21 protein-coding genes and 1 pseudogene (1 of these 22 cut by a window edge) are annotated in these 55371 nt (G+C 73.5%); 7 read left to right on the top strand and 15 right to left on the bottom strand.

From position 1 onward, the window contains the following. Positions 1-220: 220 nt before the first annotated feature. The gene (locus ACFYMP_RS26855) at positions 221-1021 is read right to left on the bottom strand and encodes a GNAT family N-acetyltransferase (protein WP_388862312.1); all 801 of its coding nucleotides are present in this window, start codon (positions 1019-1021) and stop codon (positions 221-223) included. A gap of 288 nt (positions 1022-1309) precedes the next feature. Between ACFYMP_RS26855 and ACFYMP_RS26850 the strand changes: the two genes are divergently transcribed. The 5 genes and pseudogenes from ACFYMP_RS26850 to ACFYMP_RS26830 all read left to right on the top strand — a co-directional run. Next, positions 1310-2521, top strand: a complete 1212-nt coding sequence (locus ACFYMP_RS26850; protein WP_388862310.1) for a cytochrome P450 — start codon at positions 1310-1312, stop codon at positions 2519-2521. A gap of 417 nt (positions 2522-2938) precedes the next feature. Continuing rightward, the gene (locus ACFYMP_RS26845) at positions 2939-4345 is read left to right on the top strand and encodes a glucose-6-phosphate dehydrogenase (RefSeq protein ID WP_388862308.1); all 1407 of its coding nucleotides are present in this window, start codon (positions 2939-2941) and stop codon (positions 4343-4345) included. A 222-nt stretch (positions 4346-4567) separates the two neighbouring features. Beyond that, positions 4568-6802 carry a telomere-associated protein Tap gene (tap, locus tag ACFYMP_RS26840; RefSeq protein ID WP_388862306.1) on the top strand — a complete coding sequence of 745 codons (2235 nt, stop codon included), beginning with the start codon at positions 4568-4570 and terminating at the stop codon, positions 6800-6802. Between the two features lie 7 nt (positions 6803-6809). Then, positions 6810-7370, top strand: coding sequence for a telomere-protecting terminal protein Tpg (gene tpg / locus ACFYMP_RS26835; protein WP_388862304.1), 561 nt, complete (start codon positions 6810-6812; stop codon positions 7368-7370). A 160-nt stretch (positions 7371-7530) separates the two neighbouring features. After that, a pseudogene (locus ACFYMP_RS26830) lies at positions 7531-7728 on the top strand (kinase); the annotation flags it as partial. A 150-nt stretch (positions 7729-7878) separates the two neighbouring features. On the opposite strand, the gene ACFYMP_RS26825 reads toward ACFYMP_RS26830, so the two are convergent. The 12 genes from ACFYMP_RS26825 to eccD form a co-directional block, all read right to left on the bottom strand. After that, complete coding sequence (locus ACFYMP_RS26825) at positions 7879-8472, bottom strand: BlaI/MecI/CopY family transcriptional regulator (RefSeq protein WP_388862302.1); 594 nt, start codon at positions 8470-8472, stop codon at positions 7879-7881. Positions 8473-9056: 584 nt separating this feature from the next. Next, complete coding sequence (locus ACFYMP_RS26820; RefSeq protein WP_388862301.1) at positions 9057-10496, bottom strand: RICIN domain-containing protein; 1440 nt, start codon at positions 10494-10496, stop codon at positions 9057-9059. 34 nt (positions 10497-10530) lie between these two features. Continuing rightward, positions 10531-13728 carry a hypothetical protein gene (locus tag ACFYMP_RS26815; RefSeq protein ID WP_388862299.1) on the bottom strand — a complete coding sequence of 1066 codons (3198 nt, stop codon included), beginning with the start codon at positions 13726-13728 and terminating at the stop codon, positions 10531-10533. A 226-nt stretch (positions 13729-13954) separates the two neighbouring features. Further along, complete coding sequence (locus tag ACFYMP_RS26810; protein ID WP_388862297.1) at positions 13955-39451, bottom strand: lonely Cys domain-containing protein; 25497 nt, start codon at positions 39449-39451, stop codon at positions 13955-13957. Next, positions 39452-39820 carry a hypothetical protein gene (locus tag ACFYMP_RS26805; RefSeq protein ID WP_388862295.1) on the bottom strand — a complete coding sequence of 123 codons (369 nt, stop codon included), beginning with the start codon at positions 39818-39820 and terminating at the stop codon, positions 39452-39454. Then, positions 39817-40284, bottom strand: coding sequence for a YbaB/EbfC family nucleoid-associated protein (locus ACFYMP_RS26800; protein WP_388862293.1), 468 nt, complete (start codon positions 40282-40284; stop codon positions 39817-39819). Before ACFYMP_RS26800 ends, ACFYMP_RS26805 begins: the two co-directional genes overlap by 4 nt. A 106-nt stretch (positions 40285-40390) precedes the next feature. Continuing rightward, positions 40391-43900, bottom strand: coding sequence for an AAWKG family protein (locus tag ACFYMP_RS26795; protein WP_388862291.1), 3510 nt, complete (start codon positions 43898-43900; stop codon positions 40391-40393). Between the two features lie 125 nt (positions 43901-44025). Then, entirely contained in the window at positions 44026-44550 is a 525-nt protein-coding gene (locus ACFYMP_RS26790) for a type VII secretion system-associated protein (protein ID WP_388862289.1), read from the bottom strand. A gap of 117 nt (positions 44551-44667) precedes the next feature. Next, on the bottom strand, positions 44668-44991 hold the full coding sequence (locus tag ACFYMP_RS26785) for a WXG100 family type VII secretion target (protein WP_388862287.1): 324 nt from the start codon (positions 44989-44991) through the stop codon (positions 44668-44670). Positions 44992-45090: 99 nt separating this feature from the next. Further along, the gene (locus ACFYMP_RS26780; RefSeq protein ID WP_388862285.1) at positions 45091-45426 is read right to left on the bottom strand and encodes a hypothetical protein; all 336 of its coding nucleotides are present in this window, start codon (positions 45424-45426) and stop codon (positions 45091-45093) included. Positions 45427-45616: 190 nt separating this feature from the next. Continuing rightward, positions 45617-47149, bottom strand: coding sequence for a type VII secretion protein EccB (eccB, locus tag ACFYMP_RS26775; RefSeq protein ID WP_388862283.1), 1533 nt, complete (start codon positions 47147-47149; stop codon positions 45617-45619). 15 nt (positions 47150-47164) lie between these two features. Next, the gene (gene eccD, locus ACFYMP_RS26770) at positions 47165-48565 is read right to left on the bottom strand and encodes a type VII secretion integral membrane protein EccD (RefSeq protein ID WP_388862281.1); all 1401 of its coding nucleotides are present in this window, start codon (positions 48563-48565) and stop codon (positions 47165-47167) included. 304 nt (positions 48566-48869) lie between these two features. Here eccD and eccCa point away from each other — a divergent pair, with 304 nt between their 5' ends. Continuing rightward, entirely contained in the window at positions 48870-52829 is a 3960-nt protein-coding gene (eccCa, locus tag ACFYMP_RS26765; protein WP_388862318.1) for a type VII secretion protein EccCa, read from the top strand. Positions 52830-53343: 514 nt separating this feature from the next. Here the strand turns inward: eccCa and ACFYMP_RS26760 are convergent. Together ACFYMP_RS26760 and ACFYMP_RS26755 are read right to left on the bottom strand one after the other, a co-directional pair. Next, the gene (locus tag ACFYMP_RS26760; RefSeq protein ID WP_388862279.1) at positions 53344-53613 is read right to left on the bottom strand and encodes a hypothetical protein; all 270 of its coding nucleotides are present in this window, start codon (positions 53611-53613) and stop codon (positions 53344-53346) included. A 47-nt stretch (positions 53614-53660) separates the two neighbouring features. Then, complete coding sequence (locus ACFYMP_RS26755; protein ID WP_388862277.1) at positions 53661-54842, bottom strand: S8 family serine peptidase; 1182 nt, start codon at positions 54840-54842, stop codon at positions 53661-53663. A 194-nt stretch (positions 54843-55036) separates the two neighbouring features. Here ACFYMP_RS26755 and ACFYMP_RS26750 point away from each other — a divergent pair, with 194 nt between their 5' ends. After that, on the top strand, positions 55037-55371 hold the 5' portion of the coding sequence (locus ACFYMP_RS26750) for a right-handed parallel beta-helix repeat-containing protein (protein WP_388862275.1). It continues 2977 nt past the right edge of the window; only the first 335 of its 3312 coding nucleotides appear in the window; it begins with the start codon at positions 55037-55039; its stop codon lies beyond the right edge, outside the window.

Raw genomic sequence — 55371 nt, 5'->3', positions numbered from 1 at the left:
GCGGGGGGGCCGGGGGCGCCGGGGGCGGGGGGGGGGGGGGGGGGGGGGGGCGGGGGGGGGCCCCCCCCCCCCCCCCGGGGCCCCCCCCGCCCCCGCGGGGGGGGGGGGGGGGGGCCCCCCCCCCCCCCCCCCCGGCTGCGCGAGCACACCCGCGGCCCCCGCGGCGCCCCAGCCCCGCAAACCGTAAATCCCGCGGCGCCCACGCCCCGCAAGCCCTCGATCAGCCCCGCAGGCCGTAGAACAGCACGGGGGAGTTCGGGCGGAACCCGATACGCGGGTACACCGGCGCTCCGGCGACGGTCGCGTGCAAGGTGGCCCGCGTCAGCCCGGTCCCCCGGGCGCCCTCGTACAGTGCTCTGCGCGTCACCGCCTCGCCGTATCCCCTGCGCTGCCACGCGGGGTCGGTGGCCACGAGGATCACGAAGAGGCGGCCCCGCGCCTCCACCGCCCCGGCACACGTCACCGGCACGCCGTCCCGCAGCCCCAGGTAGGCGTGGACACCGTCCTTCCAGAGCGCGGAGCCGGCCAGTCCGTCCCGGCCCTCCTCCAGCGGGAACCCGTAGGCGCGCGAGTTGAGGTCCGCGTACGCGCGCAACTGCTCCTCGGTGCGCACCCGCGTGAACGTCAGCTCCGGATGGACCGGTTCGGGCAGCGGGAGCAGGTCCCCCGCCATGCCGACCCCGGGGAAGGCGAGTTCGAGACCCGCCCGCGCGGCCGCCTCCGGGAGCCCGGCACGGGCCTCCTCGTCCAGAAGATTTTCGAACAACCACAGGAAACCCGGACGTTCCTTCGCGCGCATGATCTCCGCGACCGCGCCCAGCCGCCGCTCCAGGAGCGGCGCGCCGATCCCGGCCTCGGTCAGCGTCACACAGTTCCAGAAGGCGAACCGGCAGTCCGCCCAGCGCACCGCGACACCGGGCAGATCCCGCACGTCCGCTCCCGCGTCCCGGTCCAGCACCATGGCGCGCCAGACCGTGGTGAGCTGCTCCACCGACTCAATCGACTCCGCGATGTCCGTCACCCGGGCTCCTCGACTCTCCGCCACCCCGAAGGCCGTGCGGCAGTACACCGCCCGGCACCACCCCGGGCCCTGGGAACCCCGGGGCCCGCCCTGTCGCGGACCGGTCGCGATGCTACCGGGAGAACCGCGCGGCGGAGAGGGAATCAGCACACCTGCCGCCGTCGGCACATGTGAGCCACGGCGACACCTCCTCGGCCGTCGGCAGGCACGAGAACCTCCCGAACCGCCCGTGCGTCCGGCCGCCGTGTGCCACCGTGTTCCCACAGACGAGCGCCCTGGAGGAGAACCGTGCCCTACCTCGCTCAGCTTCCCGTCGCGGACGAGGCGCTGCCCGCCACGTTCGCCAGGTTCCGCGAGTCGGGACCGGTCGTCCCGCTGGAACTGCCCGCCGGGGTCCGGGCGTGGGCGGCGACCACACACGCCGCCGTGCGCGAGGTGCTGGACGGCGACGACCGGGCCTTCGGTAAACACGTCACGCACTGGAAGGCGCTCCACGAAGGGCGCGTCCCCGAGGACTGGGCGCTCATGCCCATCGTCGTGGGCGATCACATGCTGATGCGGGACGGTGCCGAACACCGGCGCCTGCGGGGGCTGTTGGCCAAGGCCTTCACACCCGCGCGAGTGGCGGGGCTGCGTCCCCGGCTGGAGGTGATCACCGACGATCTCCTGGACCGGCTCGCCGGCCACCTGGGCGAGGGTGGGGCGGCGGATCTGGTGCCCCTGTTCGCGGAACCCCTGCCGATCGCCGTGATCAGCGAACTCTTCGGCATCCCCGAGGAGAGGCGGCCCACGATCCGCGAGACCACCCGCGTGCTCTACTCCCACGCGAGCACACCCGAACAGGCGCACGAGGCCCACCGCGCCCTGGTCGCGAGCCTGCGCGATCTGGTACAGGAGAAGCGGCAGCACCCCGGCGACGACCTCACCACCGCTCTGGTCCACGCCCACGACGAGGAACAAGGACTGACGGAACAGGAGTTGGTGGACTCCCTCTTCCTGCTCCTGATCGCCGGTCACGAGACCTCCGTGCACATGCTCGGACACGCGCTCGTCCACCTCCTGCAACACCCGGACCAGCTCGCCTGGGCGCTCGCCGGGGACCGCTGGGACGCCGTGGTCGACGAGACGCTGCGGCTGAACCCGCCGGTGGCCGCGTCGGTGTTCCGCTACGCCCTGAGGGACGTGCGCGTGGCCGGGGTGACGATCCCCGCCGGTGACCCGGTACTGCTGTGCCTGGGCGGCGCGGCCACCGACCCCGCGCACCACGGACCCGGCGCCGGCCACTTCGACATCACCCGGGAACAGCGCGGACACCTGGCCTTCGGACACGGCCCGCACTTCTGCCTGGGCGCTCCACTGGCCCGGCTGGAGGGCAGGACCGCCCTGTCCCGACTCCTCCACCGCTTCCCCGGCCTGACCCTCGCCTGCTCGCCCGAGGAGGTGCCCTACTCGCCCTCCTTCCTCACGTACGGCCCCCTCTCCGTCCCGGTACGCGCGTGAACGCCTCCGCCCCCGCGCGGAACGGATCAGTCCGGCGTCAGCGGAAAGCGGCGAGTTGCCCGGCCGGTCATCCGGTCATCCGGTCAGACGCGCGGATCGCTGAGCCGCCGAGGGCTGCCTGGCGGTACCCGGGTCGCGTACGCCGGTGACAGCGTCAAGGATGGGCGCGAGGGCAGTCGGGCGCCGTCCCGTCAGCCTGCGTGCCACCGCGACAACGCGAGACGGGAGGGCGGCGTCATGTCCGCAGGCCGGCACCCCCACCGGCCGGACGGGGGAACCGAGACCACGGCTTCGCCCGGCCGCCGCCCCGGCCGGGGGACTCCCGCCCCTCGCCCCTCCTGCCCGGCCCCCGCCGTCCTCTCCTCGCCGACGACCACGGTGGCGGGGAGCGATCCCGAGACCTAAGGACGTACCGCCATGGGAACCCAGACGGCCGGCCCCCACACGGCCGACGCCCTGGTGCTGTTCGGCATCACCGGCGACCTGGCCGAGAAGATGTTGCTGCCCGCCCTCTACGAACTCGTCCGGAAGGGCGAACTGACGGCACGCGTCGTCGGCGTCACCCGCGGCGGATGGACCGTGGAGAGGCTGCGCGAACACGCGCGCTCGGCCGTCACCGCTCAGGGGCCTGTCGACGAAGCCGCCTTCTCCCGCTTCGCCGCTCTCCTGCGCCTGGCCACCGTCGACTACGAGGACCCCGGGAGCTTCCGCTCCGTGGCCGAGGAGACCCAGGACTGCGCCTGGCTGTCGCACTACCTGGCCGTCCCCCCGGCGCAGTACGTCCAGGCAGCCGAAGGACTGGCCGCCGCGGGCCTGAACTCCAACGCCTGGCTGGTGGTCGAGAAGCCCTTCGGTCACGACCTGGCGTCCGCCCGTGAACTCCAGGCGGCCCTCACCCGTCACTTCCCCGAGGACAGGCTGCGCCGGGTCGACCACTTCCTCGGCAAGAACGTCATCGAGAACCTCCTCACCTTCCGCCGGGCCAACCCCCTGCTGGACGCCGTCCTCGACCACACCCACACACGCGGCATCCAGATCACGATGGCCGAGAGCTTCGACGTCGCCGACCGGGGTGGCTTCTACGACGCCACCGGCTGCCTGCGCGACGTCGTCCAGAACCACCTGCTCCAGCTCCTCGCCCACCTCCTCATGGAAACGCCCCGGACCCCCTCCGCCGAGGACAGCCTGGACGAACGCACCCGCGTCCTCGAAGCGATCCGCACCGTCCGGCCGCAGGACTACGTGCGCGGCCAGTACGAGGGCTACCTCGACGTCGACGGTGTGCGGGCCGACTCGGTCACCGAGACCTACACGGCGCTGCGCCTGTGGGCCGACACCGACCGCTGGGCACAGGTGCCCATCGTGATCCGCGCGGGCAAGGCGATGCCCGTCACCGCCATCGAGATCGTCCTGGAACTGCGTCCGCCCGCCGACGACGGCCGACCCTCGGACGGCGCCCCCGCCCCGAACCTCGTCCGCTATCGCGTCAGTCCGCGCTCCGGCGTCACCTTCAGCCTCGTCGTCCAGGGCGAGGAGGAGGCCGGATCGTTCACCCAGGTCGACGCCGCGGCCGACTTCACCGGTCTGACCGGCGACGACATCGACGCCTACCAGCACGTCCTCGGGCACGCGCTCACCGGAGACCCGCGGCTGTTCACCAGCATGGACATGGTCGAGGAGTGCTGGCGCATCGTCGGCGACCTTCTCGACCCCACCACCCCGCCCGCCCCCTACCGGACCGGTTCCTGGGGCCCACAGGCAGCCGATCAGCTGACCACCGACGGCTCCTGGCATCCACTGGAACAGACCCCGGAACACAACTGAACGACTGGCCGCTGTCGGGGCTCCTCTCACCTCCTTCTCCACCGCCTCCACCGGGACCGGAGGCCTCCCGCGGCCCGGGACGGCCGCACTGCTCCAGCCCCGCTGAAGTCGTCGGCGCGGCACGCCACTATGCTCCGAACGCGTGTCGTACGCACTTCGTACGGGAGAAGAGTGCTGTTCGTACGGTCCCTCATCGGTAGCGTACGGGGCGGGAGGTGTGCCATGTCCGAGTTGTTCGACGCGGTCGACGCCCTGGTGGCGTCCCGTTCTCCGCTTCCGCCGCCGTCGGAGCGCAAGCGGTTGCGTGCCGCGCACGGGCTGACGATCGACGAGGTGGCCACCGCGCTGAAGGTGCGCCGGGCCACGGTCAGCGGTTGGGAGTCCGGAAAGACGGAACCCCGGCCCCCGGAGCGTGAGGCGTACGCGCGGCTGTTGGAGAAGCTCACGGAGCTCTATCCCGCTCCGGCCGAGGCAACTGCCGCTGCCCCACAGGAGGTCGCGGAGCCGCCCGCGGCGCCCGGCCCGCCCGCCGCGGCTGCGGCAGCGCGCACCCACTCCGCGTTCCGGGCGGGCGAGCCCCCAGCGGTGACGGCGTCGGAACAGCCCCGGATCCCCGCCCCCGTGGTCGCCGCTCCGGCGGCAACGCCGCGCCCGGCACGCACCACCGCCCCCTCCTCGACGTCGCACCGTCCCGGCACGAGGCGGGAGTCCTCGTCCGGTGGCGGTGATCCGCGGTTCGAGAACGGGCCGTTGGCGGTCGTCGACGTCGAGGACGGGAAGCTGCTGGCGTACTGCGCCGGTGGCCTGATCCTGGACGTGCCCGCCAAGTCGGTCGCCGGCCTGGTGGAGTGGACGCTGAAGGAGGGCAGGCTGGGGCAGCCGAAGCTGTCCGGTCCCGGGAAGCCCGCTGATCCGCTGCTCGTACTCACCGAGGCCGTGCTGGAGCGCCTCGGCCTCCCCACGACTCTCACGGCGGAGGAGCGACGCGCCGGACGGCTGCCCGAAGGGCACAAGGTCCTCAAGCAGTTGGCGCGCGCGCAGTGGCGGCTGACGAAGCGCGGGTTCGGGCCGTGGGCGCGGATCTACCGTCCCGCGACCGGCTCGGAGCGGGCCTGCGTGCAGTTGTGCGTCCCGTCCTGGGAGGCGCTCGACACCCGGCACTGGGGGACGGCCGCGCAGCTGCCCCCGGCAGATCTCGCACGCGTCCTGGGCGTCTACGCCTCGCGAGTCATGACGCCACGCGGTTCCACCGCCGTCACCGGCCTGGAGCTGATGACGGCCCTGCACCCGCCGACCCGCGCCTCCGAGCCGGACGCCGACGGCAAGCGGCACCCCGAGCACAACCCCGGCTCACTCGGCAAGGACCCGGTGGACTGCGCCCCGTGCGAGGCCCCGGACGGGCACCCGCTCCTGAAGGATCTGCCGCGCTTCCATGTCCGGGGCCCGGCCGAGGTGCTGTTCGAGGAGGCGTACGACTGGGCGCGCCCCCTCACCGACGAGGAGTGCCTGCGCCGCAGCCTGGTCGGCATCGACGTGAACATGGCCTTCGCCGCCGGAGCCAACGGTCTGGTGGTGGGCCTCGGCGCACCCACGCACCTCAGGAACCCGGCGTTCGACCCGAAACTGCCCGGCTCCTGGCTGGTGGACCTGTCGCACGTCGACCTGTCCCGGGTGAAGGTCGGCAAGGACAAGTGGGCCGAACTGGACGCGAGTCTTCTGCCCAGCCCGTTCACGCCGAAGGGCGAGCGCCCCGAGGGCCCGGCCTGGTACGCGACACCGACCGTCGCCTACGCCCAGGAGCTGGGCTACGACGTCGCGCCGGCCGAGGCGTACGTCCGGTACGACAACGGCCGCTACCTGGACGGCTGGTACAACAGGCTGCGCGACGCCTACCTCGCGACCATGGCCGATCTCGGCGTCGACGCGAACCTGTCACCGGCGGACTTCCTGGCGGCGATGGACGGTTACCGCCGCCGTGACCCGCAGCTCGCGATCGTGGTGTCCGCGGTGAAGGCGACGGTCAAGGGCGGACTGGGCAAACTGCGCGAGAGGCCCCGAGGAGAGGGGTGGCGGCCGGGCGAGCCGTGGCGGGCGCTGTCCCGCCCGACGTGGCGGCCGGACCTGCGCGCCGCGGTCATCTCCCGCACGCGGACCAACCTGCACCGCAAGATCGTCAGGCACGCGGCCTTCACCGGGCAGTACCCGGTCGCGATCCTCTCCGACTGTGTCGTCTACGCGGTCGACGGTGAGACCCCGCTCGACTTCCTGCCCTACCGGGAGGGCAAACCGCTCCCGGGCGGCTTCAGGCTCGGGGTGAACCCGGGCCTGGTCAAATGGGAGGGTACGCAGACCACCCTGTGGGGCGAGGGCCTGCGCGAGCGGTTCGAGGCCCCCGAGCTCAACCTCGCCCGGTACATCAAGGACGGCACCGTCACCGGACAGGACAACGGAGAGTAGGTAGACCGTGGGCGACTTGTTCGGGGACGGCCTGGACAGAGCGGTGCAGAAGGCGTTCACCCGCCCCGTGCCGAAGTCGGCCGGCGCGCAGATGCGGTATCTGGTCAAGCAGCTCAAGGGAACCAAGGCCGTCGCCCGGATGCTGCGCATCTCCCAGCGCACCGTCGAGCGGTACGTGAAGGACCAGATCAAGAAGCCCCGCCCCGAACTCGCGGCGCGCCTGGAGGACGAGGTGAAGAAGCGGTGGCAACCGCAGATCCGGGCGAGGGCCAGGGAGAAGGCCGCGAACACCGACGGCCTCGTCATCGACACCCGCGCCCGGCTCGGCTACACCGCGCCGGTCGGGACGACGGACCAGGACCGGATCCGGCACCTGACCGTCGCTCTGCCGCCCCGTCACGCCGCCCGTCTCTTCGAGGCCCGGGAACAGGGCGCGGGTGAGGAACGCCTCCGCGAGATCGCCGCCGAAGCGCTCAAGGAGACCTACTTCCAGGACGGCGGCCGACGCGCCGGCTCCCTGGAGGAGGTCCGCTTCACGGACATCGAGCACCTCGAATTCGGCCTGTAGAGGCCGGGCGCTCCGCCGGCTGCCCCACTGCGGCGCGCCCCCCGGCACCGGCCGGTGCGCGGCACACAGCAGCCGGGAGCCGGGCCGTGGTCTGCTCGGGCCCGGGTACGCGTGGGCGCGGTGACGAGAAACCGTCGGCGGCCGGCCGGCCGCCGGTAGCGTGAGCTTCGTGAGGGTGGGAACAGAGGAGACCCGGCTGGTCGTCCTGCGGGGCAACAGCGCCTCGGGGAAGTCGTCCGTCGCGGCCACTCTCCGCGAGAGGTTCGGCCGCGGCCTTGCCGTGGTCGCCCAGGACAACCTCCGCCGCGTGGTGCTGCGCGAGCGGGACCGGCCCGGCGCCGCGAACATCGGCCTGATCGCACGGCGGTTCGTTCCGCGCGGCGGTGGCAGCACCCACCGGCTGTCGGCGCCTCGTACGCCAGGAGCCGCGCAGTCACCTGTACGGGCCGCGCAGGCACGTGTGCGTGCTCCGTCCTTACGGGCGGAGCGGGTTGCCCGTACCAGGGGATCAGCTGTCGCCCGCCGACGCGCCGCTCCCCTTTTGGGAGGGCTCGACCGGGGTGTACATCACCGAGCGCTGTTGCTTGTGGCGCCTGATACGGCCCTTCGCGACAAGTGACTCAAGCGTGTTGCGCACCACCTGTGGGGTCGGCGTGCGGTCAGGGTGCTTCTCCAGGAGCTCGTCCCGCAGCTCCTTCGCCAGCCGCGGCTCGTCGTGTGTCCGCAGCAGGTCCAGCAGGACGTCGCCGAGCAGCGGCTGCCGCGACTTCCCCTTCGCGGCGGTCTTCGCACGTGACTTCCCCCGCACGGCGTTCTTCGCGGTGGCCCCGGCGGCGGGCCCCTTGCGCGAGGTGTTCCCGGCACCTCGCCCCGCCTGCACCGGCGCCGGTTTCTCCTGGGCCGACTCGGGCGGACGGGACGGGTCCGACGGGCCCTCGTACCGCTCGGCGAGACGCATGATGTCGGACAGGAGGGCCTCCTCCTGCTTCAACACCTCCAACGTGTCGGCCAGTTCCTGCTGTCGACGGCGGTTCTCCTCCAGGTCCGACGCGGCTTGCTCGACATACCGCGATCGGAGCGTGGAGGTTGACTGGCTGGTCACCTCGTTCACTCCCTCGTATCCGCATGATTCCGCGCATGGTACCCATGCCGTGGGGGCGGTGCCGAAGTGTGTGCGTGAGTGAGGACGACCGGTCGGGCGGATAATGTTCCCGGCGGGGTGTGAGGTTCCGGTGCGCGCGGTGAGCCAGCCCCTTCGTGGGGCGTCCGGCGTCCACGATCGCCTCGTGCGCACGTCCAGAGGTGTGGCCCCGCAGGAGACATGTGCCCGCAGGGGCGGTGGCGTCCGGGAAACGTACCGGTACGCGGACGGCGACCGGAGCGCCGGGTGTCCCCGCACCTCCGCCGCGTGGACCGGCAGGCTGTCCCGCTCGGGTTCGCCACGCCGGCGCGGCATCGCGCGGCCCAGGCCACTGGCCCCGAAGCCGCCGAACAGACCGTCGAAGCCGACGGAGGCGCCGTTGACCGTGACGAGACGTCCGCGAAGACGGTCGGGGTGACGTCGTACCCCTTCTCCAGACCCGCGGGTGGTGCGTGAGGCCAGGAGAAACCGGTCCCCGCACCGGTTTCCCACTGACCTCACGCACCACCGTTGCCGTACACCGTGGTGGCGGTGACGGCCGGAACTCAGCCCAGGCGCCACTCGTGGTCGTCAGCGGGGTTGCAGCCCGTGACGCTCAGGCGGGAGTCGCGGTAGCCGCCTCCGCCGCTCGGCCCCCAGACCTCCAGGCACCGGTTGTCGCTGGCGAAGTTGTGTATCCAGTACCGGCCGCTGCCGCGGCCCTCCAGCCACCACAGCTGGTTGTCGCCGGTACTGCCGTCACAGACGCCCTCGATGACACCGCCACCGCTGACTCCGGCCGTGCCGGGCAGGTCCATGCACAGGCCGTCCTTGGAGTTGCGGATGACGAACAGGTTGGTGCCCCGGGGGCCGCCGCCCTTGAGCTTCACGTCGAAGTTCCACAGCTGGTTGTCGTTGACGCTGGTGTCGCAGTAGTACTCGTTGACCGGCCCGCCCACCTTGCCGTTGCCGTAGGCGGGGACGTCCGCGCACATGCCGGTCCTGACGTTTCTGAGGACCTTGTTCTGGGTGTAGGAGGCGTCAGGCACGACCGCCTTCTTGATCTCGGGCTTCGGCTCCTTCGCGGTCTTCTTCTTCTCCTTCGCCTCCGCGGCCTTCTCGTCCTTCGTCGCTTCCGTGGTCTTCCCGGCTTCGGGTTTCCCGGTCACCGGGGGCCCCGCCTGCACGGTCACCTCGTGTTTCGCGTCGGCGTCCTTCTTCTCCGGCTTCGGCTTCCTCTCCGACTTCGACGGTGAGGGCGACTGGGCGCGGTACAGGCCCGGCGCCTTCGCCTCCTCCTTGTCCGGGAGCGTCACGCCGGCGGCCACGGGGGCCGCCTTCTCCTTCTCGTCGTCGTCGTTCGCCGCGAAGGCCAGCAGGGGGACGGCTATGAGGAGGACGCCGCCGATGGCCGCCGCCGCGAGCAGCGACTTGGTGGGACGGCCGGTCGGAGGCTCCTCGCCCTTCTTGTCCGTGGCGGTGGCGGCCTCCGGGGGCACCTCACCGGAGGCCGCGGCCGTGACTGCGGACCCCGCCCCGGCACCCTCCGCGCCGCCCGGCGCCGCCGTCCCGCCCCGGCCGGCGGCCTCGGACTCGCCCGTTCTCTCCTCTCCTGCGACGGCCTCGCCCTCCGGCGCCGGTTCGGCCGCCGTCCCGCTCCGGGCCTCGGCACCGGTGCCCTCGGCGGCCTGGGTTTCGGCCACGAGCGGTGCGGTGGCTCCGGTGACCACGGTCCCGGCAGCAACGGATTTCTCGGCCTCGGGCGCTGCGGACTCCGGGTCGGCGCCGGCCGTCCCACGGGCCGGCGCGGGGGCGGGGGTGCCTTTCGCCTCGTCCGGTCCGACGTTCTTCTCCGGCCCGGCCGGTTCGCCCTTCGGCTGGGGCCCGCTTCCCGGGCCGCCCTTCCGGCGCAGCGACGAGGGGTCCGGGCGGCTCACCGATCCGGGAAGCGGGACGGCGCGGCGTACCGACGGTCCCTGCCGGTCCGGGGGTTCCTGGTGGGGCATCGTGTCTCCGATTCGATTCGCGGGGGTCGGGCGGTCATCGGGTGGTACGGGGCGCGGAACCGGCGGTGCGACCGCCCTGTCCCAGTGCCCCCTCGCACAGGTCGGGCCAGCGGAACCGCCCCGGTGCGACAGGGTGACGGCGCAGTGCCTCGTCGAGCCGGTCGAGGGCCGCGCGGTCGTGGTCGTCGAGTTCCGTGGGCTGTGACGGGCCGGCTCCGGGGGCGGCGGCGCCGGGCACCTCGCGGAGCAGTACGAGAGGCGCGTCGGCGGTCCCCCGTACGGCGAGGACGCGCAGCAGCGTGCCCGGGGAGAAGACGATCTCGTCATGGCCCCGACCGGCGCCGGGGCCGCCCGCCAGTTGCCGTACGCGGCGGCCCGTGGACGACCAGATGACGTACTGCTCCCCGGCCGGGCGCGGTTCCCCCGGCCCGAGGGGCAACGCGCACACCGGGGCCGGGTCCCGCAGCAGGGTGCCCGGTTCCACGGCGGGTACGGGACCGGCCGCCCTGCCGCCGTCGCCCGCACCGCGGAACACCACACCCCGGTAGGAGGGCAGCCTGCGCAGTGCCGAGGCCACGCAGGCGACGTACGGCAGCAGCCGGGACGTGTCGGAGCCGAGGTCATGGACGAGTCCGCCGTGGCTCAACGGGCCCTCGACGGTGTGCAGATAGACGTGCAGGGCGACGAGGTCGGCACGTACCGACTCCTGCTCCGGGCCGCGCAGCACAGGCATGCGCGTGAGTGCCCGCGCGACAGCGGCCGCATGCCGTTCCCACACCGGCTCGGCCAGTCGGCGGAACTCACCCCGTTGCGCCTCGGTGCTGATGTGGCCGGGGGAGAAGGGGACCGCGGGAAGCGGAGCCGCCGGTGGCGGTACGGCGTCCGGGGCCCGCGTCACGTGCTCCGGCCGGGGTGCGGCGGGCGCCGGGGGAGCGCTGGGCGGGGCCGGTGCAGCGGGCGGGGAGGAGGCGGCCGGTACGGCGGGGTGTGCGGCCGGTTCGGGCCGCGCCTCGCCCGCCGGCGCGAACGCCCCGGAGGACGTAGTCATCAGCCGCGACGCGGGTCCCGGCAAAGGTTCCGGCTCGGGTTGCGGCAGGGGAGCGGGCTCGGGTTCGGGCTCGGGTTCGTGGGACGGCTTGCGTTCCGTCTCGGTTTCCGGTCCGGGAGACGGAGCGGGGGCCTGCGCGCGCTCCGTCGGCACGCCCTTGAGCGGCTCCGCGGGGGCGCCCGCCGACACGCGGGGCTTTCCCCGTTCTTCCTCCGCCTCCGGCGTCGAGGCGGAGGGCTCGGGCGCCTTCCGCGCGGGCGGAACGGCGGGCTCGGCCGGGTCCTGCCGGGGCCCGGTCCCGGACGGGCCGGCCCCCGCCGGAGCAACGGGTGCCACCCCGCCCGACGCCGCTGCTCCCGACGCTCCGCCCGCCCCCGGACCGGCGGCGCCCTCAGGCGCCTTCAGCCCGGCCCGTACCAGCGGGCTCGGCCTGGCCGGGGGCCTGCCCGGACCGAGGGACGGGGCGGGGGCCGGGGTGCCCGTGGTGGCCGACGCGGTGCCTGCGGCTGGGAGGTGGGGGGCCGGGGTCTCCTGGCCCCGGGCGCCCGGAACCCCCGAACGCGTGGGGCCGGTCGTACGGCCGTCCGGGCGTCCCTGCGCGAGCGGACCGGCCGACGAGGCGGCCGTGGGCTGCGCGGGGGCGGGCGCGGACGCGAGGCGCGGACGCGGGCCCGGCAACTCGGCGGCGGAGGTGTCGGGGGCCCCGCCCGCCGCCCGTGCCGCCCCCGGTGCGGGCAGCGGGGCGGCGGCGAAGCGAATGGTGCGCAGACCGTGGGCGGCGGCCGTGCGGCGCAGTTCCGCGCCGCTACCCGGGCAGGTGCCGTGGACATGGAGCTTGGCCCGTGCGCGTACGGACTCGCCGAGGCGGCCGAAGAGTTCCGCGAGGGCCGGATAGAGGGTGGGGTCGAGCCGCTGTCCCGGGTGGCCTATCTCCAGGGTGGGCCCGTCGGCGTCCACGGGGCGCGAGGTCGCCGAGGGCGGGGCGCTGCCGGTCTTGGTGACCCACATCCCCGCCCGGGTGACGGTGGCCTGCCAGCCACCGGGCAGCCGCAGTACACCGTCGTTCGGGGCCCCGTGTCCCCCGGCCGGGGGATTCCACCGCAGCACGCGGGGGCTCGGCGCGGCCCCGTCGGCGGATGCCGGGGCGCAGACGACCGCGTCCACGTACGGCCACCAGCGCGGTTCACCGTCGGCCCCGACGAGGACGCACCGGATGCGCCCGGCACCGGTCGGGCTGTCGTAGGAGAGCACCGGCATACCGGTGTACACCACGGTCTCGGTGCCGAGTCCGTCGGCCACGGCCTGGCCGGTGCGCAGGATGTCCCGGGAGCCTCCGGGTACGAGGCGGACCCGGGAGCGCACGGCCTCGGGCAGCCCCGAGAGCACCCCGAGGACATCAGCCGTCGAGAGGTCCTCGCCCTGGGGCACGCCCAGCACGAGGGCGGGCCCCCGGGGATCGGCCGGTACGGCGTAGCAGAGGTCACCGGCGCGTGGCGGTGCGGCGTCCGGCGGCCGGGCGAGCAGTCCGCTGGGGACCTGCTCGATCACACAGCCGCCGTCGGTGACCCGCAACTCCTCGACCGCGGGCTGCCAGGCGGGGGCGGGCTGGCGAGAGCCGATCCGTACCGGTTCGGCCCCCGGCGAGAAACGCCACCAGCCTCCGGGCTCCCCCTCAGCCCCCGCGTGCCGCTCCGCCACGAACAGCCCGCCGCCCGGCACCACGAGGGCGAGGCCGTCGGGGGCGATCACCTCGATCTCCCAGTCCTCCGCGACCCGGCGGGCGGGCGCCGGGTCCCCGGGACGGTCGTCCCCGGCGGCCGACAGGACGAGGCGGACCGTGCCGATGCCGTCCGCCCGGAGCGCGTCGAGCACGTCGGCCAGGCGCTCCCACAGATCGCCCGCCACGGCGGCCGCCGCTCCGGCGACGACGGTCGCGGTGTGCCCGGCGTCCTGGGCGAGGACCCTGACGAGGTCGTTGACGTCGGAGGTGCTCAGGGAGTCGTCGGAGGGGGAACGCAGCAGGATGACCGTGCCGTACTCCTCGACGAGAAGGGCCTCTTCGGGCGCCGGTGCCGCACCGCCGGGCCAGCTCGCCGCGGGGGCCGCGGTGGCCTGCGGAGCGGAACGCGCCCGTCCGCCGCGGCGTCCGAACCAGCGCGAACGCGCGCCTGTGGAACCGCTCACGCCGTCTCTCCCCGTCCGCCGACGGGACCCACTCGCCTCTTCTCCGCCGGCTCCGGCACCGCGGCCGGGGTCGTGAGCCAACTCGGTTTGTCGCTCATACCTTTGTCACCTAGTGGGGTCGGAGTGGGAGGTGGTGGCGTGTGCTTGCCGCATCGCAGTGTACGGACCCGGTATTCCGGCGTGGTGAAGGAACCCTCCTCGTGGCCCCGCTCCGCCGGACGCCGGTTCACGGGGACGGGTCCGCGGTCTCCTCGGTACGGATGTACGGGGCATCCTCCGTGCCCGGAAGGGCACCTGACGTCGTCTCGGGCGTCCCGCCTCCCGGCGCGAAGTGGGGGTTGGGGAGATACGCGCCCACGGGCATCCCGTACTCCAGAGGCTGCGCTCCCCGGATCCACCGCCGGTCCACCCCACCGGGAAACACGATCTCCTCCTGGTCGGGGAAGGGCGAGGCGAGGCCCAGAGTGGCGTTCACGTCGATGCCGCCGGGGGCCACGATGTCGTACCGCCACCGGTAGTGCGCGTGCAGCGCGGGGGCTCCGGAGGGGTCGGCGCGCACCGAGTCGCGTACGTAGTGGATGTTCGCGGTCGTGCTGACGTAGGCGGAACGGGCGGGGTCGCTGCTGTAGACGTGGTCGATCAAGGGGACGAACTCGGCGCCGTGCGGCGGCAGTCCCTCGCCGAAGACCAGCTCGGCCGGGCGGCGGCTGAACTTGTGCAGGGCGCCGTCGTGATCCCGCCACAGCGCCTCGGGCAGCGCGCCCGGTGTCAGCAGCGCGGGCGCGGCGGCGACGTCCGCGGGCTCGACGGGCGGGACCGGACTGACCGGACCGGTGCCGGGCCACGGCACGGGCACGGGGGCCAGATCGGCGTCCGGGTCCGGCTCACCGAGGGCGTCGGCGGAGCGGCCCGGACCGGGGGAGTGGCCCGGACCGTCCGCTGCCGGCGGGAGGCCGGCCGGGAGCTGGGCCCGGAACAGGGAGGAGGCCACGAGCCCGCGTCCGGGCAGATACCAGTCCCAGGCCGGACCCCGGTCGTGCAGCCGTCCCGCCGCGTCCGTGACGCGTCCGGCGGAGGGACCGTCCGGGTTGTACTCGCCGCGCAGTCCGAGGCCGGGTATCCCGGCCACGAACACGTGCAGGTCCGGGTCGCTCTGACCCTGCCCCCACACCGTGTACCGGCCGTCCCCGGCGACCACCGGGAACTCCGCGACGGTGTCGGTGAAACGTTCGTCGAAGCGCCCGTCCGCCGAGTAGTCGCCCTCGCGCGGGGCCTGCCGGGGCCGCTCCCCGGCGTGACCGGTACGCGGGGCGGTGAGGTCCCACCGGCCCGCGGCGCCGGTCTCCGGATCGGTGAGAAGAGTGACGTAACCCCGGACGCCCGGGGCGCCCTCGGACGTCAGCATGCCCCCCGTGTAGTGCCACACGGCCCGTTCGTTCTCGTCGGCGAACCGCTGCCGCGCCGCCTCGCCCTCGGCCGTCCGCGCGCCGGGCAGCAGCAGCGCGACCGGGCGTCCCGCCCCGGACCGCCTCGCCTCGGGGTCGGCCGCGAGCAGCGCGAGCAGCTCCGCGTAGGGCGCCCGTACCGTGCCGCCGGGCAGCCTCAGGACCACCGTGCCGTCCGCCCGCGCCCCTGCCAGAACCGCGTACGGCTCCGGCCGTCCGTCCCCGGCCCAGGGCGCGAACCGCGGGGAGGTGGAGTTCCCGCCGGGGCCCGGCCGGACCACGTACATACGGAACGTCTCCAGACCGCCGGGCAGGGGCGTCGCGCCGTAGTCCCGCCCCCGCGCGGTCCCGTCCTCGTCCAGGAGCCGGGTCGCCTCCGCGAACGCGCCGAGTCCCTCCAGATGCGCGACGGCGAGCACCATCGGGTCGCTCGCGTCCTGCCCCGCGACCCGCGCGCGTTCCCTCAGCTCCCGCAGCTCGGCCTCCTTCGCCGCGTCCCACACGGCCCCGTCCGGGAGGTGGAGCGCCGCGCGCCCGAGCCGTTCCGTGTCCCGCGGCGACAGTTCCCCGTCCGGGGGAGTGGCCGCGGTCTCGGGCACGGGCGGCTCGGAGTCCACACCCCGCGGTGGCGCTGGGGGCTCTGACGGGGTGAAGGGCGGCGCAAGGTGGACCGGGCCCTCGGGCGTACGCAGCACGAGTTCCACGGGGCGGCGCGAGTGGGCGGCGGCGCGGGCCGCGGCGTCCAGCACCGTCGGGACGCCTTCGGGCAGGGAGGCGGCCGGCGCCCCGTCGAGCGGACCGCCCTCGGCCCGCGTCCGGCGCACCTCGTGCAGCGCCCGCAGGGCCGGGGCCGACACCTCACCCAGGTCCAGCCACACCTGCGGCCGCGTGTCCTGAGCCGTGAAGGCCCCGGCGAGCCGTTCGCCCAGCTCCTCGGCGCCCCACGCGCGCCAGTCGGCCCCGCCCGGGGCGGCCGGTGCTTCCGCGTCCTGCCCGGGGGGCGGGGCGGCGAGGACGGCCGGCAGGTCGTAGACGCCGGGCGAGGGCCGGGCCGGGGCGATGCCCAGGCCCAGTACGTCCTCCAGGGTGGACCGCACCATCAGATTGCCGGTCACCCAGCGCGTGCCCGCCGGACCGCTGACCGTCAGCAGGGCGTGGGCGGTCAGGGTGAAGCCCAGGACCCCGCTCTCGTCGGGTTCGCCCTCCGCGTTCTCGGAGACGGGCGAGCCGTACTTGAGGACCTCGCGGCGCAGGTTCGTCCCGCCGGTGGAGCGGCCCGTGGCGATGTTCTCGCCCAGGACGGGGACGCTGCCCGAGAGGGTGTCCGCGTCGTCGGCCGTCATCCCGCCGCCGAGCGGCACGGAGGCGGCGGGGGTGAGCGTCCGGCCGCGGCCGGCGGCGATGGTGCGGGTCGTGGTGCGCAGGCCCTGCGAGACCACGTTCCTGCTGGTGCTCTCGCGCTGCGGCCGGTACAGCCTCAGCGTGATCTCCGCCTGGCCGCCGGACGCCTGACGCCCGGTGTGGCGGGACGCCTGGGCCGGGGTGAGGGTGACCCGCTCGGCGCGTACGAGGTCGCCGATCCGCCGCATCGTGGCCTCGGCGGACGACGAGGTCCTCGGCAGGCCCTCGTCCGCCAGAGCGGGATCGACGGCACCCAGCGCGGCGGCGAGTTCCCCGGCGGCGTCGAAGTCGTAGATCATGAGCGGCTGCCGAGGGGTCCACAGGCCGGGCCCGGTCAGCCGCAGGGCGTCCGCTTCCGTGTCCGGGGCGGGCCGCGGGCCGGCGTCCTCCTCCGTGGGGGGCCGCGTACCGAGCGGTTCGCGCGGGTCCCTCTCGTACACCCGGTTGCCGATGAGCACGGGCTCCTCGGACGATTGCGCGGTCCCGTCCTCGCGCTGCCCCGGAGCCTCGCTGCCGGGGAAGCGGAGCAGGACGGTGACGGGCGTGGACGAGAGGGGGACTTCGGGCGCCGGAGAGGCCGTCACGGTGCCGCCGCCGTCGCCGTCGGTTCCGCTGCCACCGTCCCCGTCGCGCCCGCTCTCCGTGCGGGCCCCGGCGGGCGTGAGCCGCGTCATCGGCAGCACACCTCCCGTACGGCTGCCCGTGTCCGTGCCCGTACCGGAATCCGTGTCGCCGGCCCCCGCGCGGCCCCGCGCCCACTCCATCCAGCGGGTCAGGCCGCCGGTGAGAGCCCCGTCGAACCCGAGGGCGCCGCCCAGTGACACCGCCCCTCGTCCCAGTAGTCGCGCCAACTGGCCCACCGAGGCGACCCGGTGGGCGAGGAAACCGAGCACCGAGTCGTCCAGCAGCGCCGAGGAGACGCCCACCCGGTACTCGTACTCGACCTCGAACTGCGCCGACGGGCGGAAGGTGCGCGGCCAGTGCTGGCGGTTCCTGGTCGTGGTGCGGGACGTGGTGAGGCCGCTGCCGGAGGTGAGTGAGGGCGAGAAACCGGCGGTCGCGGTGTTGCCCGTGCCCGGCCCGACGGCGTACGCGCCGGAGGGGCTCAGACTCAGAGTGAAGGTGGTGGACCGGGCCGTCGTGGAAGTGGTCGCGGTGGGAGCCGAGGAGTAGATGTTCTCCAGCCCCGACCACTCCAGGAGCCGGCCCCGCACCGCCCGCAGATCGAGGCCGGGCGCCGGGCGGGCGTTGAGCGCGACCTCCACCAGAGAGAGGCCGCCCCGCCCGCGGTGCACGAAGTGGAACCGGTGCCAGTGGCCCGCCCCGCCGGCCACCAGGGCGCGCAGACCGGTCACCGTGGTGGCGTCCGCGACACGGGAGGCCAGCCCGCGTACGTGAGTGTCGCTGCCCGGGGTGAGCGAGCCGGGCGCCTCGTGCTCGATGTGGGCGGCGACCGCGTCGAGGAAGGCCTCGTGCCCGTCCCGGGGGAGGGCCTCGGGAACGGTGGCGAAACCGAGCGAACGCCCCTGCGAGCGGGCGAAGTACGGGGGCAGCAGCCGGTCCATGGGCAGGTGCGAGGGGGTGAGCCCGGCGAGCGCGGAGAGCAGCGGGTCCGCCCTGACCTGCGTCTCGGTCGCCCAGAAGACCACGGCGCCGGGGACCCGTACCGCCAGCGAGCGGGTGCGGCGCGCGCCGAGACCGAGGGCGTTCGCGGGGCCGTTGCGGTGACCCGAGCGCAGGGCGAGGACATAGGTCGCGTCGGCCCGGAACGCGTGCAGCCGGTTTTTGGCGTGCCACTCGGAGGTGATGCGGTCGGCGAACACGAAGTCCGTGTCGGTCGTGCCGCTCGACACCGTCAGGCCGTGACCGCCGCCGCCCGCGACCGTGCCGGACGGGGACCCGCCGCTGGTCGCGGAGAGACTGGTCGAGATCTGCGTGGAGCGTCTGGACGTGGTGCCGCGCCACGCGGAGTCGGTCGTGGTGACGTCGTTCTCCACGTACGTGGCGCCGTCGGGGTCCGGCAGGTGACCGGTGCCCTCGTACACCGCGTCGTGCAGGAAGCCGCGCAGCTCGCCCCGCGCCTCGGTGCCGAGCAGGGAACCGGCGGTGCCGACATCGAAGAAGTACGCGCCGCGGAAGACCTGATGGGCCCGCGCGAGCAGCCCGGTCGAGGACAGGGCGGCGCCCGCGACCTCCTGGGCCGGGCTCTCGGCGTTGGCCATCGAGGCGCCGGTCGTCAGGTCCTTGAGCCAGACCGCCGGTTCGGTCACGTAGGAGGGCAGTGCCCCGGCGAGCCACGCGCCGCCGTCCGCGGCCCAGTTCAGGACGCGGCCCAGCGCGCCGGGCCCGGCGGGGGCCTGCTCCTCGCCGGAGACCAGCCGCTGGAAGGCGGCCCGCAGTTCCGCGCTGCCGCGCGCCACGTTGATGTGCGTGGCGGCGGGCAGCAGTACGTCCTGTGGCCGTTCGCCGTCGGCGTCCGGCAGGGCCCGTGCGCGGCGCAGGTCCTCCTCCGTGGCGGGTCTGCTGCCGGCGGGGGCGAGCGGTGCGGGGGGTTTCGCGAGGGTACGGGTCAGGGGGACGGCGAGGGAGACCACGCCCTCGCGCCGGCCGAAGGTGACGAGCGGGGTGGCGCCCCCGCCGGAGAACGCCTGGAGGGTGAAGGTCGCCGGCCTGTCGAAGACGCCCAGCCCGGAGAGCGCGTAGGTGAGCTGGTCGAGCCCGAACCCGGAGGAGGAGCCCGCCGTGTCCCCGACGACCTGCCGCGCGGCGGACAGGCTCGCCGGGACACCGCCCTTGACGGTCCAGTCCTCCGGTGCGGGGCCGCCGAGGCCGGCGGAGAACTCGCTGGAGAGCGTGTGCGAGACGCTGTACGACTCGCTGCCCGCCACGGACATCCCGTTGGCGTTCATCAGGGACCAGCCCGGCAGGTTCTTCCGGTGCAGCGGGGAGGTGCCGTCCCGCGGCTCCACGGAGAGCAGGAGACTCACGCGCCACGTGTCGTGGGCGAAGGGCAGCTCGAAGTAGAGAGCGTGGCCGCCGTCCATGATCTGCCCGAGCGCCCCGCGCAGCCCGGCCCCGGAGCGGGCGAGGCTCAGTTTGCGGGCGTTCGCGAGCCAGGCGAAGACGATGGCGTCGTCGTCGAGCCAGTCCAGGCGCTGAGGTTCGGACGGCGGCAGGAACCCCCGTCCGCGCAGCCAGTCCTCAGCCCGCTGGAACAACTCCTCGGTCCCGGTGACCTTGAGGGGGGTCGCGGAGACGCCGAGCGAGGTGAGGGAGGCCACCTCCGGCGGCAGGTACCGCGTCTCCCGCGGCACGACACCCTCCGTGTCGGCCCTGCTCGGCACCCGCAGGATCTGGCCGAGAGGCCGCTCCAGCGTGAAGGGCTCGGTCCTGCCGCCGCCGGGCAGCACCAGCACCACCTCGAAGACGAGGTCCGCGCCGACCAGCAGATGCGGGTTCTCGGTGATGAGCCCCGCCCAGTCGTAGGCGGTACCGCCGGAGTTGAGGGTCCGCGCGCGCTGGTACTGGTAGGCGGCGGCGAAGGTGAGGCTGCCGTCGGGCGCCGGGGAACCGTGGAAGGTGGTGGTGAGGCTGAAGCCCGCCTTGACCGCGCTGGTCACCGAGTAGGCGTTCTTGGCGCCGACCGTGCGCACGAGGCTGTTCTCCAGCACCTTGTTCTTCGACCTGGCCAGCACCTCCGGGTGGAGCGCCGTCAGCCGCGCGCGGACCTCCAGGTACCCCAGCGGGGAGCCGGAGCGGTCCGAGAGCACGGGCGAGGGGTAGGCGCCCGTCAGCATCAGCGGCAGCCCGGCGCGCTGATTGTTCTCGTCGAGGAACACGGCCAGGTCGGCCGCCGACTCGTCCGACATCCGGCGCAGGTGCGGACGCAGCACGTCGGCTCCGAGGACCGCGTCGTGCAGCGCGGCCGGATCGTGCAGGGTGTCCATGCGGTAGAGCGGCAGCTCCTCCGTCAGGACTCGCGGGTCGGCGGGCATGTCGTGCGGCGAGCGGGGGCCGAAGGGCAGGGGCTCCGGTCCCCGGACCAGATAGTCCGGGAACCACGCGGTGAGCCTCCCGGGGCCGGGCCCCTCCGTCGACCAGCGCGTCTCGGCGTCCGTCTCGGCGGACGCGGACGCGGTGACCGGGTTCGTGGCGGGCGTCGCCGAGGTCTGCCACCGCATCGCGTACTCGTACGGGCTGGACGGCTCCGAGGAGAAGGCCAGCGCGGACATCGCGGTGAGGTTCTCCAGGACGGTCACCGAAGTGGAGTCCTGGTGGTGCGTGACCGTCAGCTTCGGCGTGAAGCTCTGGGAGACCACCGACGGGTTCCGGGGGTCGGTGACGAGCCAGGTGCGCCCATAGCCCAGGGGGAAAGCGCGCAGGTTGCCCGAGCCGCTGGTGTCGCTCGACTCGACGACGGACCTGTTCCGCTCCTCGATCTGCACCCGCCGTCCCTCCGGCACGTCCGGCGCCATCGCCGGTGCGGGCCGCGCGCCGGACAGGGAGAGCCGCGCGGCCACCTCGTACCGGCGGCCCCGATGGGTGACGGTGCGGACCATGCCCGTGGCGCTCAGCAGGTACGGCAGCGCGTCCAGCACCTCGTCCTGCGCGTACGCCGCGGCCACCTGGGCGCGCAGCCGCTCGACGTCGTCCGTGTCCTGCGACTCCAGGTTGCTCGCGGCGTCCGCCCGCCCGGGTTCCGGGGAGGTGTCCCCGTCCACCCGGATCGCCCGCTCCAGCACATCGCGGAGCACACTCGCGTGCAGCCGGTCCAGCGCCTGAGGCGGCAACGGCATGACGTGCACCGAGCCCTGGAGCCCCCGGTGGCCCTGTCCGAAACCGGTGACGAGGGCCGAGGGGCCGGGGTCCGGTTCGGGGGCGGAGGTTGGTGACGGTTCGGGCTTCGGGTCCGGTTCGGGGGCGGGGGTTGGTGAGGGTTCGGGCTCCGGCTCCGGCTCCGGCTCCGGCTCCGGCTCCGGTTCCGGCTCCGGGTCCGGAGCAGGCGCCGGTGACGGCTCGGGCTCCGGGCCCGGTTCGGGTTCCGGGACGGTTTCGGCGTCGGTGCGCGTGCCGGGTTCCGGATCAGGCGTGGCGACGTCCGGGCCGTCTCCCGGAGTCCCGGTGCCCGCCACGGCCCCGGCCGGCGGCGCGGCGCCCCACCGGGGCCGCAGGCCCAGCCCGGCCCGGAGCGTGTCGGCCATCTCCTCGGCCCGGCCCGGCCCTGCCTCCCCGGCCAGCAGGTGTGCGGCGACCCGGCGCACGGCGTCCCGGAATTCCCGGGACGCGTAACGTGAGTCGTCGCTCGCCCGGTGCGTCTCCAGCGGCAGCACCAGGACGAGGGCGGCGGCCCACGCGGCTGCCGTCGCCGCGTCCCCCGTGCCCTCCGGCGCCGCGCCCGCGAAGTCCGCGTAGGCCGTGCGCCACAGCCGTCGCGCCACGTTCGCGGCGACCGCCTCCAGCTCCCGCGACCAGACTCCGGGCCGTGTCATCAGCAGCCGTACGCGGTCCGGGGGCGTCAGCGCGCCGAGCGGGAGCCGGTCGTCCCCGCGCAACACCATCTCGGTCCGCAGGCCGTGGGAGAGCGTGATGCCCGCGGCCCGGAACTCCTCGGCGCCGGCGGTCTCCTCCGAGGCCGGGGAGGGCAGTCGCGCGGGCAGGTCCCCGGCCGTCACCTCCCCGGCGACCCACAGCCGTTGGCCGGCGTCGCGGGCAACGACCGGGTGCGCGTCGGGGTCGCCGGGCGCGCGGGCCGCGGCCAGCTCCTGGAGAGGGACGCCCAGGGCGCGCAGCCGCGCCTCGACGTCCTCCGCCCTCTCGCGTCTCCGGGCGACCTCCGCCCAGGCCTCCGCGCGCGGCGCCGCGTCCGTACCGGTCCGTTCCAGGTGCCCGGCCCCGGCGACGGCCTCCCGCAGCGCGGCCAGGGCCCGCGCGTACTCCTCCCGTACGGGGGCGGCGGGGTCGAGCGGCGGCACGGCCTCCTCCTCGACCGCGGACGTGACCACGGGCCCGGCCCGCGATCCGGTCTCGTCCGCCGCCTCGTACCCGGAATCCGACGCGGCCTCCGACCCGGATTCCGACGCGGCTTCCGACACGAGCCCGGACACCGCCGCGACCTCGCCCGCGGGCACCGTCTCGACGGGCGCGAGCGGAAGATGCACCACCCCGCCCTCCTCGGCGGCCGTCTCCCGCCCCTCCGGCGCCAGGTACAGCCCCGAGGCGTCGACGGTCAGCGTGTACGGGAAGGTCTCGAAGACCTCCAGTACGGCGTCGGCGTTCCGCGCGTGGCCGATCCAGCCGCTGTCCCCGTACAACAGCGCCCCGGTGGGCGCGTGCAGGAAATCGTCCCCGAACCGGCGCCAGCCCTCCGCCTCCAGCACCGTGCCGTCGGGCAGGGCCACGCGGCCCGCGTCGCTCACCTCGTACCGCGGCGGCCGCGAACCCGACCGCGGGCCCACGGCGGCCGGCTCGACGGCGAACCACCGCTCCCCGCCCTTGCCCTTGCCCGCCGCGGGCACCTCACCGGGCGCGACGAAGGACAGCCCGGCCGCGCGCGGCCCTCCCACCGTCACCTCGCGTCCCAGCGGCCAGCCGGCCGCGAGCGGGTCCACGCCCGTGTCGGGTGAACCCCCGAGCAGGCCCCCGAACCCGCCGATCCCGTATGCCGGCAGCGGTGCCATGCCCAAATCCGCCCACCAGTCGGGCGCCGGCTCGAAGGGCGGGGCCCCGTGCACGAGCGGGACCGGGCCGTGGGGCAGGGCGACCGTGGTGCGTTCCGCCCGGTCCCAGAGCGCGCGGAAGCCCTCGTACAGCTCGTTCTCGGTCCGGCTGGCCACCACGGGGTTGGCCCCGCCGGGCAGCCCGCTTCGTACGGGCTCCGCTCCCGGGCCGTACAGCCGCTCCAGGAGCGGCACGAGCGTCGGCTCGTTGGCCCGTACCCACCGCGCGCCGTTGTTGCGGGGCCGGCCGGTGTAGGGGTCCGTGCCGCCGTTCGTCCCGAGGTAGGCGTTGGTGAGCTGGGCGAAGAACTCGTACTCGTTCCCCGACGAGTAGTTCTCGCGCTCCCCTCCGTCCAGGTCCAGCCGGGGGCCGTCCGGCCACTGCGTCCCGGGTGGCAGGCCCCGCTTCTTCTCGTACGCCCCGGTGACGAGCCGTCGGTCGGCGGCGTCGAGCCCGTGCAGATGCACGGTGTGCGCGAACTCGTGAGTGGTCGTGGAGTAGCCGTCCGCGTACTGATCGGCCCCCGGCACGCCCGTCCTCTCACCGAGGAGGTTCTCCTCGGTGATCGCCGTCTGGTGCCCGCCCGAGCCGCGTACGCGGGTGGCGTCCCGGTCGGCCGCGCCGTAGAGGCCCGTCCTCCCCAGGTCCCGGAAGGGAGCCAGCGAGGTCATCGCCACGTCCTTCGGCACGACGGTCACCCGCGAACCGCCCAGCAGCAGCTTCGCCGCCACCCCGGGGTCGCGCAGCATGCCCGCGAGGCGCGTTCGCGCCTCCTGACCGGCCGAGACCGGCCGGTCCACACCGTCCGGCACCCGTACCAGCAAGCGGGCCGCCGCTTCGGCGAACTCCCCGGCGGGCAGCGCGGCCCGCAGCGTGTCCACGAACGCGGCATCGGAGGCGAACAGTTCGCGGTCCGCCTCCGGCAGCAGCGCCAGCTCCCGATCGCGCTCCGCCCTCGACAGTCCGGCCAGCCGCGCCGCCTGCCCGGCCCCGTCCACCTCGGGGGCCGCCGGACCGGCCGCCTCCCCGGCGACGGGCCCGGCCGGCCCGTACCAGTTCCCGCCCGAGGGCTGTTGCGGCCACGCACCCCGGCCGGACTGCTCCGGTACTCCGGCTGTCGGGGCTGTCGGGGCTGTCGGGGCTGTCGGGGCCGCCGGGGCCGCCGGGGACGAGAAGAACGCGAGGTCGAACACCTCGCCGTCGTGCGTGGGCTGTCGCTCCGTGAGGTCCGCGAAGTTCAGCAGCATCCCCAGCAGGCCCTGGTCCACGGTCGGGGACCAGCCGTGCCGCCGGGCCTTCCTGGCGGCCAGCTCCTCCAGCAGCGCCCAGGTCAGCGGGCCCGTGTCGGGGTTGCCCGGCGCCCGCAGCCGCTGCCGCTCCAGCGCGCCGAAGCCCCGCAGCATGAAGTGGAACTGCCGTTCCATACCGGGGTCCTGGTCGATGTGGACGTCGACGACCTGCCGCAGCGCGCGAACCCACCGCAGCGCCCGCTCCGCCCGCTCGGGCAGGCCGGCCGGCAGCCCCGCCAGATCGGCGTACTCCTCCAGCGTGGGCGGGAGCGGCTCGGGCGGGGACTCGATCCACCGGAACTGCGGATGGTCCGGGTCGTCCATCTTGGACAGCCGCGCCGGCCACGGGCCGGAGGGCGCCGCGGTGCCGTTGTTCGCGTCCGTCGACATGAACGTGCGCCGCAGTTCGTTCGCCGCCAGCTGGGGCCCCGAGACGGACGCCAGCCGGTCGCCTCCGGGAGCGAGCATCCCCCAGTAGCAGATCAGCGCCCAGACCGGCCGGTCCCGCGGCAGCGCGCGCAGGCTCCTGCTGCGGCGCAGGACCCGGACCACCTCCTCGTTCGGCACCAGATGCTGTACGCCCGTACTGGCCCGGTGGAACACCATCCTCCCCCGGTAGCCGTGGCCGATCAGGACGAACGCGTCGGTCAGACCGCGCGGCAGCCGCCGCAGCTCGCTCTGCCGGGCGGGCGACACCCCGGGCAGTCCCTCGTCGTAGTCGGTGTAGTACTCGATCTCCTCCAGGAAGGGGAATTCCGCCTCGTGGGCCGCCATGTCCTTCGCGTCGAGGAAGGCCCGCCCCTTGAGGCTCTGCCCGTCCCTCGTCAGCAGCGAGGAGGAGACGATGTCGCTCTCGGGGAACACGCTGCCGTCGCTCGCCGTGATGAGGGCGTGCGGGTCCTCGTCGACGAGCCCCGGATCGCTGGGCAGCCACCGTGTCGCGGGGACCGAGCCCGGGACCCCGTCCGCCGCGACGACGCCCACCCGGCCGGAGCCGTCGTCCAGCGGTTCCAGCCGGTACCCGCCGTCGCCCGACCAGGCCCGCGCCCCGGCCCGCTGCGCCACCAGCCGCGGCAGCGTGCTCTTCCCCTGGCCCGCGTGCGGCACCAGCAGCACGATCGGCACACCCGGGGGGCGTTCCGGGTCGTACGCGACGAGCTGGGCGAACTCCTCCTCGGTCACCTCCGCCGGGTTGCCGTAACCGTCGCGCACCACGAGCAGCCCGGACGCGGCCCGCTCCGCCATCACCACGTACGGCCGCTCGCCCCATACCGGCGACCTCCACCGCGGCCTGCCCCCCACCGTCTCGCCGACCACGGAGCCGAGCAGCGCGGGGTGCGGCCCGGCAGTCCAGTTCCGGCCGAGGAACGGCCCTCCGGCAGTGGGCAGTGCCCTCGGGGCAGCCGTGGCGCCCGAGCGCTCCAACTGGTAGGCCGCGACCGCGTCCAGCGTCCCGGCCCGGCCGCGTCGCGCCGCGCTCGACACGACGGAGAGCATGTTGAAGTACAGCTCCGGGCTCATCGCCTGCGTGGGGCCGCTGTGCAGAATCCGGCGGGTGACCCCGGGGAGGTCGATGGCTCCGGTGCCGTGACGCGGGTCCCGCGCACGGGCCGCCTCCAGCACGCCTAGCGCTCCCACGAGCTGCTGGTACGCCGGGTGCCGGTCCACGCCGGACCCGAAGGCCTCGGCCAGCGCCTCCGGCACGCCGGTGGCCGGCTGCCCGGGTGGCGGCGGGAGGGCGGCGTCCCCGGCGGGCGGGGCCGTGTTCCCGGCGGCGTCGCTGCCCTCGTAGTGCTCGGTGCCCTGCGCGGCGACCCACCGCGGGCCCGTCGCCCGGGTGGCGGGGCGGACGCGGTGGGAGCGGAACAGCTCGATCGTGCGGTCGGCGGACCGCGGGCCGAAGTCCTCGCTCACGCCCCGCGAAAGGGGCACGCCGTCGCCCCGGTGGGTGAACCAGGCGACGCTGACGCGGATGTCGAGTGCGTGTGCCAGCAGAAGCGGGAAGACGTCGCCGACGGGCGAGTTCCAGCGGTTCGACCACTGGGCGACCGCGCCGGTGAGCTCGGCCAGTTCCGCGTCGCCAAGCGGTTCGTGGCGCAGCAGCAGGGACTCCAGCTCACCGCGCAGACCGGCCTCGGTGGTGAAGGCGTCGCGGTCCGGCGCCGGGGCCCGTGTGGCGGCGAGCCGGTGGGTCAGTTCCGCGAGATCCATGCGCGCGGCCTCCTCGGCGAGGCCGCCCTCCCCGGCGCCGCGGTACTGGGCGAGTACGTCCGGGGCGATCCGCTCCCTGTTGGCCCGCACGTAGCCGGCCACGAACCTGCGCAGACCGGCGAGCACGACCGCGTGCGGGGTGGCGGCGAGCGCGGCCGGGTCACCGGCCAGGTCGCGCCGGACCCGCGCGGGGTCGGAGAGCCAGGCGTAGGCGGCCGGGGCACGCTCGGCCATCCCCGGCAGGCGGTCGCGGACCAGCGTCGGAGCGCTGGCCAGGATCGCGGACAGCAGGCACTCGCCGTCCCTCGGCACCGCCTGCGGTACGCCACGGGGACGCGCGGGACCACTTGGCGGCTGTACGGGCGGCCGCGGGGGCGGGGAGGAGGGAGCCGGGGGCGTGGGTGCCGGGCCGGCCGTCAGCCAGTCGGCGGCCGTACGCCGCCGCCCGTCCGCCGCGGGCCCCAGGGCCAGAGTCGTCCGCTCCGACCGCGTGTCGGTGTAGAAGTCGACCAGACCCGGCGCGGAGCGCACCCGGCGCCCCGTCGCGAGGCCGATCACGCCGAGCAGGTGTGCGAGCGCCCCCGTGTCCCCGTCGGCGGGGGAGTCGGGGGGCAGCAGGACGATCTCGGCGTCCGGGGCCAGCTCCCGTACCCGCGGGTCGTGGGAGAGGAGCGACGCGAAGTCCTCCGCCGGGACGGCCCCCGACAGCAGCGCCTCACCGAGCGTTCCCTTGATCCTCACCACCCAGGGTTCCGGCCCGTCCGGCCGGTGCCAGGGCGCGGGCTCGGTGACACCGAAATCGGGCTCCCCGTCGGCGCCCAGGCCGATGGAGGTGACGACGCTCAGGTCGTAGCCGAGGCCGACCGCGGCGGGTTCGTCCCCGTCACGGCCGATCGCCGTGCCGTCGGTCCGCTCCAGGAGGGTGTACGGCGCGAGCGGGGCGAGGAGTTCGAGGTGGTAGCCGCCCAGTTCGGTGGTCCGGCCGATGTCACGGCCCGCGGCGGCGGCCCGCTGCACCAGCCGGGCCAGTTCCATGCGCCGGTCCGGATCGACGCCGTCCAGGTGCAGGACCCTGGCCGCGTACACGTCCGCGTCCATCCCGAAGTCGCGCACCCCCAGCACGCCGTACCGCTCCAGCTGGAACCCGGCGAGCACCGCGAGGCTCGGAGCGCGCTCCGCCTCGGCCAGGGCAAGGGCGAGCAGCGCCCGGCGGGCCTCGCGGGTCACCCGCGTGCCGGGGGCGAGCATCAGCACGTGACGGGCCAGGGCGTCCATGTCCAGGGGACCGGCGCTCAGTTCGGGCACGGCGGAGCGCAGCACGTCCAGCCGGCGCAGCGCGGCGAACGCGGGCGCGGCACCCGGGGAGGCCAGGGCGCCGGGCCGGCCGTAGGGGCCGCCCAACGCGGCCAGGACGCCCGCGTGGACCTCCGCGTCGCTGAGCCGGACCGGTGGGCCGCCGTCCTCGCCCCCGTCCTCCTCCTCGCCGCCGGTCTCGCTGCCTTCGCTGTCCTCGCTGTCCTCGTCGTTCTCGTAGCGGACGGGTGGTGGCGCGCCCACGTCCCGCGCGGTGTTGACCTCTCCCGGAGGGACGGGCGGCGCGTCGGCGGGGAGCTTCGGCGCCCCCTTGCCGAGGCCGGGGCCCGTCGCGGGGAGGCCGGCCACCGGCGCGGGCGGCTTCGGCGGCTCACGGTCCGGCATGGCGGGGACGGGCGGCTTCGTCGTGCGGTGGGTGAGCGGACCGCGAGGGTTGCGGGGTTCGCGGGGCAGAGCGGCGAGGTACTCGTTGCCGCGCTCGTAGATCGTGACCGTCGTCTGTGCCGGGGCCGTCGGGTCGCCGAAGGTGTCGATCGTGCCGTTCTCGTGCACGAGCGTGAGATGGGTGCGCCCGCTCCGTGTCACCAGCTCGGCCGCTGTCAGCGCCGTCGCCCCGTCCCAGCGGGTGGCCAGCCGTATGTGCCCGCGTACGAGGAAGTCCCGCTGCCGCGGGGAGAGGGTCGCCACGAGGCCCGCGGGCAGCCGCCCGCCGTGCCGTGCGTGCTCCCTCGCCTGCTCGGGCGTCAGGTCGATCCCCCCGGCCCGCAGCTGTCCCCGTGTGTACACCGCCCGGGGGTCGGGCCGCGCCGTACCCGGCAGTGGCAGCCGCGGGTCCGAGGTCCGGTCCCGCAGACCCTGGGCGAAGGCGCGGGTGCCGAGTCCGAGGGCGAAAGGCGTCGTGACGCCCTCGGCGACGGCCGTGAAGAAGCCGTTGCCCGGACCGACCGGTTCGACGAGGTCGTACACGTAGCCGTCGGGGTCGGTGAGCGTCGTGGGGTCGGTGGCCGCGTCGAAGCGTGGCTCGGCCGGGTCCGCCGCGTCCAGGCCCTCCCACGTCCAGGGCCGGGTGCGGTACGCGTGCAGCACGTCGTCCCGGGAGGGCTCGGGAGGCTTCGGCGGGGTGAGCCCGGGGAGCCCGCCGGGCGCGGGAGGGCCGGCGGGCACCGCGTCGGGCAGTACGGCCCGGTAGTGGCGGCCCGCGAGGTACAGCACCGCCGTCCGCGCGTCCCCGCCGTCCGCCGGCGCGTGGTCGAGGTGGCTGCCGTCCTCCCGTACGACCCGGACACGGACGCCGTACACCTGCGCGGCCAGCGCGGGCAGCACGTCGGCGGCGCCGTGGTCCCAGGACCGGCCGGCGTCGCCGTCGGCCGGGCGGCGCAGTTGCGCGGCGCCGAGAGAGCGGCGCTGCGCGGCGCTCAGCGGCTGGTGGGCGCGGTCCGGGCCCGGCCGGTCTCCCGCGGAGTGGGGGATCGTGCCGAGCGCGTCGAACTCCCGGCGTTGCGGGGTGTCCGTGCCGAGGTCGAGTGCGGCGGCGTCGAGTTCCGCCGAGGCGAAGACGTCCTTCTCGTCGGGGGTCAGGAAGTCCAGCAGCGGTGAGTCGTCGGGGAGCGCGGCGAGCGTGTCCGCGAACCGGGCGCGCAGCGCGGGCGCCGCGTCGGGGAGGCCCAGAGTCGCGGCGAGCGCGTGGAAGAAGGAGTCGCCGTCCTCGGGAACCTCCTCGATCCGGTGGGTGAGCCCCTCGGGGTCGGTCAGCGCGGGCGCTCCGTCGGTCTTGTCGGTGGCGGCGCTGTAGGCGGGCGGCTCCTCGGCGACCGGGGCGAGCCCGCGCGGGGCGCGCCCGGCGCGCAGGGCGGGGGGCCGGGGCGGCGGGTCGGCGGGCCGCCGCCGGGGCGCCGGAGCGGTGTCGGCGGACAGCTGGGGCTCGGGCAGTCCGGCGCGGGTCGCGGGGGCCTGGTCCACGTCGGCGCCCTCCGTGGCCGGCGCAGCCTTCGGCGGGTCCTCGGGCAGCCGGTACCAGCGGGTCAGGCGGTCGGTCTCGGCGCGCAGCCCGTGGAGGGTGTCGGCCGCGTCCTCGGCCACCGTGCGCTGGGCCGCCGTCTGCGCGAGGCGGGCGTCCAGGGCCTTGCGCGCGGCCCGGACCTCCACGCCGGCCAGCCGGGCCGTCTCGTCGGCCGCCCGGATGGCGTCCTCCGCCTCGGCCAGTCGCAGATCGCGGGCGAGTTCGGCCTCGGTGACGAGCCGGCTGTGTTCGGCCCGCCGGATGTCAGTGATCTCGGCGTCGGCCGCCTGCTTGGCGGCCCTGGCCGCGGCCAGGCGCGCCTCGGCGGCCTTCATGTCGGCCAGGCGCGCCTCGGCGGCCTTCGTGTCGGCGGGGCGCGCGGCGCGGCCGGGGCTGCCCGGGGCGAGGAGTTCGTCGAGCAGCGCGTCGCGGAGTTCCTGTGCGGCGCGCGCGGCGGTGGCGAGTGCGGGCCCGAGCCGGTCGCGGAAGTCCCCGTCCAGCTCGGCGAGCGGGCGGTCCAGGTACGCCTCCGCCGCCGCGAGGTCGTCGGCGAAGCGGTCGCGAGCGGCGCGGCGTGCGGCGCGCAGCGTGTGCTGGGCCGCGGAGCGCTGCCTTCGGGCGACGGAGCGGGCGGCGACGGCCCGGTCGAGGGCCGCGCGCAACTCCGGGACACCCCGGCGCAGGCTCCAGTACGTCGCGTCGGCCGCCGCCCACGCCTTGGCCGCGGCGTTGACCGCGTCCCAGGCACCGGCGAGTTTCTGGGGGAAGTTGCCGTCGTCGATCAGCCCGAGGTCGCGGGCGACGTCCTCGCGTACCCAGGCGATGACCGGCGCGCTGGTCTCGACGGCCTGTGGGCCCGGGGCGGCGCCGCCGAAGCGGCGCAGCACGTGGCCGCGGGTCCACTCGGCGATCGTGCCGTCCTTGAAGTCCCGTTCGACGTCGGCGACGCTCAGCCACTGGGTGGGGATGGCGAACGCGAAGACGCGGCCCGTCTTGGGCTTGATGTTCACCTGATGGGCCTGGCTGTTGGCGATGACGCGGCCCTCGGCGTCGGTGGTGTCGGCGCCGGTCCCGCTCATCGCGGGATTGGAGACCCCGGTCGGCTCGGCCTTGATGGTGGGGAAGGCGCCGACCACCGTGTCCTGGGTGCCGCCCTGGACGGCGGAGGCGGTCTCGGTGACGGTTCGGCGGCTGGTGGACTCCATCCGTACGTTGTCGGCGACCGCGATGAGTTCGGCGCTCGCGAAGTCGGGTCGCGAGAAGACGGTGAGCGAGCCCTGCGAGCCGTCGAACATCGAGTTCTCGACGAGCCCGTCCGTCCGGTAGCCGGCGGTCGCGGCCTGTTCGGCGAAGGCGCTGAGCGCCCCGGAGCCGAGGGAGTCCTCCAGGACCTGCGCGGGGCCGGTGCCCTCGGCGGTCAGCGGGGTGACGGCCGCCTTGCGCAGCGTCTCCTCCAGCGCCCGGCCGGTCAGCCGCCCGCGCGTACCGGCGAGCCGGTTGTCGAAGGACCGGGCCAGCGCGATCATGCTCGCCGTGTGGACACGGTCGGCGCCGAGGACGGTCCGGACGTGGAAGCCGTTGGCGGGCATGGCGAACGGCCGGGTGGTGCCGTCCGGCTGTGGGACCGAGCGCCAGGCGTCGATGCCGTCGTCGGAGGCGAGCGGGTGGTCCTCACCGGTCAGGATGGTCACCGCGGCCGGTTCCTCGTCGAGGCGCGGCGGGTCCAGCGGGCCGTCCTGGCCGGGCTCCCGGCCCCCGGTGCCGGGCTCGGCGGGCTCGGGGCGCAGCAGGCTGAGCGGGACGAGGTCCTTGAGCTCGCCCGCGACGTCCTCGTGCACGAGCCGCCGCTCGTCCGGCTTGCCCGGCACCCGGCCCTTGGTGCGGCCCATCTCCAGGGTGAGACGGACGCGGTAGCGGGTGGTGAACTCGGCGTGCGGCTCACTGGTGTACGTCGTCCAGAGCCGGCCTACGGTGATCGTGGAGGCGCCGGAGACCGTCTGCCGGTTGGAGCCGGTCTCTCCCAGCGAGGGGCCCGCCGCGCCGACGTTGCCGTGCCCGGTGTGCACCGCCTCGTTGACCATCGTGCCGAAGTCCTGGCCCTTGGCGGAGCTGAACGCGCCGGTCTGCGTCTCGATCGCCCAGCGGTGGTCCTCCAGTTCGGTGGCGGGCCAGAGCCTGTCGAAGGTCTGACCGTCCTCGACGGGCACGAGCTGGGCGCGCAGCCGCACGTCCCGGCCGCCGATCCGCACCCGTTTCCAGCCGGGCCCGCCGATCCGCGCGGTGGTGGAGGTGCCGACCCCGGCCATCTCCCGGCGCAGCGCCCGGGTGACGCGACCGGAGGCGAGCCTGCGGACGGCCTCGCGGCCCTCGTCGTCGATCCCGAGGTCGCGGAGCTTCTTGTCGAAGCCGTCGAGGGCCGTCGCGGTGTTCAGGGAGTTGATGGGGTAGATGGCGAAGGGATGCCGCTGGAACCAGGCGTGCTGGCTCCACCTCCGGCGCGTGTAGGCCGGGCCGGCCTCAAGGTCGTCGCCCGGCACGAGGCCGAGCTGCTGGGCGACGCGTTCGGGCACGTGCCCCAGCCAGCCGCCCCTGACCCGCTGTCGGCGCCCCGCCCAGTCGTGCCAGCTCCGGACGACCTTGCTGAGTGGGGAGAGCAGACCGAGGTTGCGGACCTCGGCGGCGATCTCGTGCTCCGCGTCGCCCGCGGCCAGTACCTGATAGCCGCCGTCGACCCGGTTGATGTCCGAGGTGACGCTGCGCACGACGGTCCCCGTCCGGCTCCGGGACCGGAACCACGGCCGCCACGCCACCCCGTAGTTGCCCGTGACGCCGCCGCCCGTCGCATGGCTGTGGCCGTAGACGGCGGTGACCCCGGCCTGCTGGGTGAAGGACTTGCCCTGCGTACCGGCGGCACGGGTGGAGCCGCCGACGGTCAGCTCGGTGTCCATCCGCGCCGGCCGGCTCAGGGCACGCAACCGGGTGACGCGCACGCGGTGCACGACCGTCGCCAGCCAGTCGATGTACGGGCCCTTGCCGAACAGCCCCGTGGTGCGCGAACCGAGCGGGCCGGAGCTCTGGTCGAAGTTGGCCGCGAGGTACTGCGGCTGGTGCGGGCGGACCGCCGCGTCGTGGGCCTGCGCGCCGACGTGCGTGAGGTGCCACCGTCCGTGCGAGGCCCGGTCGAGGACCTCCTCGACGATTCCCTCGTCGTGATGGGGGGCGATGACGGAGACCGTCTGGTGCGGGACGCCGTCCAGCGGACCGGGAGCCTGCGAGCTGTCGATCGCCGAGAGCGAGGCGTCCACGAGCGCCTTGGCCTCCGAGGGGGCCATGGCCGACTGGGTGACCCGGTCCGCCCGCAGGTACGGGTTGTCCGCCCCCGGCGCGTGCGGGTCGGTCGCGGGACTGTGCTCGGCGGGGACACTGAGCAGCACCCGGCCCCGCACGGCCGGAACCGGCGCGTCGCCACCGATGATGTCGGCCCGGGGCGCGCGGAAGACGAAGAGCTGGGTGCCGAGGACCCCCAGGGAGAACGCGCCCCGCAGCAGACCCCGGAAGCGCCAGTGACCACCGGTGCTCACGGTGAGGTCGATGCCGTAGCTGTAGAGATGGCCGGGGCTGATGGTGACGGCCATCGGGTCGAAGGTCGCGACGGGGCCGTACTCGGCCTCCCTCCGGGCCTGCCACCCGGCGCGGTAGCCGAGCTGGGCGGTCCCCGCGTGCGCGGCGGCGCCCATGTCGTCGGTGACATCGGAGTCCCGGAGGGCGAACAGCCCCTCCGCCGACGCCTCATGGCCCTGCGCCCCGAGCCGCGAGGCGCTGACGGTCGCGGCGCCGGGGGCGCTGTGCCGCAGCAGGGAGTCCGTCGCACCCTCGTAGCGGCGGCCGGTCAGTTCCGCGTCGAGCCAGATGTAGCGGTAGGCGCGGGTGACGCGGCCCGGGTCGATCAGGCCGACCCGCAGGCCGGTCGTCGTCATGGCCTCCAGATTCCCCGCCAGGGAGTGGTGGGCCAGCGCGTTGATGACGGTCAGGCTGTTGTGCAGCACCATCTGGTAGTGGGCGTGGTTGCGCCACCTGCCGCCGTCGGGACTCCCGAGTTCGCTGAGCGGGGCGACCATCGAGGGGTACTTGCGCGCGACCGCGTCCACGACCTGTTCGGTGAAGGTGTACAGCCGGGTCTTCTCGACGGGCGCGGCGGAGGGCGCCCCGCCCGTGCCGTCGGCGTCGGGCAGGACGGGGGGCGCGCCCTGGGTGTAACGCCCGTCGGCGAAGAGGAACTGCACGGGCCTGCTCATACCGAGGGTCGGCGGACGGTCGTCGGTCAGGTAGGCGGGGGCGTACGGCTGCTCGGTACGGGGCGGCGTGCCCTCGTCCATCCCGGCCAGCCGCCGCGCCTCGCCCCGCGTCATCCGGTCCAGGCTCCAGGTACGGAACGCGCGGGCCTCCCGGTCACCCGTCTTGCGGAGGTAGACGGTCTTCTCGACCCGGTACAGGGCGGTAGCGGCGTTCTTGACCCGGCCGACGGACTTGACCGCGCCGGACCCGCCGGTGAACGCCGTCCGTCCCCCGGTATGGCCGATCCGGGCGCCGATCCCCGCCTGGAGACGCGGTTTGACCCGGTTCATCCACCCGGCCACCAGATCGGGGACGTTGAAGGTCGGCAGGTTGAGGGTGGGACCGGCGATGGCCGCGACGTCCGTGCTGAAGGACTTGGTCTGCTTGCGCAGGTTGTGCACGGTCAGCTGCAGGGTGTCGCGCATCTCGGCCTGATCGGTCGCCGAGGCCAGGACCGCGCGTCCCGGCACCACGCGCTCGATGACGAAGGCGCCCAGCGGGGTGCGCTTCTTGTCGTCGGCGAACAGCGGCTTGCTCGGCACCATGGACCGGGCCAGCCGCCCCGAGAGGTGGTGGAAGTTGGCCGACGAGATGAAGTCGTCCAGCTCGCGGTAGGCCGTGGAGCCCGGCTCGGCGCCGATCCTGCCCACCGCCCAGTCCCGGATCTCACGCACGGGGCCGTAGTCCTCGGTGACCACGAGCCGGTAGTCGGAGCCGGGCCCCAGCTCCATCCGGGGCGGCACGCGGCCCATCGCGTGCTCGGCCGCGCTCGTCACACTGTCCGGGAGCCGCGCCCCGAGCCCGCCCCGCACGCCGAAGGCGAAACCGGCGTCCTGCGCGCGGGTCCGGGCGGGCCGCTGCCGCAGTCGCGTGCCGAGGATGCCGGGCCTGGCCGGGCGGGGCGGCTGCGCGTCGGTGACCCGCACCTCGTAGTAGACGTCGTCGAGGTGGAAATGCGAGTGGTCGAGCATGCGGGTCTCGCCCTGTGTCACGACCTCGTCGTGCATGGTGTACGTGAATTCGCGGGCCCAGCCGAGCCGCGCGCTGAGCCGGCCGAAGCCGGACACGACCGTGCTCAGCGGGCCCAGCGGCGCGCTCGGGGAGAGCTGCCGGTTCTGGCTGATCGTCTTGCTGGCCCCGACGGTGGTGACCCCCCGGTAGGCGTTGTCGACCTTCGTCGGCTCGGCGCCGTCCTTGAACTTCGTCCAGGCGCCGTAGTTGCGCACGCCGACCTGGAGTTTGCGCAGCCGCCCCGACTCGGTGCGGTACACGAACTCGCGGCCCTCCCCGGCGAAGGTGCGCGGCTGCTCCCGCATCGCCCGCACGAGCCGGACGAAGACGTCCACGCCGATGTCGTCGCTGCGCACCTCCCCGTCCGCCGGCGGCAGGTCCGCCGGCCGCGTGTCCGCGTCGAGCGCGCGCAGACTCATGTCGATGTGCTCGGCGGCCTGTTCGTGACCGCGCAGGTGCACATCGCTCTGACCGAACGCGAACAGCGCCTCGTCCTCGTCCTGCCCCTCTTCGGCGGCGAAGGGGAGCAGCCCGTCGAGGTAGCCGGGGATGCGGCTGCCGTCCGTGAAGGTGGCGGGCCCGGGGGCGCGCGGGGCCGGTGGCAGCGCGGGGTCCACGCGGGGCGGACGGCGCACCGTCAGCTCGTCGTCGACCTGCACACCGGGGAACCTCGGCCGCTGGTTCTGCGGGCCGGGGCGCGACACGGGACCCTCGGCGGGATCGGGATCGGGATCGGGATCGGGATCGGGATCGGAGTCGGGCTCGGAGTCCTCGTCCGAGGACTCGCCGTCGGTGGGACCGGACGCGTCGTCAAGTCCGGAGTCCCCGGGCTCCGAGTCCTCGGGCCCCAAGTCCTTGAAGTCCGAGTCCTCGGGGGCCGAGTCGGCCGGGCCGGTCGTCGTGGTGGGCACGGCCACCGCCGGGGCGGGGGCCGGCACCGTGGACAGCGGTCCCTTGGCCTCCGGTCGCGCCAGAGGGACCGGCTGCTCCGTGCCCGCCTTCTCCCGGACCGTCGGCTCCGGCTCCACGGGAGCGCTCTCGGTCCGTACGGGCACGGGTGGTGTGCCGCGCGTACCGGAGGAACCCGACGTGGTGACGGCGGGCCGGGGTGCGGCGGGCACCACCGGCGCCGAGGGATCGGGGGCCGGGGGTCCCCCGCCACCGAGCAGCCGCACGGGCAGACCCAGCCGCCGCCGGAGCGAGGCGGCCAGCGCGGCACCGGAGTCCGTACCGCCCGGCGGGCGAGTCAGCAGGTGGTCGGCGACCTCGCGGACGGCGGAGCGGAAGTCGTCCCCGGCGTGCCGGGAGTCGGCGAGCACCGGGTGCAGTTCGAGAGGCAGCACCAGGGAGACGGCCCGGTCCCAGGCACGGCCGAGGTCGTCCTCGGTCGCAAAGCCGGGGGCGGCGTCGGCGAAGTCCGCGTACGCCGAGGCCCAGAGCCGCCGGGAGGCGTGCGCCGCCGCCGTGTCGAGCGTCTCGGACCACGGGCCCGGTCGCACCATGGCGGCCTTCGCCTGATCCAGCCGGCCGGGGTCCGCCGCCTGTCCGGGCGGTGGCTGCGGTAGGTCGGCGTCGATGATCCGCTCGGCGATCCACCGGCGCTGGGACTCGTCCCGCTGCACGACGGGTGTCTGCTCCGGGCCCGGCTCGTAGGGGGTGACACCCAGGTCCCGCAGACGGGCCGTCATGTCGAGCAGACGCCCGCGCGCCTGCTCCGCCTGTTCCCGCGCGTCCTGGAACGCCGTCCCGTCGGCGCTGCCCCCGATCCCCGCGTCCAGCCGCGCGCCGATCACCTCGGCGGTGTCGACGGCGTCGGCGAAGGCCGCCAGCGCCTCCGCGTAGTCCCGCCGCGCGCCGGCGATCCCGGCGCCGGAGGCCGCCGTGGGCGGGAAGGCCGTTGGCTGCCCGTCGAGGGCATCGGCACGAATCCCGCCGTCGCCCTGGGTGCCCCCGCGGCCACCGGTAAGCGTGTCGCCGTGCGAGTCCGGTCGGAACGTCTCCTGCGGGCCGTCCGTTGCGGGGCCCTTGCCCTTGTCTACGGTGCCCGCCGCGGGGGAGGCCCCGAGGGCGGCCGGCCCGCCCTGTGTCCGGGTCGGTACGGCGGCGGCGGGCGAGGGATCGACCACGTCCGTGCCCGCCCCGGGCGCGGTCCTGGTCTCCGGGGCGACACCGGTGCTCTCGCTGAGGCTCTCGCCGCCGTCCTCGCCCGTGTCCTCGGCGAAGGGCGTGCCGTCGGGCGTCTGCCCGGTCCGTGAGGCGTTCGGCGCGGGGGACGGCGAGGCCGAGGTCCCCGGCACGGGAGCTGACTGGCCGCCGCCGTGGGTGCCGGAAGCCGTGACCGGGGCCCCGGCCGGTCCGTACTGCCCCGGCGCCGTCCCCGCCACCGGCCCCGGCGTATCCCACTTGAGGCCGTCCCCGCTGTCCGTTCCCTCCGCGCCGTAGGGCGGCATCGCGGAGTCGAGCACGCTGTTCGTCCCGACCGGGTTGTACGGCGCCGCGAGCCAGCCACCGGCCCCGAAGCCCTTGGTGAGCGGGGCGCTCGCGTTCGGCGTGTACGGCATCGGACCGGACGAGCCGAGCCCGTACGGCCCGGACCCGGACGACCCGGCTCCCGTACCCGGCGGGGTGCTAAGCGCGGAGGTGGTGCCGGAGACCGTCGTGTCGATGTCCGTGACCGGGGCGACGGGGCCGAGGACGTCGGAGCCCGGGAGCGGACCGTACGAGGAGCCGGGCGTCGAGTACGGCGAGAGGCCGGGGTTCGTGGAGACGGTGGGGACGGGACCGGGCGGGCCGACCGGCCCCGGCGCACCCCCCAGGGGCTGCGGGCCGGGACCGCCGCGCTCAGTCGAGTCGGCGGAGAGGTCGCCGCCCGAAGGCGCGCCGCCGTCGGACCCGTTCCCGGGGCCGTAACTGTCGTTGACGTAGTCGGTGAAGAGGTTCCCGTTGGGGAAGACCTTGCCGTGCAGCCAGTTGGCGCTGCTGCCCAGTCCGTGCTCGGCGCCCGTGTCGAGGATGCCGCTGACGCCGGCTCCGACGAAGGTCATCCACTTGAAGTCCCAGTTCCCGTGGAGCAGTCCGCCCGCGAGGATCTCCGCCAGGGTTTCCCCCAGGCCGTGGGTGAGGAAGGTCGAGGGCACCTCGTAGAGCACGTTGGCGACCGGACTGGGTTTGACGAAGGGGGGACCGCCCGGTTTGTTGAAAAGGTCCTTGTCGTTGTTGTTCTTGTTGAATTTGTCGAGAAAGTCCTTGTCGTACTTACTGAAGAGGTCTTCGCCGAAGTTGTTCTTGAAGACGTGGTTCAGGTTGTTCTTGAACCAGTGCGAGATATTGCCGAAGAGGTGGATGAACCCACCGGCGAGCAGGCCGAAGAGCCCGGCCTCGCCGATGTTCGTACCGTCGATCCCCTTCGGACGGCGGTTGGGCGGGTTGATGGTCAGCTGCGCCAGGTTCACCGCGAGGGCCTGGATCATTTCCTGGAGCATCTCGGTGACGCTCGGCCCGAAGGGCAGGAGCTTCATGAGCCGCTGCAAGGACATCAGGATGCCGAGCGCCGCCCGCGCGCGGACGAGCGCCGCCGCGGCCATCGAGGTGCCGCCGGTGAAGAAGGACATCGCCGCGAGCAGCGCCAGCTCGATGAGCATCATGGCGATCTCGGAGATGATCTCCCATTTGGCCCCCTGGATCTTCTGCGACTGGGTGACCTGATTGTCGGAGAGCCGGGTGAACTCGTCGCTCATCTCGCGGAAGGCGTCCGTGCCGCCCCCGCCGGTCAGGACGGCCATACCCCGCTTGAACCCGTCGGCGACCTCAGGGGGGAGCGAGCGGCCGACCATCTCGACCACTTTCTGGATCTCCTCGAAGTAGTCCCCGAGGCGCCGGTCGAGACGGCTGTAGATCTGACGACTGCCGTAGGCGAGCTCCTCGTCCGCCTCCAGCGGCATCTCGCCGGTGAGAACGAAGATCCAGTAGCGCTCTTCCTCGGTCCAGTCGAAGTTCTTCATTCAGTGCTTACCGCCGCCGGTGGAACCCTCGCCGCCGGTGAGGTCGGTGGTGCCCTTGTGCTGCTCGATCCGCTCGGCGTTGTACCGCTGGTTCCCCTCGATGCTGTCGAGGCTCTCCAGCGTCGCCGAGACCAGCCCGTCCATGGCGTCCCCCAGCGCGGTGACGAAGGCGAGGCACCCCTCGTTCGCCTTCTTGTAGTTGGGGTTGCTCTGCTGGAAGTAGTCGTCGCTCTGCCCGTTCCAGCCGAGGTAGGACTCCTCGTCGTTCCTGAAGTCCTCGGCGATCGAGCGGGCCATGCCGGGAAGGTCCTTGATCGCCTGGACCGCGCGCCGCAGCCCGTCCGGATCGGCCTCGTACGCTCCGCTCATGCCCGGCTCCCGCGGAGGTCGTCGCCGTCCTCGTCGTGGATCTCGTCGCGCAGCCGGTCCGAGGGCCTGCCGGTGCCCGAGCGGTCCGCGCCGGCGAGCGCCGAGCCGAAGAGGCGTTCCCAGTCGATGTCGATACCGCGGGAGCCCGGGGCCTTCGGGTCCGGCCTGGTCAGCGGCTCGAAGGTGTCGATCACCCGCCGGGCGATCTCCTGACGCCCCTTCCCGGCCGCCTCCATGATCGCGGAGGCGACCTGTGTGCCCGTCATGTTCAGGTACTTGTTGTCCAGGAACTTCAGCCCCGCCAGTTCACCCTGGGCCCCGATGGTGACCTCCACCGAGCGGTCCGAGGAACGCACCGTCGCGGTCGCCCCGCTCAGGTCCCGCTCGACGCGGGCGACGGCGGCACGTGTCTCCGCGAGATGAGCCCTGGCCCGTGCTATGCGATCCTCCAGCGACTCCGTCAACTGGTCCTCCTCGGTTCGGCTTCGGCTTCGGCTGCGGCGACCGGCCAGTCGACGGCCGCGCCTGTGCGTACGACTGCGCTTTGGGACACGCGCACGGGTGCGGGCCTCATCGGCCGATCACGGCCGGGGCACCGCCCTCGTCGCTTCCCCAGACATCCTCTTCCTCCTCCACCCAGGAGTCGCGGGTCCGGTCACCGCTCTCCGTCTCGGGACGCCCCGGCCCGCCGGCCCCCGCGCCGCCCGCTCCCATCGGCGGGACGAAGGGGCTGCCGCCGCTGGTGTTGATCATGGCTTCGCGCTCATCGTAAGGCCCCTGCCTGACACGTGGGTTCGAGGGCCGCCGGCGGTTGCTGACCACGTCACCGCCGTCGATCACGTTGCGGACCCGCTCGCCGGAGCCCTGCCCGCCACCGCGCCCGCCGGCCATGCCGCCGCCGGGCATCCCGCCGGGCATCCCGCCGGGCATGCCGCCCGGCATCCCGCCCGGGTTCAGCGGCGTACCGCCCCCCGAGCCCGTGGCCGCGCCGTTGGCGCCGCCCGAGGCGCCGGACAGACTGACCGGGGTGCCGTCGTACGGGGTGTCGTCGTACAGCTCCTCCTCGTAACCGGAGTAGCCGGAACCGTGGTCCGATCCGTATCCCGGCCCCGAGCCGAAGTCGACGCCGCCGTTGAGCGAGCCGGAGCCGGACCCGAGACCTGCGCCCGCGTGGCCGCCGCCGGAGCCCTGCTGCGGGTGGCCACCAACCGGGACGCCGCCCTCGTTGAGGTGGCCCGTGGTGGTCGTCCCGTCGGGACTGGTGATCGAGGTCGCTCCGCTGTGCGGGTCGACGCTGGTGCTGCTGCCGTCGGGGTACTCCGTGACGACCTGCCCCTGCGCGTCGAGGTGGGAGACGCTCCCGTCGGGGTTGGCGAGCACGTCACCCGCGTTGAGCGGCCCCGAGACGGTGGTGCCGTCCGGCCTGGTGAGCGACGAGGTCTGGGTGGTCGGGTCGATCCTCGTGGAGCTGCCGTCCGGGAAGTCGGTGACGACACGACCATGGCTGTCCAGGTGGGAGGTACTGCCGCCCGGGTTGGTGAGCGAGTCGTCGCCGTTGACGGGCCCGGAGATCGAGTCCGAGGGGCCCAGGGCCAGGTCGCCGCCGTTGAGCAGGCCGCTCTGGCGGCCGTTCAGCTGGTCGCCCGCCCTGCTCTGCCGCTCCTGGAACTCCTGCTGCTTCTGCTGGTACTCGTCCTGTCTCTGCTGCTGTTCCCGCTGGAGCTGTTCCTGCCGCTCCGACTGCTGTGTCTGGAGCTGTTCCTGCCGCTCGGACTGCTGGGCCTGAAGCTGCTCCTGCCGCTCCGACTGCTGGGCCTGCAGTTGTTGCTGTTTCGCCTGCGCCTGCTCCTGTTTCTTCTCCTGCTCCTCCTGCTTCTGCTCCTGCTTCTCCTGGAGCTCCTGCTGTTTCTCTTCCTGCTCCCGCTGAAGCTGCTCCTGCTTCTGCTGCTGTTCCTGCTGCCTGGCCTCGGCCTCCTTCTCCTTCGCCTCCTGCTTGGCCTCCACCTCGGCCTGCTTTTTCTCCTGTTTCTCCTCCTGTGCGGCCTGCTTGGCCTCCTGTTCCCGCTGGAGCTGTTCCTGTTTGGCTTCCTGCTCGGCTTGTTTCCTCTCCTGTTCCCGCTGGAGCTGTTCCTGTTTGGCCTCCTGCTCGGCCTGCTTCTTCTCCTGTTCCTTCTTGGCTTGCTGCTGCTCGGACTTCTGCTGATTCAAGGACTGCAGCTGAAAAGCCTGCTGCTGTTGCTGGTACTCCTGCTGCTTCGCCTCCTGTGCGGCCTGCTTCGCCTCCTGCTTCGCCTGGAGGTCCTCCTGTTTCTTCTCCTGTTCCTGCTGGAGCTGTTCCTGTTTGGCCTCCTGCTGCGCCTGCTTCTCCTCCTGATTGGCCTCCAGTTCAGCCTGTTTGGCTTCTTGTTCCTTCTCCTTGGCCTCCTGTTTGGCTTCCTGTTCGGCCTGCTTCTTCTCCTGCTCCGCCTCCAGCGCGGCCTGCTTCGCCTCCTGCTCCTTCTCCTTCTGCTCCTGTTTGGCTTCTTGTTCCTTCTCCTTGGCCTCCTGTTTGGCCTCCTGTTCGGCCTGCTTCTTCTCCTGCTCGGCCAGCAGCGCGGCCTGCTTCGCCTCCTGCTCCTTCTCCTTGGCCTCGGCCTTCGCCTCGGCTGCCGCCTGCTTCTCCTCCAGTTCCTTCTCCTTGGCCTCGGCCTTCGCCTCGGCTGCCGCCTCCTTCTCCTCCAGCTCCTTCTCCTTGGCCGCCGCCTTGGCCTCGGCCTCTGCGGCCTTCTTCTCCGCCTCCTCCTTCTCCAGTTCGGCCTTGTCCTCGGTGTACGAGGTCTTCAGGCTGTCCCCGGAGGTGCTTCTGATTTTGCCGAGGTCGAAGTTGCTGCTGCTCCAGGCGTTGCCGACGTTCTTCATCGCCTGGTCGGCGGGCTCGACCAGATCCCGGTACGCGGCGTTCCACCAGCGCTGTATCGCCGCCTCCCCGATCGCCTTCCAGGTCCCGAGCTCGGTCATCGACCCGTAGGGATGACCGAACGCGTCCCTGGCCTGCTGATCGAAGTGGGAGGAGGCGGTGTAGCTCTCGGAGTAGGACTCGTATCCGTAGTCGTAGGAGTACTCGATCTGGGAGATGTTGAGGTTCCAGTTGCTCTGATTGATCTCGGCCAGCAGGTCGACCAGCCAGCGCAGGGGGTTGCCCATCGCCTCCTGCCAGATCTCCCAGCCGTCGAGGAGCTTCTGGGCCTCCGCGCGAAACGTCTCACCCGCGGCCCGGACCGCGGCGCCCTGCTTCGAACCGAAACCCTTCCCCGTGGTGTTGGTCAGGTCCTTGGAGATGCGTTCGTACTTCCGGTTGAGCTGGTGGATGAGGTCCCAGAAGACGCCCGCGGCCTGGCCCCGCCACAGTTCGTTCTCCTCGGTGCCGACCAGATTCTGCCAGTTGCTCAGCACGTCCTTCTGGTTGTCGAAGAACTTCTGTACCCGGTCGAAGGCCTGGGCCACCGTCTCGAAGGATCCGAGACTCACCACCCCTTCGGCGGGGACGGGGATGTCGCCCCAGCTGAAGTCCTTCGTCCCCTCGGGACCGGCCAGCAGCGCCCGCAGGGCGTTACCCGTCCCGTAGGACCACCGGTCCACCGGCCTCGTGTCCCACGTGGTCCCGTCGTCGGACTTCTTGAAGTCGTTGTCGTAACGGCTCTTGCCCTCGTAGCCGTGGACCTCGCCGCCCTTGGGGGGCGCGCCGGCCTGCTTGTCACCGAGCAGCGTGATGCGGGCCTTGTAGTAGGAGACGTCGTCGCCGGCCGCGTCCTCCTTCGCGTCGGTGCTGCCCTTTCCCGTCGTGTAGAACGGGATGATGAAGTCGGTGTTCTCGATACGCCAACCGGCGTTCTCGGACATCCAGTTGAAGTCCTCGGGATCGACGTAGGTCACCGTGTTCTGCTTGGTGATCTCCACCTTCATCATGGGGATGTCGTCGTTCCCGACGAGCTTCTCGAAGACCGTGTCGATCTTCGGCGCCTCGTATCCGGTGAAGAGCAGGACGGCCTCACGCCAGGAATCGATGTTCGCTGCGAGGGGATGATCCTTGTCGGATGCCATGACTGAACTCCATCGGGCTGGGACGGTCGTGCGAGGGAAGCCGGCGCGCTACGGCGAGGGCGTCAGGCAAGGCCGCGACACGGCGGCGGGGCGGGGAATGGCGCGCGGGCCACGGCGGGGAGCCCTCAGCTGTCCTCGTCGTCGCTGTCCCCACCGGTCAGGTCGTCGTCCACGTCCTCGAAGGCGTCGAGCAGCTTCTCGCCGTCCACCTTGTCCAGGCTGTCGCCCTGCGTCTTGAACAGGGTGTCCATGGCGTCCCGCAGGTTCTCCTCGATGTCGTCGAAAAGGGTCTGCTGGTCCTCCAGGATCCCGGTGAGCGTGGCGGCCATGCTGGTCACACCTCCGGTCACCGCCTTGCCGTGGACCGTGGTGCTGCCCGCCATGTTCCCGATGACGAGGGGCCACGTGGAACCGGACAGCACGTAGTCCGGCTTCTCGCCGTCCTCCTGGAGGGAACGCACCGTGGGGATCTCGTCGTCGAGGGACCCCGTGGTGAAGGCGGAGAGAATCGTCGCTACCAAGTCCGCGGGCACCCGGTCGGTGAGGATCTTCTTCAACTCCGACTGGAAGTCCGCGATGTCCACGTCCAGGAACTTCTTGATCCACGCCTTGTCCATCACCAGCGGGGGCTTACCGGGATCTTCCGCCATCGTCTCGGCCTTCCTTCGTCGAGCCCGCCCGAAACCGCGGGCCACATCGGCGCACTCAGGGCAAAGGGTGGCCGCCCGCGTGTCTTGGCACGGACAGCCACCCGGTTCGGTTCGCGGTCAGCGGCCTATCCGTACGCCGTCCCAGCCCTGTGTGAGGTTCCGCTCGTTGTTCTGGTACGCGTTCTTGATCTCGTTGAGCAGTCCCGCGTGGCTCGTGAGCAGGTCGCCCATCTTCTGGACGGCGTGGTCCCAGGCGCGCTGCTTGCCGTCGTACGCCTCCCGGTCGTCACCCTCCCAGGACTGCTTCAGCTCCTGAAGCTCCATCTCCAGGTTGCTGAGCGTCCGGGCGATCGCCTGGGTCTGGAGCCGCATGTCCTCGGCCGCGTTGTCGGCGTGCGCGTAGTTGACGTAGATGAATCCGTCGGAGAAGTCGTCCGGCATGAGGGGCCTCGTTTCACGGGAATGCGGGGGGAGGTGCGACAGGGCCCGGCCGGTCGTCGCGCCGGCCGGAGGGGGCGAGTGCGCGCGGTGCGCGCGGCATCAGCCCGAGAGGGCGTCGAAGATGGCGTCCGACTGGTGGTACGCCTGGTCGACCGAATCGTGCGAGGAACCCTGGGTCAGCCCCTGCTGGGTGAGCGTCTCGTTGAGCTGGTCGATCATGTCGCGCACATTGCGCGAGATGATCTCCGCCTGTTCGTCCCACTGCGCCAGCAGGTCCTGGTAGGCCTTGCCGTCGCTGCCCTTCAGCGTCTGCGCCATGTTCCACTTGGTGCTCTCGACGTCCTGCCGGCTGTTCTGGATGCCGGTGAAGGCCTGCTCCAGGGCGCTGATGCCGTTCCGTGTCGCGCGTTCCTCCGACTGCTGCATGCCTGCCATGGGCTACCCCTTCGGTTGGAGTTCGCCGCCGGACTCTGACGCGCCGGCGGCTTGCGCTACCAATTGCGGTGGACGGGGAGCGAGTTGGCCCATCCGTCCGGATACTAAACAGATTTCATTACATTCGGCAATACGTACCGACAATTAGCTACAAAGCGAAACAAATGAGCCTCCTCCTTCGCACGACCGTTCACCCTGCCGTAACCGTCCGCAAGCTCACGGAGCTCTTCAACTCCCCGTCCGATCCCTTGCCCTTCTTCCCGTCCCGCTTGTCGCCGGCCGCCTCGCACCGGGGGGCCGTCGACCGGGACCGAGCGGTGGTCGCGGCACTCCGCGTCAGATCGGGCCCGGTCGGAAGCATCGACAGCAAAGAGGAGGGAAGCCCCTCGGCCCGCGTCCCGGTGTATCCGAGCGCCTTGACCGAGTCCTCCGAGGGCAGCCGGTACTTCACCCCGGTGTCCGTCACCAAATAGAGGGTGTCGCCCACCTCACCGCCGTTCGCGCCGAGCGCGTGCACGAGCGCCCCGCCCCCCGGCGGCACGGTGATCCGGTTGACCGTCGTGCAGGCGGGGACCAGGCCGTCCGGCGATGCCTGCGCCGCCCGGCCGAGACCGGCCTGCCGGGCGAGTGTCACGCTCACCCGTGTTCCCGTCGGCACCGGCCGCACCTCGGCGCACGGGGTGCGTCCCGGCGCCACGGTCACCGGCTCCGGCGGAGCGGCGGGCTGCTCCTTCGCGAGGGCGCTGAGCCCGGGGTCCGGGGCGAGATGGCCGCTCAGCGCGTCGCTGCCCAGGTGCCGCGCGGCCACCGTGCCCCCCGCGTAGGCCTCTTTCCTGGTGGCCTCGTCACCGAGCACCAGCGCGGCCCCGGTGGCCGTGACCCGGGTCAGGCCCTGCTCGCTCAGGAGGTAGTAGCGGGCTCCCGCGCCCGAGGCCGCGACCTCGAAGACCTCGCCGACCCTGGTCGGCCGCCCACCGAGTTCCGGTCCTGACCGGCCGCGACCCGGCACCGCGGGGGGCGCCAGATCGGGCCCCGAGGGCAACGAGTTGAGGAACGCGGCCGATACGGGCAAGGGCTTGTCCGAGGCGTAGCCCAGGGCCTCGGCCGCGTGCGCCTTCTCGTTCAGCAGGAACTTGCGCCCCTGCCAGACCAGATACGCGCCCTTGTCGGGCCCCGACACCAGGAGACCCCGGCCCTTCTCAAGCCCCGTCCCGTCGGTGTCCGCGCCCACCGCGAGCGTGGTCCCGGTGGACCCCGCGGCCGAACCGGAGCAGACGGCCCACGGGCCGTTGTTCAGAGCACCGCTGTCCGGCGGGTCGTCGGGAGCGCCCGCGATGCCGACCGGGGCCCCGTGCGCGGTGCCCTTCAGCGAGGCACCGCCCACCGTCATGACCTTCATTTCCTCGCCCACGAGCAGCCGCGCCGAGGTGAAGTTGCGTACGGGGCGCAGCCGTTCGCCCAGGTAGAGATAGCGGGCACCGGTGTCCTTGTTGACCACGAGGGTGCCCGGATCGCGCCAGGAACTCTTCGTGCCGGGCTTGATGAGGCCGAACACGAAGGAGCCCGCACAGATGAGAACGGCGATCAGGACACCGATCACCACGCCGCGATTGGTCCGGCCCTGGGGACTCTCCGGGGCGTCCGGGTCGGCACGCAGCATCCCGGAGGTCAGCCGCCCCATGATGAACAGGTGCGCCTGGACCTGATCGCTCTTGGACTGCACGGAAGCTTCCCCTCCTCAGGCGTTCAGGCCGCGCAGGGCGCTGTACACGCCGAGCACCCACAGCACGAGTGGCAGCAGGGCGACCGCCGTCAAGGTGTGCAGCACCTCGGCGGCCCGCCCCCAGTACGGCACGATCCGCCGGCCCGGCACTGTCCAGGAGGCGATGGCGATCCCGGCCGTGACGGCGAGCAGCGCGGCGACGACGAGCGGACGGCCCCCCGGGGTGTACGCGTGCGCGGCGACCACGATCAGCAGGAGCAGGGCGCCCGCGCCCGGCAGGACCAGTGAGAGTCGCTGCCAGGCGTTGCCGAGGCCCCGCCCGTGCAGCATGAGCAGGAGCGACAGCGTCACCACCGTGATGACCTCGGCCAGCCCCCCGTAGAGGGCCAGGACGACGAGGCATACGGCGCAGCCCGCGCCGACCGCCGCGTAGAGGCTGCTCATCCAGCCGTCCGCGAGCCCCGTACGCGCGGTGACGGCGGCCGTGGGATGCGGCTCGATGCCCTCCTGGAGCTGCTGCGCGTTGGTCGGCAGCGGCGGCATGCGAAGACCCGCCATCCGGAACGACAGCGAGGGCACGAAGGCACCGAGGACGACAGCGACCACCGCGACGACCCCGGCGACCTGATGCGGTGCCAGGTCGGCGACGAGCATGAGCGCGCCGGCCACCGCCCCGAGCACGGCGAAGACGGCGACGGCCAGGAAGAGCGCGGCGTACGCGGCGACCGCGGCGAGCGCCACGATCGCCGCGCCCGCCCCCACGGCGCAGGCCGCGAGCAGCCGGGCGCCCACCAGCTCGTGCACGTGCGGCCCGCTCAGCTCGCCGCCGGGCAGCAGCCATCCGGCGAGCGCGAGATAGGGCGCCGCCATGACGCCCAGGGCCGCGCCCGCTCCCGCGTCGCCGACCGCGCGGCTCGCCGAGCCGGCGCCCGCGATCAGCAGCAGGCCGGTCGCGGCGGCGCACACGGCGTTCAGCACCGTGGAACCGCCGGGCAGGACGAACACGGTCAGCCCGCCGAAGAGCGTGAACACCGCGAGGCCGCGCAGCAGCAACTTGCCCGCGTGCGGAGTCCAGCCCCAGGGGCGGGAGCGCATGGTGGTGGAGATGCCGTGGACCAGATCGTCGAGATGCACCTCGGGCAACGCCTCGGTGCGCGGCCTGAGGTAGAGCGTCTCGCCGTCCCGCAGATCGTAGGAGTCGAGACTGCGCTCCTCGTCCATCGGCTCCGCGCCGAGGCGCTGGAGCACCCAGCCGTCGTGATCGAGACCGGCCTCGCCGAGATCGTCGCCGCCGTAGCCGAGCACCGCGGGCAGCAGGTCCGCGACGGGGATGTCGGAGGGCACCGCGAGGTCGAGGGTCCTGGCCGGCGCGCGGACGGTCAGGCGGCACACACCGGCTGTCTGAGTGTCAGTCATCGTGCTCGCTCACGCTTCTGCGGACGGGTCCCCGTCGGTTCCGGTTCCGCGTGCGGACCGGCTGCTGTCATGAAGTTCGGACTCGGCCGGAGCAGCGAGGACACGCGCGGGAACAGCGTGCGCGAGAAGCGCCCACGCACCCTCCGACCTGCGTGCACACTACTGCGTGCGAAGGTGAACTGGTGTACTGGGCTGACAGATTTAGGCCAGGGGTGCCGGTGTTGCCCTGTCACTTGCCCGTTCGGAAGCGGGGAACTGACCATTTCCCGCGCAGTGTTGCCCGTTAGGAGACCGTTCGTTGAGTGTGACGCTGTTCCGCAGGCCGGCCCGGCGCCGTGGCCCGGACATGCCGGAGGGCGAACTCAGCCTTCAGGAGCCGCCCAGCTTGCCGGAGGTGGTGCCGGACAGCTCCGCTGTGTGGACATATCTCCCCATGGCGCTGATGTCCGTCTCCATGATGCTGATGTTCATGCGCCCCGGTATGAACAAGGCCAGCGGCAGCCACTTCATGTACCTGGCCGTCGGCATGATGGTGTTCGCCTCCGGCGCGATGATGGTCGGCCAGATGATGCGCAAGACCAGCGAGCGCAAACAACGGCTGAAGGGCGAACGCCGCGACTACCTGCGCTACCTCACCCAGATCCGCCGCAAGGTCCGTACCGCCGTGTCCGACCAGCAGCGCGCACTGGCCTGGCGCCACCCGGCCCCCGCCGCCCTGTGGTCCGTGGTGGGTACGACCCGGCTGTGGGAACGGCGCCCGCAGGACGAGGACTTCGGCGAGGTCCGGATCGCCGTCGGCGAGCAGAAACTGGGCTTGCGGCTCACTCCGAAGGCCACCACCCCCGTCGAGGACCTGGAGCCGCTGTCCGCCCACGCGCTGCGCAGCTTCATCCGCGCCTACTCCACCGTCCCCGAGCAGCCCATCGCCATCTACCTGCGCGCCTGGGCACGGATCCTGTTCCGCGGTGACCAGGAACGCGTCCGGTCCGTGGCCCGCGCCATGATCTGCCAGCTGGCCACCTTCCACGCCCCCGACGACCTGTGGGTGGCCCTGTGCGTGTCCGACGAGCGGCGCGCCGACTGGGAATGGGTCAAATGGCTCCCGCACAACCTGCACCCCCAGGAGAGCGACGGCGCGGGCCCGGCCCGGATGTGCGTCTCGGCCTTCAACGAACTGGAGGACCTGCTCGGCGCCGAGTTCCTCGAACGACCCGCCTTCGACCCCGAGGCGGTCGCCGGGCGCGAGGAACCCTTCACCGTGATCGTCGTGGACGGCGGCACCGTCCCCAAGGGCCACCGGCTCGACTCCGCCGGGTTCCGCAACGCCGTCGTCCTCGACCTGAGCGGCGCCCTGAACTGGCGGCCGGGACGGGTCACGCTCCGGTTCGACGTGTCCGAGGAGGACTTCTCCCTCGTCCGCACCGACCGCGAACGCAAGGAGCAGACGGTACGGCTCGGCCGCCCCGACCGCTTCGGCCCCGCGGGCGCCACGGCTCTGGCGAAGCGGATCGCCCCCTATCGCATGGGCGTGGGCGCGGAGTCCTCCGAACCGCTGTCCTCGAACCTGGAGCTGACCTCGCTGCTGGGGATACCCGACCTGTACCGGCACGACCCGGCCACCCTGTGGCGGCGCAACACGGGCAGCGCCCGGCTGCGCGTCCCCATCGCGGTCGGGGCCGACGGCAGCCCCGTCGAACTGGACATCAAGGAGTCGGCCCAGGGCGGGACGGGCCCGCACGGCATGCTCATCGGCGCCACCGGCTCCGGGAAGAGCGAACTGCTGCGCACCCTGGTCCTCGCCCTCGCCCTCGCCAACTCCTCCGAGACCCTCAACCTCGTCCTCGTCGACTTCAAGGGAGGCGCCACCTTCCTCGGTCTGGACGAACTGCCGCACACCTCCGCCGTCATCACCAACCTGGCGGGCGAGGCGGCCCTGGTCTCCCGTATGCAGGACGCCCTGCACGGCGAACTGATGCGGCGCCAGGAGCTGCTGCGCTCCGCGGGCAACTACACCTCGGCCCTCGACTACGAGAAGGCCCGCGCCGCCGGCACCCCCCTCGAACCGCTGCCCAGCCTCTTCGTGGTCGTGGACGAGTTCAGTGAGCTGCTCGCCGCTCACCGCGAGTTCATGGAACTCTTCGTGATGATCGGGCGCCTGGGACGCAGTCTCGGCGTTCACCTGCTACTCGCCTCGCAGCGGCTGGACGAGGGCCGCATGCACCAGTTGGAGAGCCACCTCTCCTACCGCATCGGCCTGCGCACCTTCTCCGCCATGGAGAGCCGCGGCGTGCTCGGCGTCCCCGACGCCTACCAGCTCCCCTCCCAGCCCGGCAGCGGCTACCTCAAGTCCGGGGTGGAGGCGCTGACCCGCTTCCGCGCCGCCTACGTGTCCGGCCCGTACCAGGAGCGCGACACCAGCCAGACCCAGGCCCGCGCCGCGAGCCAGACCGTGCCGTGGACATCCGGCTACGTCGTACCGCGTCTCCTCCCCGACCTGCCGGAGCCCGAGCCCGCGGCGGAGCCGGAGGAGTCGGGCGACACCCTGCTGTCCGTCGCCGTGGACCGGCTGCGCGACTCCGGCCCCCCGGCTCATCAGGTCTGGCTGCCGCCGCTGGACTTGCCCGCGACCCTCGATCAGGTGCTGCCACCGCTGACGCCCGACCCGCAGCTGGGGCTGACCACGGTCGGCTGGGCGGGACGCGGACGGCTGACGGTGCCCATCGGGATCGTCGACAAGCCCTTCGAGCAACTGCGCGACCTGTTGACGATCGACCTGTCGGGGGTCGGCGGGCACGTGGCCATCGCCGGCGGCCCGCAGAGCGGCAAGAGCACCCTGGTACGGACGATCCTCACCTCGCTGGCCCTGACCCACACCCCGCGCGAGGTGCAGTTCTTCTGCCTCGACTTCGGCGGCGGCACCCTGGCCTCGCTCGCCGAACTGCCCCACACGGCGGGGGTGGCGGCCCGGCTGGACACCGAGCGGGTCGGCCGCACGATCGCCGAGATCAGCGAACTGCTCTCCGGGCGGGAGAAGTTCTTCCTCGACCACGGCATCGACTCCATGCCCTCCTTCCGGCGCCGCCGGGCGGCGGGGGAGTTCGCGGACCAGCACTACGGCGACGTGTTCCTCGTCATCGACGGCTGGTCCACGGTCCGCCAGGACTTCGACCGCCACATCCAGACCTTCAACGCCATCGCGGCACGCGGCCTCAACTACGGCGTCCACCTCATCGCCACCACCGCCCGCTGGGTGGAGCTGTCCTCCACCGTGCGCGACCAGGCGGCCACCCACCTGGAACTGCGGATGGGCGACGCGATGGACTCCGGGATCGACGTACGCCGCGCGGCCACCGTGCCGCGGCTCCCCGGACGCGGTCTCACCCGCGAGGGGAAGCTGCACTACCTCGCGGCCCTCCCCCGTATCGACGGAACGGAGAGCACCCAGGACCTCGCGGACGGCGTCTCCGGGCTCGTGTCCGCGATCAAGGAGAGCTGGCCGCACGGCCCGGCGCCGCAGGTGCGGATGCTGCCGACGCTGCTTCCCGCCTCGGCGCTGCCCGCCCCTGAGGGCGACTTCCGGATGCCGATCGGCCTGGAGGAGAACGGGCTGTCGACGGTCTGGCACGACTTCGGCGAGAGCCCGCACATGATCGTCGTGGGCGACACGGAGAGCGGGAAGACCAACATGCTCCGGCTGACGGCCAAGGCCATCATGGACCGCTACACCCCCGCCGAGGCCCGGATCATGGTGGTGGACTACCGCCGGGACCTCGTGGAGGCCATCCCCGACGCCTACCGGCTCGGGCACGCGGTCTCCATCGACGCCCTCAAGGACCTCATCGACGGTGCCGCCCGCGCGGTCCGCGCACGCGTGCCCGGCCCCGACATCACCCCGTCCCGCATGCGGCTGTGCGACTGGTGGTCGGGGCCCCGGCTGTTCATCCTCGTCGACGACTACGACATGGTCGGCACGGGCATCGGGAACACCCCCTTCGACCCGCTCCTGCCACACCTGGCCCTCGGCTACGAGGTCGGGCTGCATCTGGTCGTCGCGCGGGCCGCCGCGGGCGCGGGGCGCGGTCTGGGCGAGCACCTGATGCGACGCCTGCAAGAGGTCAACACACCGAGCCTGCTGCTGTCCTGCCCGCCCTCGGAGGGCTACATCCTCGGCAACGTCAAGGGCCGCATCCTCAACCCCGGCCGCGCCACCCGCATAGCGCGCCGCAAAACGACGCAGGTGCAGACGGCGCTGATGGACGCGTAGCGGCCGGGCGCGCGCACGGCCGGGGGCACGTACGACGCTGGCGCGCCCCCGGCCGCGGCCCCTCGCGATCGGGGGCCCGGCCTTGAACGTCGTCGCGTGTGGTGAGGCGGTGGTGTTCGGGCCTGACGACCCGGAACGTCCGGTCTCAGACGGGCTGTGGGAGCCGGTTCACCGGGTCGTGCCGGGGGCGCCGGCACGTCCGCGGGAGGGCGGCAGGCGCCGCCACGGGGCCAAAGACGCGGGCCGCCGCCTTGTTCGTGGCCACCTCCGGGTGCGCTTGGCGGCGGACTCCCGAGGTGTTCGGACCATCGTGGTCGACGGTGCGCCGGCGCTGTGCCGAGAGCGGAACCAGGCCCGGGTGCGGGCCGGCCCACACGGCCCGGACCTCCGCCCACGCGGACTCCGCCGCCCGCACCGCCGCTGTCAGCGCACGGCCGAACACTTCCTCGTCTTCGCCGCAGCCCCGTCCGCCACCGCCGACTCGCCGCGTGGCCGTACCCGCTGACGTCCCCGGTCAGCGCCACTCGGGCGGGATGCCGGCGAGCTGTTTCAGCAGGTCCCAGCCGGCCGGCCGCAACTCCGGGTCGTGCCACTGAGCACCACGGGCGACCCAGAGCCCGCGAAGTTCGCGGACCTGCGAGACGCTGTCGTCGCCGATGCCGGACTCGTTGTAGCAGCAGGGGCAGATGACGTACTGCGGCACGCCGTACTCGTCGAACACGGCTTCGCCGTCGTCGTACCCGCAGATCCGGCAGGTGGTCTCGGTCTTGTCTTCCATGGTCATCCCGACCGCACTCTACCGACCGATGCCAGACGCGACGACCTCTTCAGTCAAGAGGGCGGGCGCCAGCCCCGCGCCCTGCCCAGGGGAATCACCACGGCCGCCGCGGCCACCAGCAGCACCAGCCCCCCGCCCACGCCCGCCAGGATCAGCGCGCGCTCGCGCGGCCCGGTGGGCGCCGCCGCGACGACACGGGCGGGTCCGGGGCTCGCCACCGTGCCCCGCTCACCGGAGAGCAGAGCCGTCACGGCCGCGTACGGGTCGAGGCGGGGCGTGTCCGAGGGGTAGGCCGTCTCGGTGAGCTGCCGGAAGACCTGAGCCGCGGTCATCTCCGGGTGCCGCGCCCGCACGAGGGCCGCCGCGCCCGCGACGTGCGCGGCGGCGAACGAGGAACCCGAGCCGAAATAGTGCCCCGCCCCCTTCGGCCCGACGCTGACCAGCGCGTCCCCGGGAGCCGAGAGATCGGCGCCACCCACCGTCGGCGCTCCCTCGGGGCGCGACCCCCCAGGGCCGTAGTCGATGACGGAGAGCACCCCGGGAGCGGAGGCCGGCCAGTACCACGGCAGAAGCTCACCGGGCTTCCCCGTGGCGTCCCTGGGGACCGAGTCGGGGGTGACGGGCGCGACGACCAGCGCGTCGGACGCGGAGGCGTAGGCCACGGCCTCGGTCAGCTCCTCCTTGCCGGTGCCCAGCGCCCGCCCCACGTAGATGACGCCCGCGCCCTCGTCGGCAGCGGTGCGGATACCCGCGGCGAGCCGCGCCGCCGTGGTCGCGCCGCGCGTGTCCGTGCCGCGCACCCCGAGAATCCGGGCCCCGGGGGCGACCCCGGACACCCCGGAGCCCGCGCGCGGCGCGGCGGCGATGAGTCCGGCCGCGAAACTGCCGTGGCCCACGCAGTCCGTACCGCCGTCACCGGCCGCGGTGACCCTGCCCGACAGCGCGGGGATGTCCGTACCCACGCCCGTGTCCACCACGGCGACGGTCACGCCCTCGCCCTCGCTCAGCTTCCACGTACGGCTCAGCCCCAGGACCCGACGGCTCCAGGGCGCGTCGGCGGCCTTGTCGGGCGAAGCCCTGACGCACGGCGCGTCAGCGGCCAGCACCGTGGAGACGGAAGGCAGTTCGACCGAGTCGGCGGCCGCCGGCCCTGCCGCGGCGAGCGGAGCCGTGGCCAGCAGGGCGGCGGCCACCGTCCGCGCCACCGGGTGACGGTAAGAGGGAGCGCGTCGCATGAGGCGGATGATACGCGCGACAAGTTCGCCCTTCGTACGCGAAGTTCGCACGGGCCTCACTCGTCGGGGGGACCTGGCTATCGGCTGCCGGGTTCCCGTAGCCTGCGTTCCGTGCGTGTCCAGGGAAGCCGCGGCCTCGGCCTCCCGCCCAGGTCACCGGGGCCCGGCAGGCACGACAAGGAGGAGGTCCCAGCGTGTCACGGCAGTTGCTCAGGGTCGGTCCGCAGCAGGCGGACAGCTTCCGGACGATAGGGGAGGCCCTGGCGAAGGCACGCGCGGGAGCCGTCGTCCGGGTGGCGCCGGGCCGGTACCGCGAGAACCTCACCGTCCGGACCCGGCTGACGATCGTCGCCGACGGGGAGCCCGGCAGTGTGGAGATCTGCCCACCACGCGGGACCGCCGTCGTCCTCGTGGCGGACGCCGTCATGCTCACCGACCTGTCGCTGCGCGGCGGCAGCGAGGACCTCCCGGTGGTCGACGCCCCGCGCGGCCAGGTCGCCATGGAGGGCTGCACCGTCGTCGGCTCCGG

This window comes from Streptomyces sp. NPDC007088, assembly GCF_042869355.1.
Classification (GTDB): domain Bacteria; phylum Actinomycetota; class Actinomycetes; order Streptomycetales; family Streptomycetaceae; genus Streptomyces.
This window is presented reverse-complemented; position numbering and strand designations above follow the sequence as displayed.

Excerpts from the sequence above, each read along its gene's own strand:
- ACFYMP_RS26810 (WP_388862297.1), bottom strand. The coding sequence starts at position 39,451 with ATGAAGAACTTCGACTGGACCGAGGAAGAGCGCTACTGGATCTTCGTT.
- eccD (WP_388862281.1), bottom strand. The coding sequence starts at position 48,565 with ATGACTGACACTCAGACAGCCGGTGTGTGCCGCCTGACCGTCCGCGCG.
- ACFYMP_RS26760 (WP_388862279.1), bottom strand. The coding sequence starts at position 53,613 with ATGACCATGGAAGACAAGACCGAGACCACCTGCCGGATCTGCGGGTAC.
- ACFYMP_RS26790 (WP_388862289.1), bottom strand. The coding sequence starts at position 44,550 with ATGGCGGAAGATCCCGGTAAGCCCCCGCTGGTGATGGACAAGGCGTGG.
- ACFYMP_RS26785 (WP_388862287.1), bottom strand. The coding sequence starts at position 44,991 with ATGCCGGACGACTTCTCCGACGGATTCATCTACGTCAACTACGCGCAC.
- ACFYMP_RS26805 (WP_388862295.1), bottom strand. The coding sequence starts at position 39,820 with ATGAGCGGAGCGTACGAGGCCGATCCGGACGGGCTGCGGCGCGCGGTC.
- tap (WP_388862306.1), top strand. The coding sequence starts at position 4,568 with ATGTCCGAGTTGTTCGACGCGGTCGACGCCCTGGTGGCGTCCCGTTCT.
- ACFYMP_RS26845 (WP_388862308.1), top strand. The coding sequence starts at position 2,939 with ATGGGAACCCAGACGGCCGGCCCCCACACGGCCGACGCCCTGGTGCTG.
- ACFYMP_RS26780 (WP_388862285.1), bottom strand. The coding sequence starts at position 45,426 with ATGGCAGGCATGCAGCAGTCGGAGGAACGCGCGACACGGAACGGCATC.
- ACFYMP_RS26820 (WP_388862301.1), bottom strand. The coding sequence starts at position 10,496 with ATGCCCCACCAGGAACCCCCGGACCGGCAGGGACCGTCGGTACGCCGC.
- ACFYMP_RS26755 (WP_388862277.1), bottom strand. The coding sequence starts at position 54,842 with ATGCGACGCGCTCCCTCTTACCGTCACCCGGTGGCGCGGACGGTGGCC.
- ACFYMP_RS26795 (WP_388862291.1), bottom strand. The coding sequence starts at position 43,900 with ATGGCATCCGACAAGGATCATCCCCTCGCAGCGAACATCGATTCCTGG.